The organism is Paraburkholderia aspalathi, from assembly GCF_900116445.1.
Classification (GTDB): domain Bacteria; phylum Pseudomonadota; class Gammaproteobacteria; order Burkholderiales; family Burkholderiaceae; genus Paraburkholderia; species Paraburkholderia aspalathi.
In genome coordinates this window covers 115343-171464 of record NZ_FPBH01000007.1, presented here as the reverse complement: position 1 = coordinate 171464, position 56122 = coordinate 115343, and the positions used below count along the sequence as shown (strand labels likewise).

Here is a 56122-nt window from a genome sequence, read left to right as displayed (position 1 = left end):
GGCCGCGGCCGCATTTCCAACGATCCGGAATTGCTGGACAGTTTTGCCGTCGAAGGTAAACTGCCGCGTACCGTGCTGCTGATCGACGTCGAAGCGGTGTACTTTCATTGCTCGAAGGCGCTGGTGCGCTCGAAACTGTGGGATCCCGCGCGTCATATCGAACGTTCGCGCCTGCCGAGTGCCGGCGAGATCCACCAGCGCATCAACGGCGCCAGTTTCGATGCCGCGACCTACGACCGTGAACTCGCCGAACGCGTGCGCACGACCCTGTACTGAAACAACCCGAACATGACTGATTCCCATCCGGCGTTGCGGCAACATTCGCCCTCCGCCGAACGCAATCGCGAACCGATCCTTGCCGTATTGCGCGAAGTGCTGCCGGCTACCGGCCGTGTGCTGGAAATCGCGAGCGGCACGGGGCAGCATGCTATCTGCTTCGCCGGCGCATTGCCCGGGCTCGACTGGCAACCGAGTGATCCCGATGCGGACGCGCGTGCGTCGATTGCGGCGTGGATCGCGCATGCAGGGCTGGCGAACGTGCGCGCACCGCTCGCTCTCGACGTGCATCAGGCGGAGTGGGGTGTGCAAACGCTGAATGCGCCCGATCAGTTTGACGCCGTGGTCTGTATCAACATGATTCACATCTCGCCGTGGAGCGCGACGCAAGCGCTATTCGCCGGCGCGAGTCGCCGACTGGTCGACGGCGGTGTACTGTATCTGTACGGCCCTTACAAACGCGGTGGCGCGCATACCTCGCCGAGCAACGATGCGTTCGATCAGCAATTGCGCAGCCGCAACCCCGCGTGGGGCGTGCGCGACATGGAAGCGGTGGTCGCGTTGGGCGCATCGGTCGGGCTCGTGTGCGACGAGCCGATCGCGATGCCGGCGAACAATTTCAGTCTGGTTTTCAGGAAACGCCTGGACGCGGCGCGGGTCTGACAGACGTTGCGTAATGCGGTGTGTGCGGTGTGTAAGCGGTGCGTCATAAAGCGCATCACCGGGCACCGCCTAAAGTTGAGGCCCGCACGCAGTGGAAAGCCTGCTCGCTGAGCGCAAATGCGCGTCAGCGAGCGGCAAGCCGGCATTTCTTTTATCCTTTCACCCTCGACGTTCCGCCGACGTTCTTTCCGGCGCGGCGTCTCGACATTTTTTGGACTCTGGAGAATTCACATGGGCAAACAGGCAATCGGCGTGGTGGGGCTAGCGGTCATGGGCCGCAATCTGGCGCTCAACATCGAAAGCCGCGGCCACGCGGTGTCGGTGTACAACCGTAGCCGCGAGAAAACCGACGAACTCATCGCCGAATATCCGGACAAGAAGCTGGTGCCGGCCTTCACGCTGGAAGACTTCGTGGAGTCGCTGGAAAAACCGCGCCGCATTCTGCTGATGGTCAAGGCAGGCGAGCCGACCGACGCCACCATCGCGTCGCTCAAGCCGCTGCTGGACAAGGGCGACATCCTGATCGACGGCGGCAATACGCATTTCACCGACACCATCCGCCGCAATCAGGAACTGGCGAAAGCCGGCCTGCATTTCATCGGCACGGGCGTGTCGGGTGGCGAAGAGGGCGCATTGAAAGGCCCGTCGATCATGCCGGGCGGCCAGCGCGACGCCTATGACCTGGTTGCGCCGATCCTCACCGAAATCGCCGCCAAGGCGCCGGACGGCGAGCCGTGCGTCGCGTATATGGGTCCGGACGGAGCGGGCCACTTCGTGAAAATGGTGCACAACGGCATCGAATACGGCGACATGCAGCTGATCGCCGAGAGCTATGCGGTGCTCAAGCAGGTCGTCGGTCTGTCGAACGATGAACTGGCCAAGGTCTACACCGAATGGAACGAGGGCGAGCTCGACAGCTACCTGATCGAAATCACTTCGAAGATCTTCAAGAAGAAAGACGAAGAAACTGGCAAGGATCTGGTCGACGTGATCCTCGATCGCGCCGCGCAGAAGGGCACCGGCAAGTGGACCAGCCAGAACGCGCTCGACCTCGGCGCACCGCTGCCGCTGATTACGGAAGCCGTGTTCGCACGCGTGTTGTCGTCGTTGAAGACTCAGCGTGTGGCTGCGAGCAAAGTGCTGGAAGGGCCGGCAGCCAAGCCGCTCGGCGCCGAGCGTGACGCGTTCATCGAATCGGTGCGCCGTGCGCTGTACTTCAGCAAGGTGATTTCGTACGCACAAGGTTTCGCGCAACTGCGCGCGGCATCGGAAGAGTACAAGTGGGATCTGGACTACGGCACGATCGCGAAGATTTTCCGCGCCGGCTGTATCATCCGCGCCCGCTTCCTGCAGAAGATCACCGACGCCTATACGAAAGACAAGGCGATCGCCAACCTGCTGCTCGATCCGTACTTCCGCGACATCGCGAAGAACTATCAGTCGGCGTTGCGCGAAGTTGTGATTGCCGCCATCAATGCGGGCGTGCCGGTGCCGGCATTCGCGTCGGCAGTGGCGTATTTCGACGCATATCGCTCGGAACGCCTGCCGGCGAACCTGGTGCAGGCTCAGCGCGATTTCTTCGGCGCGCACACGTTCGAACGTATCGACAAGCCGGGCAGCTTCCACGCGAACTGGAGCTGAGCGTTTGAATCGTGGCCCGGCGCGCGCTTGCAGCAAGGCGCGCCGGGCCACATAAGCGATTGAATTCAAGGCGGGCAATTATTGCTGATAGCTATCGTGCAGATAGCGTGGCAGCACGCTGGACCCTCTACTATTGCGAATTTCGGAATAGAGTTTCATCGTTTTAGGGGTTTCCCCTAGATGTTGCCGCTCCTAAACTTCTACTTAAGCGCTACGGGACAACGAGCCCAAAGCACATTAAATACAAGTTCTGGAGGTTTACATCATGAAGACTCTTATCTCTGCAGTTGTCGTCGCTGCCGCTCTGGTCGCTCCTGTTGCTTCGTTCGCTCAATCGAACCAGCCGCTTACCCGCGCTGAAGTGCGCGCTCAACTGGTGCAACTGGAAAAGGCCGGTTACAACCCGATCGGCGATCATGTCGATTACCCGGCTAACCTGCAAGCTGCGCAAGCCCGCGTCGATGCACAGAACGGCACCGCTCAAGCTGTGAACAGCGGCTACGGCGCACCGATCGCTGGCACCTCGCAAGCCGGCCGTCCGCTGACCGGCAACGACCGTAACTCGGTCTACTTCGGCAACTAATTCGCCGAAACTGATGTGAACGCCGCCCGGCTGACAGGCGGCGGGTAGTAAAAAAACGCCGACCGGATTGCCGGGCGGCGTTTTGTCGTTTACGGCGTTGCCTCGCCGTCAGATCGATTTCAGGGCGCGCTTCAACGGTTCGGCAAATGCGGAATCCCTTCGTTGCTGGTCAGATTCAACTGATGAATCTGCCGATGCGCCTTGTTCAGATGCGCCTGCGCGGCGACGCGTTGCGCTTCCAGTTGCGACACCTCCTTGCGCACCTGATGCTGCCGGTTCGACACCGTCTGTTCCTGCGCGCCGCGCCGTTGCAGATCCGTGCGCAGCCGTTCGGCCTGCGCCTCGGAGCGCGCGATCATGCGCGCCAGCTGTTCGTTTTGCGCCTCGAGTTGCGCGCGGCGCGTTTCGCCTTCGGAGAGCCGCGTCGCCTGTTCCTCGAAGTGATGGAAGGCCGCTTCCGCGGCTTCGAGGTCGGCGGCTTTGAGCGCGCGCCACAGCGAGCCGTCCTGATACAGCGCGACGTAGTACGTCAGTTCCTTCGCGTGGAACAGCAGACTGACCGAATAGGCGAAGCTGCGGGACACGCGGAACGGCGTCAGCGCTTCTTCTTCGGCGAGCCATTCGATTTCGGCGGTGTCGGCCATCTGCACGCCGCGCGCGCTAACCTGCGAAGGCACCACCGGCACCGGCCGTAACGTCGTTACCGGCCGCGCCGGCTCGGCGACGGGAGCGGGCTGGGCACCAGCGGCAGCGGGCGTGACGCCGGCCGCCGCGGCCAGCGCCGCCTCCTCGCTGTCGTCGGGCGAAACGGAATCGGCGGCGTTCTCTCGTGCGACCTGCACGAGATGCGATGGGCCTGCCAGCACGCTGCGGCGGTTCAGGAGACTTTTCACGGCGGTTCCTCCGGTTGACTCGCCCGAAACCTTCAGACGGCGTCGACAGTCAAGCATGCCGGACAATCTGGCGGTTCGGGCGGTGAGCGAAAAGTGGCGGACCGGCGGTACTAGCAACTGAGCACCGGGGTGCGCGGCAGTGCGGATGCGTTTTCCGCGAGCGCAGCTTTAATGCAAGGTGCGATGCCGGCGGCCTATTTCATCGAACAGCGCGCGGCTGGGTTCGAGGGCAAGCAACCAGGATTCGTCGTAACCACTGAGATTGTCGAGCGCCTCGCGCAGCCGTTCAATCGCCAGTGCCGGAATCTCGACGCTGGCTTCGACGCCGCTCGACAATCCCGCGATGCTGGCCAGCTGGACCAGCGCGTCGGCGGCTTCGGCGACGTCTGCCGCGAAAATCAGATGGGTGTTCAGCAACTCGACCAAACCGGGCGACGCCGCAATATCGTCGACGTTGAGTTGCACGGCCAGAAACGTGGCTTTGTTCATCCTCAACTCCTCGCTGGATCCAGGCGTTTGCGTACGGTGCGTTGCGGCAGCATGACTGAGTATAGGCGAGGGTTAAAAGGATTCAATAATCACACGAATGCGTTCGCCCGGCCGTGTGGCGGCGGTTGCGCCTGCCGCAACACCTATAATGGGGTCGGTCGAAACGCGTGATCCCGCTGGGCCGGGCGGTTTGGTATGCGGCACGGATAACGCGTCGACAGCGTCTGCTTCTCAACCCACTATTCACCATGAAGATCATTCGCAGCAAGAGCTTCACCGCGACGCGTCCGTGGGGCGCGCTCGATATCGCCAACATGGGCGGCATTACGACGCGCCTTCATTGGACCGATCAGCCGTACAAGTGGCATGTCAACGACGGCGAGGAAGTGTTCGCCGTGCTCGACGGCCGCGTGGAGATGCGCTATCGGGAAGGCGGCGTGGAACAGTCGGCGATTCTGGAAACGGGCGATGTGTTCTACGCGTCGGTGGGCACCGAACACGTTGCGCATCCGATCGGTGTGGCGCGCATTCTGGTGGTCGAGGCCGAGGGCAGTGTCTGACGGTTCCTTGGCCCATGCCGTGTCGAAGCCGTTGCCAGCGCGCACGGCGGCATAATGGATACGTGCCGTGGCGCCCGTGGCGAGCGGCACGGCGAATGCTTGGGGCTGATTGAATCCGATTGAATCTAAGTGTCGAGGAAAATCACATGACAAGACAATGGCAATTCACGGCGACCCGGTTGCTGATCTCGGCGACACTCGGCGTGATGATCAGCGGTTGTACGTCGATGCCGTGGGAAGGCACGCCGTTCTATAGCAGTGCGCCGTCCCGCCCGACTACCCTTGGCACCGTCCCTGTGCCAGCCGGTTACTACCGCGCCAATCAGGGTGACACGCTGGCGGGCATCGCGTCGGCGTACGGTCGCAAGCCGCAGGAGATTGCGGCATGGAACGGCCTCGCAGCGAATGCGGCGGTCAATCCGGGGCAGGTGCTGCGAGTGGCGCCGCCCATGGCGTCGGGTAGCGTGGTGACGCCGCCGGTCGGTGTTGCCGGTCAGAATGGCGCTGCCGCGACGCCTGGCACGCCCGGCGTGCCGCAGCAAGGCGTGCTGCTGTGGCCGTTGCGGGGTCCCGTGCTGAAAGCCTTTGCGCCGGGCAAGTCGAACGGTATCGTGATCGGCGGCCACGCAGGCGATCCGGTCAAGGCCGCCGCGACCGGCCGGGTGGTTTACGCCGGCACGGGTATCGAGGCGTACGGTCCGCTCATCATCATCAAGCACGACGATTCGCTGATTACCGCCTACGGGCAGAACAGCACGCTGCTGGTCAAGGAAGGCGATGCTGTCGCGCAAGGACAAACCATCGGCGAAGTCGGCGTGGATAGCCGCGGCGTGGCGTCGATCCAGTTCGAAGTCCGCCAGAACGGTCAGCCGGTCGACCCGCTTGCGTGGCTGCCGAAGTCGGGTGGGTGAACCGCGCCTATTAGCGCGGTTTTCAGCGCCGCGTTAATTAATTGAATACACTGTGTGGCTCAACAGCCGGAGTCGTGCCCGTTCATCGAAGCAGATGAAGCGGTGCGCGGGCCGGCGATCAGAGGCTGTCATGCATTGACACAAACAGGGACACACGAGGTTTTCACCATGATCGATTTGCGCAGCGACACCGTAACCCGTCCAACTCCTGCCATGCTCGCGGCGATGTCGGCCGCCGAAGTGGGCGACGACGTCTGGGGCGACGACCCAACCGTGCTGCGTCTGCAGGCAACGGTCGCCGAGCGTGCCGGCAAGGACGCCGGCCTGTTCTTTCCGAGCGGTACGCAAAGCAACCTGGCTGCGTTGATGGCGCATTGCGCGCGCGGCGACGAATACATCGTCGGCCAGTTGGCACATACCTATAAGTACGAAGGCGGCGGCGCCGCGGTGCTCGGCAGCATTCAGCCGCAGCCGCTCGAGAATGCCGCCGACGGTTCGATCCCGCTCGAGAAGATCGCCGCCGCGATCAAGCCGATCGACAACCACTTCGCGCGTACGCGGCTGCTGGCGCTGGAAAACACCATCGGCGGCAAAGTGCTGCCGGCGGGTTATGTCGACGAGGCGGTGCAGTTGGCGCGTAAGCATGGTTTGTCGGCTCACCTCGACGGCGCGCGTGTCTACAACGCGGCGGTCGCATCGGGCAAGCCGGTTGCGGCGCTGTGTGAACGGTTCGATTCAGTCTCGATCTGTTTTTCGAAGGGCCTGGGTGCGCCGGTCGGCTCGGTTCTGGTCGGCAGCCAGGCGCTGATCGACGTGGCGCATCGCTGGCGCAAGGTGCTGGGCGGCGGGATGCGTCAGGCCGGCGTGCTGGCGGCGGCCTGCCTGTACGCGCTGGATCACAACGTCGAGCGTCTTGCCGACGATCACGCCAACGCCGCGCATCTGGCGGCCGGTCTGGAATCGATCGACCAGGTCAAGGTGCAGTCGATCGCGACCAACATGGTGTTTGCGCATTTTCCGCAGCAACATTGCGTACCGCTCGAAGCGTGGCTCAAGGAGCGCGGGATCCTCACGCAGATGCTGTATGCGTCGCGCTTCGTCACGCATAAGGATGTGTCGCGTGCGGATATCGATACATTTATCGCCGCGGTGAAAGGGTATTTCGCCGCGCATTAATTGATCGAAATGCCGGGAAGAAAAAACGGGCGCACTGCCACAGCAGTGCGCCCGTTTTGTTTATTTCGCGGACGCTTTCGCGTGCACGCCTGAGCGATGCGAAGGCGCGAACAGCCGCAGTCCGCTTGCAAGGCTCGCCGCGCCGGCAAAGAAGGCGCCGGCGCTGAGCGCGAGTGTGGGCCCATGACGGCCGGCGATACCGAAGCTCAGCGCGACCAGTGCAGCGCCGGTGGTCTGCCCGAGCAGCCGGGCAGTCGCGACGATGCCGCTGGCGCCGCCGCTGCGCTCGGGCGGTGCGCTCGCCATCAATGCCTTCAGGTTGGGTGACTGGAAGAAGCCGAAGCCCGCGCCGCAAATCGCCATGCGGATGCCGATGTCGAGCACATGCGGATGCACCGGCAGCAACGCCAGCGACGCCATCCCCGCCGACATCACCGCCAGACCGATCGCGCCAAGCAGGCCCGGTGGATAGCGGTCGGACAGACTGCCTGCCAGCGGCGCGGCCAGCGCGACCACCACGGGCCACGGCGTCATCAGAAAGCCGGTTTCGACCTGGCTGCGATGCAGCACGTCCTCGAAGTAGAAAGGCAGTGACACGAACGCCAACCCTTGCGCGGCGAACGAGCACACCGCAGTCACTGCCGACAACGCAAACACCGGCCGCTTGAACAGATCGACCGGCAGCATCGGTGCGGGGTGACCGGCTTCACGACGAATCAGCAGTACGCCGAACACCACGGCGATCGCGGCCGCGCTCAGCACCAGTTGCGTTGAGGCGCGCTGGGCCGCTTCGCCGAGCGCGAAGATCAGCGCGGCGAAGGTGATCACGTTGAGGAGCGCCGCGATCGGGTCGAAGTTGTGTTTGCCGCGCTCGGTGTGCGGCAGCGCCGGCCATGCGAAGGCCAGCGCCAGCAGACCCAGCGGCACGTTGACCGCAAACAGCCACGGCCACGCGGCAACGGACAGAATCAGCGAGGCCACCGTCGGCCCGACCGCGAACGACACGCCGACGATCAACGCGTTAGTGCCGAGGCCGCGTCCGAGTCGATGCGGCGGATACAGATAGCGGATCAGCGCCGTGTTGACGCTCATGATCGCGCTCGCGCCGAGACCTTGCAGCACGCGCGCGGCGGCTAGCATCGGCAGTGTCGAAGCGAGCGAACACGCCAGCGACGCCAGCGTGAACAGCGCAATGCCGCCGATATAAATCCTGCGATGCCCAACGATGTCGCCGAGTGCGGCGAGCGGCAGCAGTGTCGCGACCATTGCGAGCTGGTAGGCGTTGATGATCCACACCGAAGCCGCGGGCGCCGCGTGCAGATCCGCCGCGATGGCGGGCAGGGCGGTGTTGGCGATTGCGGTATCAAGCGTGGCGAGCGCGACTGCGAGCATGATCGCGGCCATCGCGCGGCGATTGGCGGCGCTCATCGGGCCGTCCGCCGGAAAGGTCTGGTCGAGTGTGGCGCCACGGGCGGCGCTGGGTTTGTCGGACAAGGCGTGGCTCGTCGGGTTATGCATGCCGCAGCGCCGGGCGCGTCGGAGGGACGGCGCTGCGGCGTGCAGGCGGCAGGGTTGCGTGGCGTGAAGCGCGGGGGCCCGAGTCCAGCGGTCAGGGCGGCGCGCGCGGCGAATGAAGTGATTGTTACAGAGACGTGGAAATCGTGCTGGGAGGCCGGCAGGGCGGGGCGCTTGATCGGACGTCTCTAACGCAACTAACGGTCAAGTCCGCCCGGCGTCTTCGAATCGGCGTGGCGCCTCGTTATCGCATATCGCTTCGGCATAACAGTTCAGCAGACGCGGCGCGCCGATTTGACCACGTATTGAACCGGTCAACGCATTCATCGGCACGTCACACGTCGAAAAAGATAATCGTGCTGCCTCTCTCCCATGCAGTCGGCTTTCATCGCTTGATATCGTTTGCCTGTTTTGCGGGCCGATGCACGCACCCAGTGCCGCGCACAGGCTGCCTTTGCACCGCGTGCGTGCGCGGAATGCGTGTGAAATGCGTGAAGCCCCGTATGTCGGCGGGCATGGCATGTGCATGACCACCCGCTCGCGCTCGGCGGTGTTCCTGCGCCGTAAAATGTCGTACTCTGTTTGCTAACCCGCCTGACCGACACGCGCCTCCCGTCCGTCATCTATGCGGTTCGCGTATGTCGCGTCGTTTTTTCCCCGGAGGCCTCGATGACAGCCGTCGATCTGGAATTCGACCAGCTCAACAGTACCGTCGACGCGCTACGGCGCTCAATTTCCAATCGCATGATGTACGGCGTCGGCAAGGACGCCGTCACCGCTCATCCACATGACTGGCTGCACGCCGCGGCGCTCGCCGTGCGCGACCGGCTGGTCGCGCGCTGGATGAAGACCACGCGCCTGCAGTACGAACAGGACGTCAAACGCGTCTACTACCTGTCGATGGAATTCCTGATCGGCCGCACGTTTACGAACGCGTTGCTGGCGCTCGGCATCCACGATCAGATGAAGGAAGCGCTTGCGGATCTCGGCGTCGATATGGACATGCTGGTCAATATCGAACCGGACGCGGCCCTCGGCAACGGCGGCCTCGGACGCCTCGCCGCCTGCTTTCTCGATTCGATGGCGACGCTCGGCATTCCGGGTTTCGGCTACGGTATCCGTTACGAATACGGCATGTTCCGTCAGGAGATCGTCGACGGCGAGCAGGTCGAAGCGCCGGACTACTGGCTGCGCGCGGGCAATCCGTGGGAGTTTCCGCGGCCCGAGATCAAGTACATGGTGCACTTCGGCGGCCGCACGGTGCAGCGCGGCGAGCATGTGGAGTGGATCGACACCGAGCATGTGAACGCCACCGCGTATGACACCGTCATTCCAGGCTACGCGACAGACGCGACCAATACGCTGCGCCTATGGTCGGCGCGCGCCACCGAAGAACTCGATCTCGGTGCGTTCAATCGTGGCGACTACCGCAACGCGGTCGATACGAAGAACATGTCGGAGAACGTCTCGCGCCTGCTGTATCCGGACGACTCGACGCCGGCCGGCCGCGAACTGCGGCTGCGGCAGGAATACTTCTTCGTCTCGGCGACCATGCAGGATCTGATTCGCCGCTATCAGCGCACGCACAGCACGTTTGGCCGCTTCTCCGAAAAGGTGGCGGTGCATCTGAACGACACGCATCCGGTTCTGGCGATTCCGGAACTGATGCGCTTGCTGGTGGATGTTCATCATCAGCCGTGGGACAAGGCGTGGCATCACGTCACGAAAATTTTCTCGTACACGAACCACACCTTGATGCCCGAAGCGCTCGAAACGTGGGACGTCGAGATGCTCGCGCGTCTTTTGCCGCGGCATCTGGAAATCATCTTCGAGATCAACGCGGGCTTTCTCAAGCATGTCAGCGAACAGTCGGGACATGACGGCGAGATGATCCGCCGCATTTCGCTGGTCGATGAATATGGCCAGCGGCGTGTGCGGATGGCGTATCTGGCGATCGTCGCGAGTCACAAGGTGAATGGTGTATCGAAGTTGCATTCGCAACTGATGACGCGCGATATTTTCTCCGACTTTGCGCGCATCTATCCGGACCGCTTCACTAACGTCACCAACGGCATCACGCCGCGGCGCTGGCTGGCGCAGGCGAGTCCGTCGCTCTCGTCGCTGATCGATCAGCAGATCGGCAAGCATTGGCGCAGCAATCTGTTCGAGCTGGAGCAACTGCGCAGTCTGCGCAACGACAGCGCGTTCATCGACGCCTTTCATGAAGCGAAGCGGCAGAACAAACTGCGGCTCGTGCAGCGGCTCGCGCATCACACCAAACTGCATTTCGATCCCGATGCGTTGTTCGATCTTCAGGTCAAGCGTATTCACGAATACAAGCGGCAGTTGCTGAACGTGTTGCACGTGATCGTGCGCTACAACCAGATTCGCGCGAATCCGGAGCGCGATTGGGTGCCGCGCGTGGTGATGTTCGCCGGCAAGGCGGCGTCCGCGTATCGCATGGCGAAGACGATCATCAAGCTGATCGGCGATGTCAGCGAGAAGGTGAATCACGATCCGTTGATCGGCGATCGCCTCAAGGTGGTGTTCGTGCCGAACTACGGCGTGAGCGTGGCCGAGTTGATCATTCCAGCGGCTGATCTCTCCGAGCAGATTTCGATGGCCGGCACCGAAGCGTCAGGCACCGGCAACATGAAGCTCGCGTTGAACGGCGCGTTGACGATCGGCACGATGGACGGCGCGAACATCGAGATCTGCGACGCGGTGGGACGCGACAACATTTTCATCTTCGGCCATACCGCTGATGAAGTGGACAACCTGCGCGCCACCGGCTACCGGCCGCGGCAAGTCTACGAGGAGAATCCGGAACTGCGCATGGCGCTCGACCAGATTCGGACGGGTTACTTCTCACCGGATGATCCGCTGCGCTTCTCGGACATTTTCCACACGTTGGTGGATTGGGGCGATCACTATATGGTGCTCGCCGATTTCGCCGCGTTTGCGAAAGCGCAGGACGAAGTGGATGCGCGTTTCGTCGACCGGCGCGCGTGGACCGAGAGCGCGATCGAGAACGTCGCGGGCATGGGGCAGTTTTCGTCGGACCGCACGATTGGCGAATATGCGCGCAATATCTGGCACGTGAATCCGCTCAGTATGGAGTGACGGGGTGGAGTGACGCAGGCACGTTTGTGTATGGTGCTTGCTCAAATGAAAAAGGCCGTGCGAAATTTTTCGCACGGCCTTTCTTTATCGATCGATGACTATCACGGGGCGAATCGTTCGCTCTCTTGCGCGGCATACAAACCGAACTGCCCACGCGGGAAATCGAATAACACGTCGATGTTCTGCATGGCCATCAAACCGACCACGATGCGGTTAGCGTCCGGCTTCGCCTTGACGATCGTGACTTGCGCCTTCTCGTAACGGTGCACCCACGATCCAGTGCCGATGGCCGTCTCGTAGTTGCCCTGATCGAGCACGTTGCCGACATCGCCGTCACCGGTCCAGTTGGGCGCCTTGTCCATTTCGAGGCGGATCATGCCGGTGCTGCCGGTTGCGAACACCAGCGGCGCGCAGAAGGTCATTTTGTCAGCCACGTTCACACAGCCTCGTGGCCATTGCGCCGTACCGTCTTTCGACATTTGCATCGGCACCATCGTGTAGTTTTTGGTGATGGTGCTCGAGGGGCTCAACACCATGTACGGCTTTGCGAAGTTCGCGTGCACCAGATAGCGTTGACCGATATTGCCGGGCAATGCGCGCAACGGTTGCGTGTAGCTGTTGTCGTCGGGCTGCGCGGCGCCGACGCCCACGATGCCGGAAAACGCCCAGCCGAATTCGCCGGTGTAGCCGTCCATGCCGACGCACTTGCGCGCGTTCGGCAGGCAACGCACGACGTCCACCGCTTGCGCGGCAATTGGCGTCGGGGTGGTGCCGGCGAGGCTGAACGGCACCTTCACGGCCGAGCCGAGCACCTCCACGCCGTTCGCGAACGACAACGATGTCACGCCGCCGGCGCTTGTGTAGCCCGAACCGGGCAGCACCGACTTCAACACCCGCGTGCCTTGCGTACCCGTGTCGAGCGCCATGTAAACCGGCTTGCCGTCGAGTTGAACCGGCAGACCGAGGCGTGCGTGGTCTTCGTCGGCACGCTCCACGTGCAGCGGAATCAGCAGGCCATCGTTGCCGCCGTTGATCAGCGCGGCATTGGGGGCTGGCGGCGTGGGGGTGGGGAAGGTGACGGAGCAGCCGGTCAGCGTGGAGAACGCGCCGGCTGCAAGCAGTGCCGCCGAAGCTGAGCGACGAAATTGAGAAAGAAAATGAGAACCGACATGCCGGCGCGCGGCATCGAGAGACGACAGGAACATAGGATCACGCTTTGCAAAAAGGCGGGTCCCTGGCGAAGGCGATGCATCGTGGGCTGCGGGTTGGGCAACTCGAACAGCACTGGCGGCAATCTCACTGGATTGCCGCGGCGTGGGCGGGAAAACCGGAACGCTTGCGGGGGCCTGCGGGAGGGAACACGCGATAACAGGAGCGGCGACTCTACACGGCCACCCGCGGGCATTTGCAAAGATGTGTAAAGGTTTGGGGGACGGCTGGCAAGTCGCGCGTGCAAGAGTTGATCTATGTCAATAGTCGCGCGGACGGCGGATTACGGTGGTTTGCGCGCGGCCGAGCGTGGCGCGGTCGAGAGCGCATGTCAGCAGGCCGATCACGTCGTCGAGGGTGCGCGAGGTGACTTCGACACGGAAGGTCACTCGCTCGTGTTGCTGGTCGACGGTAACAACGTAGAGGCGTAGATCGTCGCCGAGGGCGGTATGCAACGCGCGCCGCCCGTGTGCCGACGAGGTGCCGGGCACAGTGACGTCAATGATGACGAGCGGAACGACGACATGCGTGCGGCGGGGAAGACGTGATTCGCGCGGTGCGCGCGGGAGGGGGATTTCAGACGTTGCGACTGACGTGAGCATCTTGATTGCGCCGATTCGGCGAGGCGGCGCGCGTTGTTGACACCCAACCACTCTAACGACGCGCGCCTCAACGACGCGCAAAAGCTGCCGCGTCGCGAATCAATTTTGTGTTAACGCGCCGCGCCTCGCGTATATCGGACGGCGGCTGCTCAGGCCTTGGGCGCTACAGCGACGCTCTTCGCTTCGTGCACGGCCGCGGCAACGCGCTCCACGAACTCGCGATCGGTGCTCATAAGCGCCTCACGCAGACCATTCGCGGTCTGCACCATCAGACGATGCGTGATGTCCTGGGTCGCCCACGTGAGCCAGCCAACCACGACCAGCATCGTGCCGCACACCATGCCGACCGGCGAGCGCAATATCCCGCCGACAATCGCGCCCACGAGTCCAAGCAGCGAAATCGCGCGGGGCAGGGCCTTGTTCTTCTGCACGGTGACGACTTGCACGTCGACGATGTCGCGCAGCGGAAAGACCTGGCCGGCCGACGAGAGTGCGTTACGCGTGACCGACACGCCGCGGTCGTTGAAAGGGGTTTCCATCGAGTCCAATGCAAGCGGTAGCAAAGGGCGCAGCGTACCAGATGCGGCGGCAGCGCTGGAAGTGGCGGGGGGAGGAAGACGCTGCTGGCGGATTTGATCAGTGTCACACTTCGGCCGGAAGCTTGAAAAATGGTATCACTAATGGCACCATTGGTTCATGACGGAGAAAATTCTTGGCCAGATGCGCCGTGAGCCGACCAACGTCCGCTTTTCGGCGTTGCTCAAGGTATGCACGCAATATTTTGGCGAACCACGCCGCTCGGGCACGAGCCACGCAGTGTTCAAAACCCCATGGCCGGGAGATCCTCGCGTCAACATTCAAAACGATAACGGCAAAGCCAAGGCGTACCAGGTACGTCAGGTATTACAAGCCATAGAAAAGCTTACGGAGAGTCAACATGCCCGCTGATCACTACACCTATCGCGTTACCTGGTCGCCCGAGGACGGCGAGCATGTCGGCTTGTGCGCGGAGTTTCCATCCTTGTCGTGGCTTGCGCGCACGCCGGATGCCGCGTTGAAGGGAATTCGCGCTGCGGTCGCCGAAGCAGTCGCGGATATGCAGGAAAGCGGGGAGGTTGTACCCGAACCGTTGGCCGAGAAGCGCTATAGCGGCGAGTTCAGGGTTCGGATTCCGCCGCAGCAGCATCGCGCGCTCGCAATGCAAGCGGCTGAACAGGGCGTCAGTCTGAATCGGCTAGTGAGTATGAAGCTCGCGGCATAAGTGTCGACGTGGGCACGCGAACACCGCTCCCCCAAAAGAAAAACGCCCCGCAGGGCGTTTTCCAGAACCTCAGGACAGCAAGGAACTTGCGCTCCTCGCCGACCAGGTAAAACTCGCTTAGAACTTGTGACGCAGGCCTGCGCGAACTGCCAGTTGCGTGCTTGCGCCTGCCACCGGCAGGAAGCTGCTCGTGCTGGAGCCGATCTGCGCTTGCAGGCCGGTATTCTTCGACGTCTTGCCCGCAGCTGCCTGATAAACGCCCAGCAGGTACACGTCGGTGCGCTTGCTCAATGCGTAGTCGACGCTGGCGTCGATCTGGTTCCAGTGGCCGTTGGTCTGGTCCTTCGACTGCATGTACGTGTAGCCCAGCGCGCCCGTCAGTGCCGGCGTGAAGGCGTACTTGCCGCCTGCTTCGTATGCATTGAACGTCGTCATGTGACCGGTGATCTGCTCGATGTTCGTGTGCGTCCAGAGAGCCCACATCGTTGCCGCGCCGATCGAGTACTTGGTGCCAACGCCGACCGTGGACAGGTCCTTAGCCGTACCGCTGATCGCCGAGTTTGCGAGCGTCGTCGAGAAGGTGGTCGGCGATGCCGAACCCGGGTAGCGGATGTCCGTGTACGCAGCGCCGATGCCGAACGGGCCGTTCGCATAGTTCACGCCAAAGCTGTATACCGACGACGAACCGGTTGCGCCCGGCGCGCCAGCAAATGCACCAGCCTGGTTCGAGAAGCCGTACATGCCGCCGAAGGTCAGGCCCGCGAAGTTCGCGCTGGTGAACTTGACCGCGTTGCTGACGCGGCTCGACGTGAGCTGGTCGACGTCGTTGATGTGATAGCCGTAGTTACCAGCAACAGTCTGGCTACCGTTGCTGTACACGCCACCCAGAAAGTCGGTCGAGAACGAGTATTGGCGACCGAACGTGAGCGTGCCGATGCCGTTCTGCGACAGACCGACGTATGCCTGACGGCCGAACAGCGAGCTGCCCTGGCCGAGCGCGCCGGTGCCGGAGTTAAAGCCGTTTTCCAACGTGAACAGCGCCTTCAGGCCATTGCCGAGGTCTTCCGTACCGCGCAGGCCCCAACGGCTGGCTTGGGCGACACCGTCGCCGTATTGATAAAGCTTCTGGGCTTGAGGGCCAGCATGGTTGACATAGGTGAAACCGGCATCGATCAAGCCATACAGCGTGACGCTGCTTTGTGCGTGTGCGGCGGTGGCGAAGACGGCGAGCGTAGCGGCGGCCAATACTTTCTTGTTCAAGACTTTCTCCGATTAAAAATTAAGCGATCACCACGCCGTACTCTTAGGTAAGGTCGTGAGATGGAGCGAAATTTAAGGGAATGCAGAGTAAGGTATGTGACAGCTTTGCTTATTTTTGTAATCTGTCGCGCTGGCGCGACACTCACATAGCATTGCCAGTTGAAATCGAGCAAGGCACGTCGCGCATAAGCTTTTTCCAGATCGTGCATATAAGCGTGTGAAAAACGATTGGTTTTCAGGGGCATTTGCTGCATGCGAGGATCCGCACCTGCCAATCAAAATCGCTTGTGGGGAAATGCATGCAACGCCGGAAAATCATCCAGAATCTGCTCGCTATCGCCGCCGTTTCGCTGACGGCAACGTTTGCGCACGCCGACGACAAACAACTGAAGATCGGCACGATGAGCGGCCCGGACGCACAAATCTGGTCGGTCGTGACCAAGGTGGCGGCGCGCGAAGGGCTGAATGTGAAGGTCATCGAATTCAACGACTACGTGCAGCCGAACGCGGCACTTGACGCCGGCGACCTCGACGCCAACGGTTTCCAGCACCAGCCGTTTCTCGATAGCCAGATCAAGCAGCGCGGCTACAAGATCGTCAACGTCGGCCTGACCTATGTGTCGCCGATGGGCTTCTATTCGAAAAAGCTCAAGTCGCTCAAGGACTTGCCGGAAGGCGCGAAGGTCGGCATCCAGAACGATCCGTCGAACGGCAACCGCGCGCTGCTGCTGTTGCAGAAGTACGGCGTGATCAAGCTTAAGCCGGGCGTCGGCACGAACGGCGTCAACGCCACGCCGCTCGACGTCGCCGAGAATCCGAAGAAGATCAAGCTGGTGGAACTCGACGCCGCGCAATTGCCGCGCTCGCTCGACGACCTCGACGCGGCGTCGATCAACACGGACTACGCGGTGAAGGCCGGCTTGCAGCCGACGAAAGACGCGATCGCAATCGAGGACCTCAAAGGTCCGTACGCGAATCTGATCGCCGTGCGCGCGCAGGACCGCGACAAGCCGTGGGTCAAGAAGCTGGTCGCGGCGTATGAGTCGGATGAAGTGCGCAAATACATCGACACGCAGTTCAAAGGCGCGATCATTCCGGCTTTCTGAGCGGTTTTACAGGCGGCTTTCCGGTCGCCTTTGAGTAATCCGCTCTTTTGCAACAGACCCGTAAACGCAGAACGCCCGCTGAAATAGCGGGCGTTTTGCTTTGCAGGCGCAACTTTTACAGATGAATCCTGCGAAAGCGCGGCTTCAATTGTTCCTTAGTTAGTTGCTCAACAACGATCCGCTTCTGAACGCCTTCGCACCGGCAATGCGTGCGAATTCCAGCCCGGCCGTCGCGAAGCGCGTCAAATGCCGCGCATACAGCACACCGGCTACGGTGCTCTTCAGCGTGATGACGCGATCGGTCAACGGATCGACGATATCGGCGATCTCATGGCCGACATCGACCCAGGTACCGACTTCACAGCGATACACGAGCACACCGCTGATCGGCGCGACGATCGGCTCGGCGCCGGCCAGCGGCGTGGCGGCGAATTCGAGCGCGGGCAGCGGAGCGGCCGTGCCGTCGATCACGCCACGCGAGGTCAGGTACTCGATGATCGCCTGAGCGTCGCGCTCGGCGTACTCGTACGACACGTCGCGTTGACCGCGCAGTTCGATCGTGACCGAGACCGAGCCGTTCGGAATCGGGAAACGGTCGCCGTAGCGGCCGCGCAGATCCGACCAGCAGAAGCTGTGGATTTCGTCGAACGGATTACCGACCGAATTCAGCGCCAGCAGCGACGCCTTGGCGTCCAGATAGCAGGCAAGCGGCTCGACTTCCGGCCACAGGTCCGGGTTCGTGTAGATGTGCATCGCGGCGTCCCAGTCGCAGTGCAGATCGAGCACGACATCGGCGTCATACGAGAGCTTTTGCAGCGTCAGACGTTGCGATTCGAGTTCGGTGACCGGCCCCTGCGCGTCGAGCGCTTCGCGCATCGCGGCGCGGATCGCCGTGCGATTGGCGTCGATGTTGTCGGTCAGGCGCGCTTCGATGCCCGGCTGAATCAGCGCCGACAATTCGTAGAAATTGCGGTTGAAGTTCTGCGCGCTGTTGGTTTCGAAGCGGCCCGTCAGATGGCCGAGAAAGTGCTGATTCAGACCGATCGGATTGGCCACCGGCACGATCACGACTTCGCCGCGCACCTTGCCGGCGGCTTCTAGCGCGGCGAGCTTGCGGCGCAACGCCCACGAAACCAGCATGCCAGGCAACTCGTCGGCATGCAGCGACGACTGGATGTAAATCTTCTGCCCGCCGCCGGGACCATAGTGAAAACTCGTCAGATTACGGGCGGTGCCGAGCGTCGGGGCAATCAGCGGATGGGTTTGGGTTTGCATGATTTTCAAATCCGCGGGCATCTGGGGCGTGCCGCGCTATGTCGTTGATTACAAGGGGAAAGGGTGTTTAAAGGTCGGGCATTGGCGGGCGGGTTCGCAGCGCCTCTAGCGCACGATCTTAGCCGATATGACGCGGCGCGTGGTCTTAGGCGGCGCCGTTTGGATCGCGCGTGGCACGCGGGCCGGGCTATCCGGTTCGATCACAGTCCGGGCGGCGCGGCAAAGCGGCCCCGCAAACGAAACGGGCTCCGCGTGATGCGGAGCCCGTTTTCTGCAAGCCGGCAAGCACGCCGTCAGGCGCGCGTGACAGGCTTAGCTGCCGTACACGTCGAAGTCGAAGTACTTCTTCTCGAGTTTCTTGTACGTACCGTCCTTGATGATGTCGGCAATCGCCTTGTCGACCTTCGCCTTCAGATCGGTGTCTTCCTTGCGCATGCCGATGCCTGCGCCGTTGCCGAGGATCTTCGGATCGTCGAGGTCCTTGCCGACGAAGTCGAAGCCCGCGCCGCGCGGCGTCTTCAGGAAGCCGATCTCAGCTTGCACTGCGTCTTGCAGCGCTGCGTCCAGACGGCCCGACAGCAAGTCGGCATAGACCTGGTCCTGGTTCTGATACGGCACAACCTTCGTGCCCTTCGCTTCCCAGTACGTCTTCGCGTAGGTTTCCTGGATCGTGCCTTGCTCGACACCAACCGTCTTGCCCTTGAGCGAATCGGCGGTCGGCAGGATGCCCGAACCCTTCTTCGCGACGAGGCGCGTCGGCGTGTTGAACAGCTTCGACGAGAAGGCGATCTGCTCAGCGCGTTGCGGCGTCATGGACATCGACGACAGCACGCCGTCGAACTTCTTCGCCTTCAGGGCCGGGATCATGCCGTCGAAGTCGTTTTCGACCCACACGCACTTGGCCTTCAGGCGCGCGCAGATTTCATTGCCGAGGTCGATGTCGAAGCCCGCGAGCTTGCCGTCGGAGCCCTTGGACTCAAACGGGGGGTAGCTGGCGTCAACGCCGAAACGGATTGTCGACCAATCTTTAGCGTGTGCGCCAATCGAGACGGTTGCAAGCAGAGCAACCGTCAAAGCCGCTAGCAGTTTTTTCACTGTTTAACTCCTCGGTGTAGTTCGAATACTCCCGTATGCGGTTGTGCCGCTGCGGGACGCCCGGCGCGACTCACGACCGGGCTTGGGTTGAAGCTGCCGGCCGGGGCGGCCAGCAGCGCGCGCCAAGCTTATCAGTTCAAAAAGATTGGGTAGCTAGTGAAACACCGGATAGCGCACGGGAATAGCTTCTAAAGCCTGAATGTGGTGGAGTTTCGACGGGGTCGTCATGCGAATTGCATGGCCTTGGGATGCTACCTGTTGTCGCGTAAAGGAGCCGTAATGAAGTTGGCTACCCACGGCGCTTTTCCGGCGTGCTTCGCACCTTGCGCTGTGCCGGCAAAACCAGTATTCAGAATGGCGCTATTACCAGCAGTTATTGCAGACTATTACGCGACCGTGATTGTTTCAATTGAGCGTCGCCGAAGTTAAAGATTTCGCGAGAACAACCGTTAAATACAGATGAGCGTATTTGTTAAATCACACCTGACCAATTGTTTTTTCTCGATTGAGGCGGGGCCGGAACCAAAAATGCATTGCTTGGCGCTATGATCAACGCTCCGCACGGCTGCCTTTGCAGCGTACGATTGCACCGGTATCTGTCTGAACAAAGTCATCGAGCACTACGCCCGCGATTAAATACCGCGCGCCTGTTTGCGTTCGTCTTAATGACCTTCTGCTAAGCGGTTGTATATGCACACGATTTCGATGGCAGACGAAATGCGCTGTTTCAAACCATCGCGCCGGAGCCGAACTGCAGTCGCAGCGGCACGCGCGAAGTCACTGCGCGGCCGCGCGTTTTCCGCTTTTTTGACATTACTGATAAACGCCGCTTTCTGCTGTAGCCTTTTGTCTTCAGCACCCGTCGTGGCCGCCGACAACGTTCTGCGTGTGCTGGCATGGCCCGGTTATGCGGACGCTGACGTCGTCAAGACTTTCGAGTCACGCTACAACGCGAAGGTCGAAGTCACGCTTGTCGATTCCGACGAGGCGCTATGGGCGCAGATGCATGCTCAGGGCACGCCGCAGTTCGATGTGCTCGCAGCGAACACTGCTGAAATCGAGCGCTATACCCGCGCGAATCTGCTGGCGCCGCTCGATCTGGCCAGTTTGCCGAATACGAAAAAACAGTTGCCGCGGTTTCAGGCGCTGTCGGCGATCGAAGGGCTGACCTCGGCAGGCAATGTATACGCCATTCCATTCACGTACTCGTCGATGGGGCTGATCTATGACCGCAAGCAGATCGCCGTTGCGCCGCGCTCGATGCGCGAATTGTGGAACCCGCGCTACCGCGGCAAGGTGCTCGACTTCAATAGCGCCCAGCATAATTTCTCGTTCACCGCGCTGGCGCTGGGCTATCCGCATCCCTTCCAGCTCGACGATACGCAGATGCGCGTGATCGCTCACAAGCTCGTCGACCTGCGCCGCAACCTGCTGACCTATTACACGTTGCCTGAAGAAGCGACCGCGTTCTTCATCCAGCACAAAGTTGCCCTGATGTTCGGCAACTACGGCACCCAGCAGGTTGAATCGTTGCGCCGCGCGGGCGCCGACGTGGGCTACGTGATTCCCGAAGAAGGGGTGCTCGCCTGGCTGGACTGCTGGTCGATGACGCGTTCCGCCAAGGATCGCCCGCTCGCGCTTGCGTGGATCAACTACATGCTCGAACCGGACGTCAGTGCGTTGCTGACGCAACGCCAGGGGCTCGCCAACACGCTGACGGCGCCGGCGGAGAACGGCGACAAGGCGCATATCCTTTGGATCGGCCCGGTGGAAGATATTCAGCGGCGCGAAGATCTGTGGAGCAGAATCGTGTCCGGCGACAGGTCGGAGCGTTTCTGATGATGCGCCCCGGCCTGACATTCAAGTTATCGATTCTGCTTGCGTGCATTGGCGTGCTCGCGTCCGGTGCGACGGGTTATTACACGTATCGTGCCAACCGTACGATGCTCGTGAACGAAGCCGAACGCAGCCTGCTCACTTCAACGGAGTTGTTGGGTCAGCGCTTTTCCGTGGCGATCGACGATGTTGCCGCAGACGCGCTGGTGCTCGCGAGTTTGCCGTCTCTGGCGGACGTCGCGCAGACCGACAACGGCGTCGGCGCGAATGCGCAGCGCGAACAGCTGGCGCAGGTGTATGCCAGCTTCATGGTTCATCACTCCGAGTACCTGCAGATTCGTTTCATTGCCCGCAAGCACTACGGACTCGAGCTGATCCGTTTCGATCGCGATGCGGACGGCCTGGTGCGGGTTGAGGGGAACAACCTGCAGGAAAAAGGCCAGTTTGCGTATGTGTTCGACACGCTGGGGTTCTCGCCCGGACGCATTTACACCTCGCCGATCGCGGTGAATCACGAGTATGGCGCGCATGCCGCCGAGGGCAAACCGACACTGCGGCTCGGCACACCGGTGGCGAACGCGAGTGGCGCAGTAGTGGGCGTCGTGATTATCGATATCGATCTGGCCGGACTGCTCAACCGTTTGCAGAGCGACTTGCCGAGCGACTATCAGGTCTATCTCGCCAACGAATGGGGCGATTTCCTGGTCCATCCGGATGCCTCGAAAACGTTCGGCTTCGACAAGGGCCGCCGCGTTCTGATGCAGGACAGCTTTTCCGCCACCAAGCCGCTCTTCGATCAGTCAAAAAGCGAGGTTCTGCTGAACGGTCTCGTGCGGCCGGGGCAGGCGGCCGGCCAGGTGCTTGCTTTCGTGCGCAGACCGTTCGGCGCATCCGAAGGCAACCGTTTTATCGTGATCGGCCTTGCCAAGCCGCTCGAGGATGTCTTATCCGGCGCCACCCAGCTGGGTAACAGAATCATTCGCATGGTGCTGATCTTCAGCGTGCTGGCGCTGTTCCTGGCGATTCTGTTTGCGCGCGCCCTGACCAAGCCTTTACACATCCTCGCGTATGCGGCGACGCATCTGTTCGCCGAGCACACGATGGAAACGCTGCCGCTCAAACGTACCGACGAGATCGGCGTACTCGCGCGCTGCTTCGATCGTTTGCGTCGGGAAATCAAGTCGCAAATGGATGTGCTGCATAACAAGCAACGTGAGCTCGTGCACCTCGCTACACACGACGGGCTGACCGGCTTGCCGAACCGCATGTTGTTCATGCAGAAGCTCGAGGCGGCGATCGAGGAAGCAACAAGGCGTCAGGAAGGGCTTGCCGTGCTGTTCGTCGACCTCGACCGCTTCAAGCAGATCAACGACCAGTTCGGCCATTCGATTGGCGACAAGGTGCTCGCCGCCGTGGCGAAGCGGCTGAAGAAGGTGCTTTGCACGGCGGATGTTGCCGCGCGCCTCGGCGGCGATGAGTTCATCGTGTTGATCGAGGGGCCGCGCTCCGCAGAGGCCGCACCGGGGATTGCCTCGCGCATCATGGGGGCGTTGAACGAAGAACTGGTGATCGACGGACAAAGCATGACGGTGGGCGCGAGCATCGGCATCAGCCAGTTTCCGGAGGATAGCGCCACGGTGGAGGAGTTGCTGCTCCATGCCGATGCGGCGATGTATGCAGCTAAAGCCGGTGGACGGTGTGGCTATCTGCGCTACCAGGATGTGCTGGCGGCGCGCAAGCGTGAGCAGGAGAGCGAAGGGGCAACGGAAGGCCGTGAGGCGGAGCCGACGGCCTGAAGCGCCGAATTTCATTGCAATGCTGTGATGGCTCCCCGTGCGCCGTGTTCGTGAAGCAGCTGCAATGCGTGTCGAAGCGTTTTTCTGAACTCGGGCAGGGCGGCCAGATCTTCCGGAAACACTTCACGCACAGTCAGTAACGCATCCATCAACGCTTGCGGCTCACCGTCAGCGGACGCCACGAGCGTCTTCAATCTGCCGGCCAGCGGATCGCTGATTTCGTAACGCGTGCCGTCGTCCGCGTGGCCGCGCAAAAACATCATCCAGGCCGCTATCGCCAGCGCGAGACGCGTGAACGGTTGACCCGCGCCGATCCGCGCCGCAATTGTGGCAAGCAGACGGGGTGGAATCTTCTGGCTGCCATCCATCGCGATCTGCGCGCAGCGATGTTTCAGCGCCGGATTCGTATAGCGCTCGAGCAGTGCGTCCCGATAGACGGCCAGGTCGAATGATGCGGGCATGGTAAGCGTCGGCGCGATTTCTTCCGTCATCATCGCGTGGATGAGATTGCGCATGGGCGGGTGAGAGATCGCTGCATCGATCGTCTCGAAGCCGCCGAGCATCGACAGATAGGCCAGCGTCGAATGCGTGCCGTTCAGCATGCGCAGCTTCGCCAGTTCGAACGGCGTGACATCCTCCACGAGTTGCGCGCCGACTGCTTCCCATGCGGGACGTCCCGCGGCAAAACGATCTTCAATGACCCACTGCCGGAACGGCTCGCAGGGGACCGGTACTGTGTCTTCATAAACGATCGCGTGAGCCACGGTGACGCGCTCAGCATCCGTGGTGGCCGGCACGATGCGGTCGACCATCGTCGATGGAAACGCAACGTGGGCGGCGATCCAGTCGGCCAGCCCGGGATCGCGTTGCCGCGCGAACGAACAGACCACCTGGCGCAGCGCGGCGCCGTTGTGGGAAAGGTTGTCGCACGAGAGCACCGTGAACGGTTTGCCGTTCGCACTGTCGCGCCGCTCGCGCAATGCCGCGACGAGGATGCCCGGCACCGTGCGCGGTTCGAGCGGGTTGGCCAGATCGTGTGCAACGGCGGGATCGTCCAGCGCGACCTCGCCGGTTTTCGGGTCGCGGCAGTAGCCTTTTTCCGTGACTGTCAGCGAGACGATCTGTACCAGCGGATCCGCGAGGCGCGCGAACAGGGCGGCGCGATCGTGCGGCATGGCCAGCACTTCACGCAGCGCACGCACAACGGTCACCTTGGCGCCATGCGGGCCGCGTTCCACCACGCTATACAAACCTTGCTGCGCCATCAGCGCGTCACGCTTGCCGACATCGCCTTGCAGCGTGACACCGCAAATACCCCAGTCACCGCCCGCGGCAAGCATGGCCTCTTCCGTATAGAGGGCCTGATGTGCGCGATGGAAGTTGCCGATCCCCAGATGAACGATGCCGATGCGCGGCTCCTGCCATTGCGGTGACAGCAGATGTGATTGCAGCGTGGGCAGTGCTTGGCGGACGAGGCGAGGCAAGGTGGCTACAGAAATCATGTGACGAATTCCAGGTTGCGGAAAGGCTTCAGACCGACGCCGTTCAACGGGAAAACCCTGATTTGACGTGTCGCTATACTTGTATGGTAGCATCGTTCAAACGGTTTGAGACAGGTTGGCGAGTGCGATTTTCCACTGCAACCAGAGCCCAAAATCGACATGAAAACAGCCAGTCGTATGCCGCCGTTGTGCGCGGTTCGCGACTTGCCTCTGCAAGGAAGAAGTCATGAAGATCGTTCGCGCCGACGTGATCGTCACGTGCCCGGGCCGCAATTTCGTCACACTGAAAATCGTCACGGACGAAGGCGTATACGGCATCGGCGATGCAACGCTGAACGGCCGCGAACTCGCAGTCGCTTCGTATCTGAAAGACCACGTGTGCCCGTTACTGATCGGCCGCGATCCTGGTCGCATCGAAGACACCTGGCAGTACCTCTACAAAGGCGCGTACTGGCGTCGCGGCCCTGTCACGATGTCGGCGATCGCCGCAGTGGATATGGCGCTGTGGGACATTCTCGGCAAAGTAACGGGCATGCCGCTGTACAAGCTGCTCGGCGGCGCCTCGCGCGAAAGCGTGATGGTGTACGGCCACGCCACCGGCCGCGATATTCCCGAGGCACTCGACCGTTACGCGGAACACATCGAAGCCGGCTATCAGGCGATCCGCATTCAGTGCGGCGTGCCGAATATGCGCTCGGTGTATGGCGTGTCGAAAGGCAGCGGCATGTATGAGCCGGCTACCAAAGGGGTTGTGGAGGAGCAGAGCTGGTCGTCGGAAAAGTATCTCGACTTCGTGCCAAAACTATTCGAAGCGGTGCGCGACAAATTCGGCTTCGATACCCATTTGCTGCATGACGTCCACCACCGCTTGACACCGATCGAAGCCGCGCGTCTCGGCAAATCGGTCGAGCCGTATCGCCTGTTCTGGATGGAAGATCCGACGCCCGCGGAAAACCAGGCCGGCTTCCGGCTGATTCGCGAGCATACGGTCACGCCGATCGCCGTCGGCGAAGTTTTCAACAGCATCTGGGATTGCAAACAGTTGATCGAAGAGCAATTGATCGACTATATCCGCGCGACCTTGACGCACGCAGGCGGCATTACGCATCTGCGGCGCATTGCGGATTTTGCTTCGCTCTACCAGGTGCGAACCGGTTGTCACGGGCCGTCGGATCTGTCGCCGGTGTGCATGGGCGCGGCGCTGCACTTCGATCTGTGGGTGCCGAATTTCGGTGTGCAGGAATACATGGGTTTTCCGCCTGAAGCGCTCGACGTATTCCCGCATGCATGGCGCTTCGAGCGCGGCATGATGCATCCCGGCGAGGCTCCGGGCCACGGCGTCGATATCGACGAAGCGGCGGCCGCGCGGTATCCCTACGATCCCGCGTATCTGCCGGTCGCACGTCTCGAAGACGGAACGCTATGGAACTGGTGAGCTGATTTTGCTCGACTGACCCTAACTACAAAATCATGGAGACACGCGTGAACCCAGCACGTCCGCAAGCCGCCGCGCCGGCCAGCACTGCCATGCTGCGTCGCGTGGCCTTCGCCTCGACCATCGGCACCGCGGCCGAGTACTACGACTTCTTCGTCTACGGCACGGCCGCCGTGCTGGTGTTCGGCCAGAAATTCTTTCCCTCCGCCGACCCGCTGATCGGCACGCTTGCCGCCTTCGCTACCTACGCGGTCGGCTTTCTGGCGCGGCCGCTGGGCGGCATCGTGTTCGGTCATTTCGGCGATCGCATCGGCCGCAAGAAGGCCTTGATCGTGACGATCCTGATCGTCGGCTTGGGGACGTTTGTGATCGGCCTGCTGCCGGACTATCAGTCGATCGGCATCTGGGCGCCGATTGCGCTGATCGTGATTCGCGTGTTGCAAGGCTTCGGCGTGGGCGGCGAGCAAGCGGGCGCCGTGTTGCTGACGGCGGAATACGCTCCGCCTGCGCGGCGCGGCTTCTTCGCGAGTCTCGTGCAATTGGGCGCGCCGGCCGGTTTTCTGATTCCGTCGGGCCTGTTCGCGCTGCTCAGCGCGACGTTGACTCAAGCGCAATTGCTCGACTGGGGCTGGCGCATTCCGTTTCTCGCCAGCGCGCTGCTGGTCGCTGTGGGGCTGTATATCCGCTTGCGCACCGAAGAGTCGCCGATCTTCGCAACGATCCAGCGCACCAAGGCAGTGGCTTCGCGCCCAGTGGTGGAGGTGGTGCGGCAGTTCGGCCCGACGATCGTCAAAGGTGTCGGCGCGAAATTGATCGAGGCTTGCGCCTTCGCGATGTACACGATGATCGTGCTCGCCTACGGCAAGGCACATGGCATTGCGCAAAGCATGCTGCTCGAAACGGTGATCGTCGCGGTCGCGCTCGAGCTCGTCACGATTCCGCTCGCCGGTGCGCTGTCCGATCGCATCGGACGGCGGCCGACCTTTATCGCGGGTGCGCTATTGCACGTGGCGCTGGTGGTGCCGTTCTTCATGGCGATCGATAGCGGCAATCGCGCGGCGATCCAGCTCGTGATGATTCTCGCCATTAGCGTGGGTCACAGCCTTTGCTATGCACCGCAAGCGGCGCTGTTTCCAGAACTATTCCCCGCGCGCGTGCGGTGCAGCGGCATCGCGCTGATCTGGCAGATCGGCTCCTTGCTCGGCAGCGGCGTGCTCGGATTGCTGGCCGTCAAACTGATTCAGGTCACGCATGGCAATTCGCTCGCGTTGATCGTCTACGTGGCCGTGCTCGGCATTGTGTCGGCTGTATCGCTTTTTGCATTGCCGGAAACCGCGCCTCTACGCCGTGGCGGCGATCTCCACGATTGGGGCGGGGGCGAGCCGGCAGAAGCCCATACGGCAGCGCAAGCCCTCGCGTCCTCATCTTCATCTTCTTTCGCGCGGCACTGAGCGCGAGACCTTTGTCATACCGGAGTCCTTCATGCTCGCAGCCGTGCTTCACGAACCCAAACTCATCCGCATCGACGAAGTCGAGCCGCCTGTACCCGGCCCCGGTCAGGTGCGAGTACGCGTGCGCGCCGGCGGCATTTGCGGCTCCGATCTGTCGTACTACTTCAAAGGCAAGAGCGGCGATTTCGCGGTACGCGAGCCGTTCGTGCTCGGACATGAAGTGGCCGGCGAGATCGATTCGCTCGGCGAGGGCGTGAGCGCGGAGAGTCGCCTGACACCCGGGCAGCGTGTTGCCGTCAATCCAGGGCTGGCCTGCGGGACGTGCCGCTTTTGCATCGGCGGGATGCCCAATCATTGTCTGAACATGCGCTTCATGGGCAGTGCATCGACGTTCCCGCACACGCAGGGCATGTTCCGTCAGTACATCGTGGTCGCGGCGCGGCAATGCGTGTCGGTGCCGGATGGCGTCGATTTTGCGCAGGCGTCGATGGCCGAGCCGCTTGCCGTTGCATTGCATGCAGTGAAGCAGGCGGGTTCGCTCGTTGGCGCGAGTGTCCTGCTGGTCGGTTGCGGGCCGATCGGTTGCATTCTGCTGAGCGTGGCGCGCCGCGCCGGTGCCCATCGCCTGGTCGCGCTGGATCTGTCGGATCGGGCGTTGCAGGTTGCGCAGCAACTCGGTGCGAATCAGATCGTGAACGCGAAAGACAGCGCCGCGATCGATCAATGGTCCGCACAACGCGGCACGTTCGACGTAGTCATCGAGGCATCGGGCAGTCCCGCGGGACTCGATACGGCGCTGCGTGCGGCGCGCGCCGGCGGCACGGTGATCCAGGTCGGCAATCTGCCGGCCGGCCAGTCACCGGTGGCAGCGAACCTGGTGATGTCGAAGGAACTCCGCTATCAAGGCTCGTTCCGCTTCACCGGCGAATACGCCATCGCTGCCGATGAAATCGCTTCCGGCAAAGTCGACTTGCGACCGCTCATGACGCATGCATTCGCGATGAGTGAAGCAAACCATGCGTTCGAAGTGGCGCTCGATCGCTCGCAGTCGATGAAGGTGCATCTGAACTTCGACTGAGCATCTCCCGTGGCATGAGGCGTTGCACCTGACCGCAGCGCCTTGCCAGGCCAATCCAGCTACTTAAGCTATTCAAACGCCCATCAAGAGGCGACCCGAAGGAGACACCCGATGATCAAGAGTCAACGCTGGTTTGTTGTCGCGCTACTGTTTCTGGCCGGCGTCATCAACTATCTCGACCGCGCGGCGCTGTCGATCGCCGCACCGTTGATCCAGAAAGACCTGCACTTCTCGCACGCGCAGATGGGCATCGTGTTCAGCAGTTTTTTCATCGGCTATGCGCTATTCAATTTTGTTGGCGGCGTGCTGTCGGACAAGGTCGGCGCGAAACGCGTGTTTGGCACCGCGATGGGCGTGTGGTCGGTGTTCTGCGGTGCGACTGCGTTGGCCACCGGCATCGGTTCGCTGATCGTGCTGCGTGTGCTGTTCGGCATGGGCGAAGGTCCGTTCAGTTCGTCGAACAGCAAGATGGTCAATAACTGGTTCCCACGCAAGGAAGTCGCGAGCGCGATTGGCGTGATCAGTTCGGGCACGCCGCTCGGCGGCGCGCTGGCGGGACCGGTGGTCGGCTTCATGGCGGTCCAGTTCGGCTGGCGCTGGGCCTTTGTCGCGATCATGCTGCTGGGACTCTTGTGGCTCGTCTTGTGGGCGGCAACGACCACTGAACACCCGCACGAAAACTCGCGCGTCACGCCCGACGAGATCGAACTGATTCGCGCCGGTCAGGCGGACGAACATGCGATCGCCCATTCGGCCGACGGCGAGCGACTCGGCCTGCGGCACTTCCTGAAGAAGCCGATCATTCTTGCGACGGCCTTCGCATTCTTCTCATACAACTACGTGCTGTTTTTCTTCCTGTCGTGGTTCCCGACGTATCTGACCGAAGCGCATCACCTGAGTCTGCGCGACATGAGTTTCGCCACGGTGATTCCGTGGCTGCTCGGCAGTATCGGTCTCGCGGCAGGCGGCTTCATCTCCGACTTCATCTTGCGCCTGACCGGCAAGCCGCTGCTGTCGCGCAAGATCGTGCTGAGTAGCTGTTTGGGCGCGGCGGCGGTGTGCGTCGCGTTGGCCGGGCGTGTTGCCAGTACGCAGAGCGCCGTCGCGCTGATGTCGGTGTCGATCTTCTTCCTGTATGTGACGGGCGCGGTGTATTGGGCCGTGATTCAGGACACCGTGCCGCGCGAACACGTCGGCGGTGCGGGCGGTTTTGTGCACTTGCTGGCGAATCTGGCCGGCGTGATCGGCCCCGCGGTGACGGGCTTCATCGTCGAAGCGACGCACGGTAACTACGCGAGTGCGTTCGTACTGGCGGGGGCGATTGCCGTGCTCGGCGCGGTGTGCTCGCTGGTGTGGATTCGCGAGCCGCGAGCGAGTGCCTTAAACATGAAACGTGCATGGTAGTATGGTGCGGCACACTTTAGTGGATATGCTGGTGGGTATTCATGGTGTGTGCCGTCTCTGTCGCAATTCATTCGTTGCTATTCGCTGCGTTACCCGATGCCGACCAAGAACCTCCACGCCAACACGTCTTCTTTCTCCTCCGACACCACGCTTGCACCCCGCACAAGGCGTCGCGTGAGCATGCAGGCCGGCGCGCGTGTCGAACTACCGGATCTGACCGCCAGCGTCTCGTTCGACTCGCATGAGCCGATCGGCAAGCAGATTTTCCGTGCGCTGCGTCAGGCAATTTTCGCTGGTCAACTGGTGCCGGGCACGCCGCTCTCTGAGAAGGAAGTGTCCGACATGTTTCAGGTGTCGCGGCAACCGGTGCGGGAGGCGTTCATCAAGTTGGTCGAAGCGGGTGTGCTTCAGGTATTGCCGCAGCGCGGCACCTTCGTGAAGCGCATTTCGCCGCGTCAGGTGCGGGAAGGGCGCTTCATTCGGGAAGCGATCGAGACGGCGGTGGTGAAGAAGGCAGCCGTGTCGATCACGGACGAGCAATTGCAGGCGCTGGCCGACAACCTTCGCGACCAGAAGCTTGCGGCGAAATCGAACGATACGGCCGCCTTCCTCGCGCTCGACGAGGCGTTTCATTATGCGATCGCCCAGGCGATCGATTGCACGGCGGCATGGGAAACGATTCAGGACATCAAGGCGCAGATGGACCGGGTGCGCTACCTGAGCTTGCCGGAGGTATCGCCGCTCGATCTGCTGATCAAGCAGCACGCGAAGATTCTGGCTGGCCTGCGCGCGCACGATCCGGGCGCGGCTGAAGAAGCGATGCGCAGCCATCTGCGCGAGATTCTGGTGTCGCTTGGTCCGATTGCGGAGCGCAATCCGGCGTGGTTCGACGCGGACGAACCGGAGCGCGTGCCGCTGTCGACTTAGGCCGATCTGCGGGCGGGCCGCCGGCTTGCTCGCTTACGGCCACATTACTGTCATGGGCGTAGCATCCCCGCTGCGCCCGTCAGCGAACTTCATGCATGACCCGCAGAGCCCCGTCCCGCGGCCTCTCCAGCCCACAATCCTCATACAAATATTCCCCTCCAAACGCGAGGCAACTTCGCCTCGTTCGACGCTTCATCGAGCGTCGAAGCAATCGTTTGCGCCGATCTTGAGGTAACTCTTTTTGATTTTCGCGGGCGCGTTTTTGGCCTATCAACTTTTCCCGCGCGTCTGCCGAAAACAACTCTATAGCAACGGGATTGACTGGAGACGGGTGTGAAGCGACAGGTGTGGTTTTTTGTAGCCGTTCTCGCGCTGGCCGGGTGCGCACAGATGCCCGCGCAGAATGCCGCGCACACGGACAAGGCGCCTAACGAAGTCATCAGCTTCGAGATTCCGCCGGATGCGCTCGGGGCGCATGACCCGCAACTCACCGCCGTGCTGACCAAGGCAGGCGCACTGGCTGCCGCGCAACCGCAATCCACGGTCGTGCTGGTCACCGCGCTGGGTCAGGATTTCGCGTACCTGAACCAGGCAGTATGGAAGGGTGTGCCTGCGCAACGCATGTCGAAGGTGAGCTTCGAGAATCGAACCGCCGGCCTGGGTCAGCCCTATAGCGTGTCGATCAGAACGGTGCAATGAAGGAGGCCATCGCGATGTTTCGAATCACCTTACTGACGGTGGCCACACTGCTCGCCACGCCTGCTTTTGCGGGCCAGCCGGGAACGGATCTGCAGTCGGCAGGCGCGTTTCCTGCCACGTTTCCCCCGGCGGCGGACAAGGTTTATCCGCCGTTGCCAACGCTTACGATGCTGCCGCCGTCGAGTGGCGCTGATGATGATTTGCCGGTGAAGCCGACGACGCATCGAAAGAAGTCGCGTGCGCCGATCCAGACGCAGGAACGCAGGGGAGCGCCGATGCCGGCAGTCCGGCTCGTCGTGTCCGACGCTTCACATACGTACCTCGACTCCGTGCAACGGCAAATCGATCTGGCGTTGGCCAAGTAATTCGCCCGCGGCGTGGAGTTCATCATTTTTGTCGCTATCAAGCGGAAGGATGAATCGTGTCCTTGAAACTCTTCTGTGCCGCGCTAGCGTGGCTGTCGATGTGCGGCGCGGCCCAGGCGGCAGACGATTGCTTCAATGAGGCCGCGGCCTACCAGGGCGTCAATCCCTGGGTATTGCGCGCGGTTGCATGGTTCGAATCGAAGGGCGACCCGGACGCGATACACCAGAACGCGAACGGTTCGATCGACGTCGGCCAGTTGCAGATCAATTCGATTCATTTCGGCGACCTCGCACGCGAAGGCGTGCCGCATCGCGCATTGACCGATCCGTGTGTGAACGTCTACGTAGCCGCATGGCTGCTGAAGCAGAAGATGGTCAAATACGGCAACACCTGGCGCGCGATCGGTGCATACCACTCGGAAACTCCGAAGCAGCGCGACGCCTACGCCCGCAGCATCCAGCAGGTGCTGGTCGGATGGGGGCAGTTGCCGTCGGCGCACCAATCGCTGCTCGCCGATCGCTAGTCACGAAAACGCAGTGTCGCGTGGTTATCATGAGGCCCCGGACGGCCTTGATTTCACGCACCGCGCAGCCTCATGCATGCTGCATCGTGCGGAGAAAGCAGGGCCAGGCTGTACTCGCTGAGGCCTTCGTTGATCAGATCACATACGCGTAAAGCGGCGGTGTTGGTGGCGCTTGCCGGTATCGGGCTCGCCGTCGGCGCGCCTTTCGTTCTCAATTCGCACGCGGCGTTCGCCGGGCTGCGTAACGTGTCTCTCTGCGTATTCGCCGCGCTTGCCGCGAGTGCGGCGATCAGCGCGATGGCAAAGGCGGGCAAGCTGCATCTGATGCAGACCGCGCTCGGTTTCCGGATCAGTTTCCTGCGCACGTTCGCCATCACGCTGGCTACCGATTTCGCATTCCTGGCTTCTCCGTTGGGCGCGGCGGGCTACGGCGTCAACATCGGCCTGCTGCAGCGCGCCGGGGCATCATGGTCGCTGGCGACGACGGTCGTCGGCGCGGATCAGGCGCTCGATCTCGCGTTCTTCACGAGCGCCGTACCGATTTCCCTGGTGTTTGCCTTCGGGCCGCTGACGCAAGTGATTCCGCGCGCTAGCGCGCCGCTCGTGTTCGGCGGGCTGGCCAGCGCCACATGCCTTATCGGCGTCTGCTGGATGAACCGCCGGCGTGTGGCTGCAGCACTGGACGCCGCTGGCCGGCGCGTTCATTGGCTCAACGAGCGCCGCGCGAGATTGAGCCGGTTTTTCCATAGCGTCCGCCGGCAATGGCTGGAATTGGTCGCCGTGCCCAAGTGGCGGCTTGCTGCGTTGTGTCTGCTCACCACGCTGCAGTGGTTGCTGCGCTATGGCGCCCTCTGGTTTATCTTGCGCGAACTCGGTTACCGCTTGCCGTTGGGTTTCGTTCTGGCCGTGCAGGCCGTCGTGCTGCATGCCGCGTTGTGGACCGGCGTGCCCGCAGGCGGTGGCACCGGCGATATCGCTCTTGCTGCCGCATTCGCGAGTTGGGTGCCCCGCGCGGGCATCGCGACGGCATTGGTGTTGTGGCGTTTCGCGACGCTTTACAGCCCGCTGGTGCTGGGCGCGGCAGGTTTTGTTGCGCTTGCAACGAGGGGGCGCAATCCATTATCGGCCGCTGACTGAAACCTCGCGGGCCGGGTTTCAATGGCACCGTACGGCTCACGGCGCTAGCCAACTTCGGTAAGCGCTTCAGCGCGCACTATCGGTGTCCGGCACTTTGCGCATGCGTGCCGCAAAACTCGCGCGTGAGTCCTGCTCACTGCGTAAGCGAAGCATTTGAAAGGTCTGTGAAATCAGCGCGAGCGGATAGACCGCTTTCAGGAGGTCCGCGATCATGCGCCATTCCGCACGCATGCCCCTCCAGTAGCCGAGTTTCTCGGTTTTGCGGGCCTGCGTGACGTGTGGCCAGTGCGTCACTGCAATCGGCAGACGGCGCGCGATGATGCGGCGGTTCATGAACACTTCGACCCCGAAGCGCGGCAAGCCGTGAACCTCCTGCAGCACTTCGCTGAGCAGCGCTTTTTTGACCACGCGCTCGCCGGAGACGAAATCGAGGCCGATGGCGCGGAATGCGAGCAGGCTGTTCTGACGCAGGCTCATGCTTACTTGCGCTCTGCCTTGCAGGACGGGCAGGGCGAGCGCGCTGATGCTCTCGGCGGTCAGTCCCTTCAGGTCGGCATCGAGCAGCATTAGCAGTTCGCCACGCGCGGCGGCGATTCCGGCTGCCATCGCGGCGCTTTTACCGCGATTCTCGGCGCACCGGATCAGCCGCGCCGACGCGAAACGCTCGACCACGTCCGCGGTGCCATCGGTCGAACCGTCATCCACCACGATGACTTCGCCGAGCAAAGGATGCGCGCAGGCCACGGCCAGCACCGTGCCGATGCGGGGCGCTTCGTTGTACGCGCAAATGACGCAGGAGATTCGTGGAGGCGGTCTGAGCGGGGCGCGAGCGGTCATGTAAAGGGCCGTAAAGATCAACAATGGTGCATTGCAGCACGATGCTTGTTTTTCAGCTATAGTCGGGACACGGCTTACGCCCAGAGAGGTACAAAATGTACGACGCCGAAATCGCCGCGACCCTCCTGAACCGCTGGGACAAACGTTCATCAACGACCGACTTCGACACCTACCTCGAGTTGTTGCGCGAAGGCAATCTCAGTTTCACCTACCAATCCGGTCACGTACGCGACGCCGGCATTGAAGAGGGGAGCGCATTCAATATCGAATCCCTGGTTTTCGGTGACGGCTCGCGCACCTTGCGCGTCGAAGCACCTGACCAGACACCCCGCTGGACGCGCTGGGCCGCGGTCGAACCGCTGCTGCCCGTCACCAGCGAGGCCTGACAACTTCATCAGACGATCCGCGCTCCGGCGCGATATGTCGCGCGCGGCACCGGCAGCGTGTCGAGCATCGTGACGCGCACGAAGTCAGCGCGCAAACCCGCTTCAATCGCCCCGCGGTCATGCAGGCCTGCCGTACGAGCCGGCTCGGCGGAAACCGTCGCCATGGCGCGCGGCAGCGTCCAACCGGCCTTGCTAACCAGATCGAACACTGCCGTCATCAAACTGGACGGCACGTAATCCGAGGACAGGATATCGAGCAAGCCTGCCTTCGCCAGTTCGAGGGCCGACACGTTGCCCGAATGCGAGCCGCCGCGCACGATATTCGGCGCCCCCATGATGGTCGAAATGCCGTGCTCGCGTGCCGCCTCGGCGGCGATGCGGGTAGTCGGGAATTCGGCCAGCACGATGCCTTCGGCCTTGGCCTGTTCGATGTGCTCGATCAGCGTGTCGTCATGGCTCGCCACCGGAATGCCGAGCCGGTTACAACGCGCAACGATCTCGTGGCGGTGTGCGTCGGCGTAACGTTCCTGTTCCACGGACAGTTCGGCCAGCGCGGTCGCCACGTGTTCGTCGCTCAGCTTGCCATTGCGCTCCTGGAAACGGCGCCATTGCTCGCGGTCGTGCCATTGACGTTGGCCGGGCGTGTGATCCATTACCGAGGCGAGCCGCAGCAACGGATGCCCGCACAACGAATCGAATACCTCGACTACGTCGGCCGTGGCGATTTCGCAGCGCAGATGCAGAAAGTGTTCGGCGCGCAGCAGCTTGCGCTCCGAGAAGCGCGCGAGGGATTCGGCGCACTGGGTCTGCAGATCGCGGCCGCGCAGCCCTACGTTCGAGCGCGAACCGATTGCGAGGGCGTCGAACACCGTGGTGATGCCGGCCGCCGCCACTTGCGCGTCGTGAATCACGAAGGCGGCGTCGGTATTCCACTGCACGCCCGGACGCGGCGCCAGGTGCTTCTCGAGGTTGTCCGTGTGCAGTTCGATCAGACCCGGCAACAGATAGTCGCCTTCCCAATCTTCCGCTTCGCGCGCCGAGGTCGTGCCACGCTCGACGTCGCGAATCACGCCGTCTTCGATGCGTACGACACCGGTAAATACTTCGTCTCGCGTCACGATGCGAGCGTTCCTGATCAACATCGACTTGCTCCGTAGTCTGTCCTGAGTGTTGCACCGCTGTGTTTCGATGTGGTGCTCGACTCAATGTTTCAGCTCAGTGGTTCAGTTTAGTGCCGTTTCGTGTCAGTTAGTGATGCAACTGCGGACGCAACGGCGGCTGGAGTTCAAGACGGCGTGTGGCCACCTTGTTGCGGGTTTCTTCGTCGTGAAAGATGCCGACGATCGCCGCGCCGCGCTCGCGCGCTTCGACGATCAGATCGGCAACCACGTCGCGGTTCTCCGCGTCGAGCGAGGCCGTGGGTTCGTCGAGCAACAGCAGCGGATGCTCAGCGATCAAACCGCGGGCGATGTTCACGCGCTGCTGTTCGCCACCGGAGAAGGTGGCGGGCGCGAGCGACCACAACCGCTCGGGCACGTTCAATCTCGCCAGTAGGGCTGCCGCACGTGCACGGGCTTCGTCTTCGGCCACGCCGCGCGACAGCAGCGGTTCGGCGACGAGCGTCAGCGTCGGCACGCGCGGAATCACGCGCAGAAACTGGCTGACGTAGCCGACCACGCCGCGGCGCAGGCGCAACACGTCGTGCGGCTCGGCGCCGGTGATCGACACCGGCAGGCCGTTATCCGCCGCCGCATCGCGAATGGCAATCGAGCCCGCGCTGGCCAGGTAGTTGCCGTACAGACAGCGCAGCAGCGTGCTCTTGCCCGCGCCAGAAGGTCCGATCAGCACGACGCACTCGCCGCGCTCGACATCGAGCGACACGCCCGCGAGCGCTTCGATCTGCACGCCGCCCTGGCCGTGCAGCGTAAAGGTCTTGCCGATGCCGACCGCGCGCAACATCAATGCATTGTTCTCGATGAACGCGCGTCCGGTGGCGTGGAATTCCGTGCTTGTTTCAATGGATCGCATTGTGAGCCTCAAACCGGCAGAACCGAGGAAACCAGCGTTTGCGTGTACGGATGCTGCGGATCGTCGAGCACCTGGTCCGTCAGGCCCGACTCGACCACTTCGCCGCCTTGCATGACCATCAAACGATGCGCGAGCAGCCGCGCCACGCCGATATCGTGCGTGACGATCAGCACCGACAGATGCAGCGTGGACGTCAACGTGCGCAGCAAATCGAGCAGACGCGCCTGCACCGAGACGTCGAGACCGGCGGTCGGCTCGTCCATGAAAACAAGGCGCGGACCGGTGACAAGATTGCGGGCGATCTGCAAACGCTGTTGCATGCCGCCGGAAAACGCCGCGGGAAATTCGTCGATGCGGGTGGCATCGAGTTCGACGCGTTCCATCCACTGCGTTGCAGTGTGGCGAATGTCGCCGTAATGGCGTGCGCCGACAGCCATCAAAGGCTCGCCGATATTCGCGCCGGCGGAGACGCCGCTGCGCAGGCCGTCGCGCGGATTCTGCTGCACGAAGCCCCACTCGGTGCGCATCAACAGGCGCCGGCGCGGTTCGGACAGGGCGAGCAGATCGAGCTTTTCGCCATGCGTGGCCGTGTAGTGGAGCGAGCCGCTATCGGTTTCGGTTTTCAGCGCGAGCGCATTGAGCAGCGTGGTCTTGCCCGAGCCGGATTCGCCGACGATGCACAGCACTTCGCCCGGATACAGATCGAAGCTGACGTTCCTGCAGCCGTTGCGGCCGCCAAATTGTTTGGTGAGCGAGCGGGCGCTCAACAGCGGCGTCATGTGGTTTCTCCTTTGCGCGCTTCGTATGCCGGCAGCTCGAGATCCTGATCGCCGCGGCGTTCGTGGCAGTAGTCGCTATCCGAGCAGACGAACATGCGCTTGCCGGCGTCGTCGACGATCATTTCGTCGAGGAAGCTTTCCGTCGATCCGCACAGCGCGCACGCATGCTGCCACTTCTGAACTTCGAACGGGTGATCGTCGAAGTCGAGACTGCGCACGGGGGTGTATGGCGGGATTGCGTGAATGCGCCGTTCGCGGCCGGCGCCGAACAATTGCAGCGCGGGGTTCATATGCATCTTCGGGTTGTCGAACTTCGGAATCGGCGACGGCGAACTCAGATAGCGGTTGTTGACGATCACCGGGTAGTCGTACGTGGTGGCGATACTGCCGTGATGCACGATGTCCTCGTACAGCTTCACGCTGATCAACCCGTAATCAGCCAGTGCGTGCAGCTTCTTGCATTCCGTGGCGCGCGGTTCCAGCCTGTATAGCGGCTCGGGCATCGGCACCTGATAGACCAGAATCTGCTTGTCGGTGAGCGGCGCTTCCGGAATCCGGTGACGTGTCTGGATGATCGTCGCTTCCGTCGTGCGGCGCGTGGTTGCCACGCCCGTGGTGCGCGCGAAGAAGCGGCGGATGTTGACCGCGTTAGTGGTTTCGTCGGAACCCTGATCGATGACCTTCAGCGTATCGTTGCTGCCGATGATCGCCGCGGTCACCTGAATGCCGCCCGTGCCCCAGCCGTACGGCAGGGGCATTTCCCGCGAGCCGAACGGCACCTGATAGCCCGGCACCGCGACGGCCTTGAGCAACGCGCGGCGCAGCATGCGCTTGGTCTGTTCGTCGAGGTAGGCGAAGTTGTAGCCGTCCGCGGCGCTGTCGTATGACGCGGTGGTGTGAGATGTGGCCGGCGCGTTCATGCGGCTTGCTCCTGCTGATCGTGATCCTGATTCTTGCCCTGATCCTGGCCCTCTGCGCTGTGTTGCGCCCGCAGTCGCCGGACGAGTTCGAGTTCGGACTGAAAGTCGACGTAGTGAGGCAACTTCAGATGCTGAACGAAGCCGGACGCTTCGACGTTATCGCTATGCGAAAGCATGAATTCGATGTCCTGCGTCGGCGAGGCGAGCGTTTCGCCGAGTTCCTCGGCGCGCAACGCACGATCCACGAGTGCCATGGCCATCGCTTTGCGTTCCGAGTGTCCGAATGCGAGACCATAGCCTTGCGTGAAAGTAGGCGGCACCTCGCTGCTGCCGGCGAACTGGTTGATCATCTGGCATTCGGTGACATCGATGTCGCCGATTTCAACGGCTTCGCCCAATTCGTCGAGTTCCATTTCGACGGCGATCGTGCCGAAGCGGATCTCGCCGGCAAACGGATGCGTGTGCGCGTAGCCCCGCTGGGTGGCGTAGCCCATGGCGAGCAGGAAGCCTTCGTCGCCGCGCGCGAGATTCTGCAAACGCGTGGCGCGGCTCGCGGGAAACGCGAGCGGTTCGCGCGAGAGGTCACCGGGTTCCGGCGCGTCCGGCGTGGGGCGTTCCTGTTCGATCAGGCCTTCCTTGTCGAGCAGCGTGACCACGCGCGGCATGGCTTCAACTGCGGACTGGGCGGCTTGAATGGAAGCTGGGGTCGTGGCCAAATCGTTTCCGGCATCGCCTTCGGCAAGCAGCGCAAAATCCAGCAGACGTTGCGTGTAATCGTAAGTCGCGCCGAGCATTTGCCCGCCGGGCACGTCCTTGAACGTTGCCGAAATACGGCGCTCAACCTGCATGGCTTCCGTGTCGATCGCCTGCGTATAACCGAAACGCGGCAACGTGGTGCGATACGCACGCAGCAGAAAGATCGCTTCGACCAGATCGCCCGCGGCCTGCTTGATCGCGAGTGCGGCGAGTTCTTCGTCGTAGACCGAACCTTCGGTCATCACTCGCGCGACGGCGAGGCGCAATTGCTCGCGAATCTGCGCGACGCTGAGCTCGGCCAGCCGCGTATCGCCGCGGCGCGACTTGTCGAGCAGACGCCACGATGCTTCGATCGCGCGTTCTCCACCCTTGACGGCAACGTACATCAGTTCACCTTCGCTTGAGTTGTGCGCGGCAGGCCGATCAGCGTGCTGTCGCAGACGAGATAACAATCGATGCCGCACGGAAAGAGCGGCGCGAGGGCGGCGCGTTCGCGCCAGAAGTGCTCGGGCAGACCGATCGGCGCGATCGTCGTGGTGTGCTGAATGCCGGGACCGCTGAGCACGATCGGTGCACCGCCTGTCAACGCTTCGACGCGGATCAGCAAGGTCACCGAGTGCTCAGGCGATTCCGCTTCGCCGAGTGCAAAGCTTTCCAGTGCCGGCATTGCGCTTGCGTCGTGGATATAGGCGAAGGCAGCAAGCCCTGGTTCGTCGACGAGCGGCGCGCCGGTATGAAAGCGCAGTGCCGAGCCCAGTGCCGTATCGGGTTGTGCGAGCCAGACGGGCGTGGCGTAGTCGCACAGGGTCAGCAGCGCGGCGAAGGCGGCGAGCGCGGCGCGAGTGGCCCGCACCTCCGGCAAGCCTTTTTCGACGACGCCCACCGTGCCCGGACGCGACAGTGCGTCGAGCAGCGTGCGGAATACGGCCTGGGTGTCGTGGACCGGGTCCGCGAAGCCGGGCGTCAAGGTAGACAATGCTATCTGCGAGTTTTCCATCAATCGCCTCTGACCATCGTGAAGAATTCGACGCGCGTGGCTGCGGCGTCCTGTTGGCGTTCGGCGCGTTGCGCGGCTTGCTGTTCGGCAAACGGCGCGATCAGTTGCTGGTGCAAGGCGCTGTAATGTTCGGGCATCTGCAGCAACGCATCGGCAAGCGCGGCCAGTTCGGCGCGGCGGCGGTCACGGCCCAGATGGCACGCTACGCCGACGGCTGCGGCTGCATCACCCGTGCCGCGCAAACGCAACGTGGCGCGCGTGACGGTGGCTTCGCCGAGATTGAACGGGTCGCCGCTGCCACCGACGCGGCCGCGCACCATCGCGAGGCCGATTTCGGGTGGCCGCAGCCAGTCGTAAGCAGGAGGTGGAGCGCCTTGCAGCGCGCGTTGCAGCGCAGCTTCGAGATCGGCGCGCGGGGTGCGGGCCAGCACGGCCATCCATGCGCGCCGCGTGGCGGAGGAAGGCGAGGCGGAAGTGGCACTCATCGAAATTCCTGTTGATCCAGCGAGTGGACATTTAAGCATCTATTCATCTAAACGTCTAGACGTTTAGGGGTATGCTTGCGGAGCGTTGTCGTGCATGGCCGCCGTTTCACATTTCCATCACGGCTTGCGCACTACAATGCATGGCATAGCGAATATTTGAACCCAAGGGAATGACAGCACCATGACATCGAACGACAACGCGACGCCGGGCACGCTGCTCGAACGCGGCGCGGGCGTTGCCGTCTGGCGGCAGATCGAACAGATTCTGGCAGCGGAAATTGCAGCGAGCGGCTTTGGCGAAGACGGCCGTTTGCCGAGCGAGGGCGAACTGGCCAAACGCTTCGACGTGAACCGGCATACCGTGCGCCGCGCCATGCTCGGTCTTGCCGCATTGGGCCTCGTCAGTGTCGAGCAGGGGCGTGGCACCTTCGTGCAGCCCGGCGCGATCGACTATTCGATTGGCCGGCGCACGCGGTTTACAGAAAACTTGCGGCAGCAGCACCATGCGGCGGCGGGCACGATGTTGTCGTCCGCACGCGTGAAGGCCGAGCCGAATGTGGCGAAGGCGCTCAGCTTGCGGGCGGGCGCCGCGGTCTACCGGATCGAGACCTTGCACGAATCGGATGGCGTGCCGCTTACGTTCGCGCGTAACTGGTACCCGGCTGGGCGTTTCCCAGACTTGCCGGAGGTGCTGGAGCGTACCGGCGGCGTGACCAAGGCCATGGCCGAATTGGGCGTAACCGATTACCTGCGCAAGTGGAGCCGTATCGGCAGCGTGTTGCCTGAGCCGGAAGTGGCGCGGCGTTTGAATATCAACCGGCAGCAGCCGGTGTTGTGGGTCGAAAACGTCGACGTCGATCTGGAAGGCACACCGATTAAATACGGCTTCACGCATTTTGCGGCGGACCGTGTGCAGTTGCTGGTGGAGCACGAAGTATGAGCGCCGTGGTGGGGAACACCGGTGATCAGGTCGAATGGAATGTCGACGCACGGTTCGCGGTTTATTACGCGCCGTCGCGCGAATCGGCATGGTGGGCCGCCGGTTCGGCGTGGCTGGGGCGTGACGCGGAAAGCGGCGAGCGCTGTGTGGCGCCGCAACCGGAAGGCCTGGCGCGTGCGCTGGCGGAGCTAACCGAAGCACCACGTCGCTATGGCTGGCACGGCACGCTGGTCGCGCCGTTTCGTCTCGCTGACGGCGTGACTCAACAGCATGTGCTGGAAGCGACGCGTCAATGGGCGCATACGCAAAACCCATTCGCATTGCCGGTCGAAGCCGCAACGCTGGGCGATTTCGTCGCGCTGCGTCCCGCGGATCAGAACGGCGAAGCAAACATTGGTGCAGTTGCCGCAAGTGCATTGCGCTCGCTCGATGCACTGCGCGCCAGACCCTCCGCGGCCGATCTCGCGCGCCGTCTCGCCGCGCCGTTGAGTGATCGGCAACGTGCGCTGCTGATCGAATGGGGCTATCCGTACGTCTTCGACGAATTCCGTTTTCACATGACGCTATCCAGTTCTCTCGCCGATGCTGACGAGCGCGCAACGCTGGTTGCGTGGTGGCAGGCGCAAACGCCCGCGCTCGGGCCGCTCGCGGTCGATCACGCGGCGCTCTTTGTCGAGCCCGCGCCTGGAGAGCCGTTCGTCTTGTGGCAGCGCGTGCCGTTTCAGACCCGCGAGGTGAAATAACAATGGCAGGTCGTTTGATTTATGTAATGGGGCCGTCCGGCGCGGGCAAGGATTCATTGCTGAGTTTTGCGCGCAGCCGCCTGATGGGCGAGCCGATTCTGTTTGCGCATCGCTACATCACGCGGCCGAGCGGCAACGGTGAAGAGCATGTTGCGTTGAGCGTCGAGGAATTCGCGGCGCGTTCGGTGCTCGGTCTGTTCGCGCTCGAATGGTCGAGCCATTCACTGCGGTATGGCATCGGTATCGAGATCGATGCATGGCTTGCACGCGGGTGCACGGTCGTCGTCAACGGGTCGCGCCAGCATTTGCAGCATACGTTGGCGCGTTATCCGCGCATTGAGGTCGTGCATGTGGACGCCGCGCCGCATATCCTCGAAGCACGGCTCGGCGCGCGGGCGCGTGAGTCGGCGGAACAGGTTGCGGCCAGGCTTGCGCGACGGGCACCGTTTTCATTGCCGGAAGGGCTTCGATGCACAACGATCGATAACTCCGGAGCACTGGAAGACGCGGGGCACGCGCTGATCGCTTTTTTGCAGGCGGAAGCGGACATTCCCCGCGTTTCCCACGCTCCCCACGTTCGCTAGGCTCGACTACCCGGCCGCCGCGATGCGCTTCCGGGTCGCTTCCTGCAAACACGATACCAACTGCAGCACCGCCGGCGTGGGCAGCAAATCGCGCCGCGAGATGATGCTCAAGAAACAGTATCTTGTTCGAAAAAGATGGCGTGGCTATAGTGCTCGTCTGTTTGCCGCGTCATGCGGCGTGAATTCCATGGAGCGATAGATGAGCGAAGCCGCGCGTTTTACCGAAGTGTCCGACCTGGCGCCTGCAACCGAAAGCCTGCGCGAGATCCGCCATCACATCCACCATCATCCAGAATTGGCCTACGAGGAAGTGCAAACCGGCGCGCTGGTGGCGGAGAAGCTCGAACAATGGGGCTGGCAGGTCACGCGCGGGGTCGGTAAAACCGGCGTGGTGGGCACGCTGAAGGTGGGCAACAGCACGCGCAGCATCGGTATTCGCGCTGACATGGATGCGCTGCCGATCATCGAACAAACCGGTCTGCCGTATGCGAGCGGCACGCACGGCAAGATGCACGCCTGCGGTCACGACGGCCACACGACGATGCTGCTTGGCGCAGCGCAACATCTTGCCGCCACGCGCAATTTCTCGGGCACCGTGCATCTGTACTTCCAGCCGGCCGAAGAAAGCGGCATCGACAGCGGCGCGATGAAGATGATCAACGACGGCCTGTTCGAGCGCTTTCCGTGCGACGCCGTGTTCGGTTTGCACAACCATCCGGGCGCCGAACCGGGCGTGATGCTGTTCCGCAAGGGGCCGTTCATGTCGGCGGGCGACAAGGCGATCATCACGATCGAAGGCGTCGGTGGCCATGCGGCGCGTCCGCATCTGACGGTCGATCCGGTGGTGGTGGCGGCGAGTATCGTGATGGCGTTGCAGACGATCGTGGCGCGTAACGTCGACCCGTCGCAGCCGGCGGTGGTGACGGTCGGCTCGATGCATGCGGGCACCGCGAACAATGTGATTTCAAGCAGCGCGAAGCTGGAATTGAGCGTGCGCTCGTTCAGCCCCGAAGTGCGCACGCTGCTGAAGAAACGCATTACCGAACTCGCCGAAAGCCAGGCCGCGAGCTATGGCGGCAAAGCGGTGGTGGAATATATCGAAGGCTATCCGGTGGTGATCAATTCGGATGCCGAAACGGACTTCGCGGTGCAGGTGGCGCGTGAGTTGGTTGGCAACGACAAAGTGGTCGAGCAGACCGACATATTGATGGGTAGCGAAGATTTCGCCTTCATGCTGCAGAAACGGCCCGGCACGTTCCTGCGCCTCGGCAATGGGGCGGGCGAAGACGGCTGCATGGTGCACAACCCTCATTACGATTTCAACGACCGCAATCTGCCGGTAGGAGCCGCGTTCTGGACGCGGCTGGTGGAGCGGTATCTGGGGCAGTGAGGGGCCCGGACTGCTAGCGAGGGGCCCTAGGCGCAATGGGCGCGCGTGCGAGAAGCGCGCGCCCTGATCGAAGCCACCGGCGCGCAATCAACCACGCCGCGCAACCATCTCCGAGACCGTCTGGGCGGCCTGCTGCAGCGGCTCCAGAAACGCCTTCACCATCTGCTTGGCCGAATTGCGCTGAGCATTGCCGCTGATGTTCATCGCCGCGATCACGCGCCCCTGGCGATTGCGAATCGGCGCGGACAGCGAAATCAGCCCGCCCTCCAGTTCCTGGTCGACGATCGCCCACCCCTGGCGGCGCACCTGCGCGATCAGCTTTTTCAGCTCCTCCTTGTCGGTCACCGTGCGCGGCGTATGCGCATAGAGCGGCGTCGAACTCAGGGTCGCTTCGAGCGCTTCGTCGTCGAGCGCGGACAGCAGCACGCGGCCCATCGACGTGCAATACGCCGGCAAGCGGCTGCCGATCGACAGGTTGATGGTCATAATCTTGTGCGTCGGCACGCGCAGCACGTAGACGATCTCGGTTCGGTCGAGCACGGCCGCCGAGCAACTCTCGTGAACCTGCGACGACAGATTTTCCATCACCGGTTCGGCGAGATTCCAGAACGGCATCGAAGTCAGATACGCGAAGCCCAGATCGAGAATCTTCGGCGTGAGGCGGAACAGGCGGCCGTCGGCCTCCACGTAGCCGAGCGTCTGCAGGGTCAGCAGAATGCGGCGTGCGCCGGCGCGTGTCAGGCCGGTGGCCGCGGCGACGTCAGTGAGCGTCTGTTCGGGGCGGGCGGCATTGAACGCGCGAATCACCGAGAGGCCTCGCGCGAACGACTGCACATACGAGTCGCCCGGTTTGTCCGCGGCCGGTTCGGCGCTGGCAGGAACGGCAGAAGGCGGTGGCAGGGCTTTGCTCATGGACCTTGAAAGATGCGTTCGAAGAAGGGCGCGTAGCGTTCGCGCGTTTCAGCCGGCGCGATGCGGTGCAAAGGCGTGACGATAGCGTAAGCCTTTTGTTTCGCCAACATTGCCCGCTTTTGCGCCTAGGTCGATACGAGTGAAATCTGCTTTGCACCTAGTGGCTAAGTCGTTGATTATAAATAATTCGTTGACTCGGGAGGCGGACTAAACGTTAGCCTGCCTCCTGCGCGGCAGCGTCCCGATGATGATCGGCAGCGAGGAACATATACATTGCAGGCACGACGAACAAAGTAAAAAGGGTGCCGATCGATAGCCCCGTGAAGATCACGAGCCCCATCGCGTTACGGCCCGCAGCGCCTGCGCCCGAGGCAAACACGAGCGGCACGACGCCGAGCACCATCGCCGCGGTGGTCATCAGAATCGGGCGCAGCCGCACGGCCGCCGCTTCCTCCAGGGCTTCGCGCTTCGACTTGCCGGCGTGTTGCAGCTCGTTGGCGAACTGGACGATCAGGATGCCGTGTTTACTGACGAGCCCCATCAGCGTGACGAGCCCGACCTGCGTGTAGATGTTCAGCGTCGTCAAGCCGATGTTGATGAAGATGAGCGCACCGAACAGCGCCATCGGCACCGAAACCAGAATCACGATCGGGTCACGGAAACTTTCGAACTGCGCCGCAAGCGCAAGGAACACGATGATCGTGGCGAGCAGCAGCGTGATGACGAAGCCGCCCGATTCCTGTACGAACTGCCGCGACTGGCCCGAATAATCTGCCGCATAGCCTGCCGGTGCGACCTGGGTGGTCGCCTTGCGCAGAAAATCGAGCACCTCGCCCTGCGACACGCCCGGCACGATCACGCCCGAGATCGTCGCCGAGTTGAGTTGCTGGAAGTGGTTGATCGATTCCGGCACCACGTTGTGTTCGAGGTGCGCAATCGTCGAAGCCGGCATGACGCTGCCGTCCGGCGTGCGCAGGTAGTAGTCGAGCACCTGAGAAGGATTCAGACGATCGGTCTGCAGGACCTGCGGAATCACCTTGTACGAGCGCCCGGCGATCGAGAAGTAGTTGACATAGCCGCCCCCGAGCGCCGACCCGAGCGCTTGCCCGACGTCGCTCTGCGAGAGCCCGAGGGAGGCGACCTTGTCGCGGTCTACCACGAGCGTGGCTTCCGGCTTGTCGAGCTTGAGATCGCTGTCGACGAAGAAAAACATCCCGCTCTCGCGGGCTTTTTGCAGGACTGCCTGCGAAACTTCGTTGAGGTTCTCGAACGGCTCGGTCGTACTGATGACGAACTGCACCGGCAAGCCCTGCGAGCCCGGCAGCGGAGGAAACTGGAACGCCGCGACGCGCGCACCTGAAATCTGATTCCATTTCTGCTGCAGTTCCTGCTGCAAGGCGGTCGCGCCCTTGCTGCGCTGGTCCCATGTCTTGAACAGCACACCACCGATCCCCTGGTTGAGTGTCGGCGCGCCCGTGAGCTGGAACATCTGCGCGTATTCAGGCAGCGCCTTGGAGATATCGAACACCTGGTCCGCGTACATCTGCATCTGCTGGATGGTCGCGTTCGGCGGCCCCTGGATCTGCGACAGGACGATCCCCTGATCCTCCTGCGGCGCAAGCTCCGCCTTCGAGGTCATGAACAGGTAGACCGTGCCGCAGAGCAGCAGCGCGCCCATGATGGTGAACACGGGCCACGTGTCGAGCGTCGAGTGCAACAGGCGGCCATAGCCACGATGGACACGTTCGAACTGGCGGTCGACGAAACGCGCGAAGCGCCCGGACTCCTGGTCCGCACGGAAGAAGCGCGAGCACATCATCGGCGACAACGTCAGCGCGATCACCCCGGAGACCGTCACCGCGCCGGCGAGCGAGAAGGCGAATTCGGTGAAGAGGGCGCCCGTCAGCCCGCCCTGAAAACCGATCGGCACATACACGGCGATCAGCACGACAGTCATCGCGAGAATTGGTCCGCCGAGTTCGCGCGCGGCGATCAGCGCGGCATCGAAAGGCGCCTTGCCTTCCTCCTTCATATGGCGATCGACGTTTTCGACGACGATGATCGCGTCGTCCACGACGAGCCCGATCGCGAGCACGAGCGCGAGCAGTGTCAGCAGATTGATCGAATAGCCGAGCAACTGCATCACGAAGAACGTGCCGATGAGCGACAGAGGCATCGCGATCAGCGGCACGATGACCGCGCGGAAGCTGCCGAGGAACAGGAAAATCACCGCGGTGACGATCAGCAGCGCCTCGACCAGCGTCTTGATCACCTCGACGATGGCCGTGTTGACGAAGTCGGTCGCGTCATAAACGATCTCGCCGGTCATGCCGGTCGGAAACTGCTTCTGCAGCCCGGGAAATACGGCCTTCACGCGTTTGGCGACATCGAGGATATTGGCGTCCGGCGCCACCTTGATGCCGATGAACACCGAACGCTTGCCGCTGAACGCGACGTTGAAGTCGTAGCTGTCGGCGCCGAGCACGACGTTCGCGACGTCTTCGAGGCGCACGATCGCGCCGTTCTTCTGCTTGATGACGAGTTGCTTGAAGTCGTCGACGGTATGCAGGTCCGTGCCCGCGTTCAGGTCGACGCTGACCATTTGTCCCTTAGTCGTGCCGAGCGTCGCGAGGTAATTGTTGTTGCCGAGCGCCGTGAAGACGTCGCTCGCCGTCACGCCGTGCGCGGCGAGCCGCGTCGAATCGAGCCACGCGCGTAACGCGAACTGCCGTCCGCCGAGAATTTCCGCCGTCTGCACGCCTTCAATCGAATCGAGCTTGGGCTTGATGACGCGCAGCAGATAATCCGTGACGTTGTTGCTCGGCAGCACGTCGCTGTAGAAACCCATGTACATCGCGTCAGTGGTCTGCCCGGTCTGTACCGTCAGCACCGGCTGCTGCGCCTGCGGCGGCAACTGGTTGCGCACCGAGCCGATCTGCGTGTTGATCTCGGTCAGCGCGCGGTTCGCGTCATAGTTCAGGCGCAGTGTGGCGGTAATGGTCGACACGCCGGTGCTGCTCGTCGACGACATGTAGTCGATGCCTTGCGCCTGAGCGATTGCCGCCTCGAGCGGCTGCGTGATGAAACCGGCGATGGTGTCGGCGTTCGCCCCGTAGTAAGCCGTGCTGATCGTCACAACGGCGTTTTCGGTTTGCGGATACTGGCTGACTTTCAGGGTCGCCAGCGAGCGCAGTCCGAGCACGAGAATCAGCAGGCTGACGACCGATGCAAGCACGGGCCGCCGGATAAAGAGATCGGTGAATGTCATCGCGCGGTCTCTCTATTGTTCCTGCGGCGTCGGGTTCGGACTGTCCGAGGGCTGCACGCTGTTGTTGATGACGAGCGGCGTGCCGTTCTTGAGTTTGAGCTGCCCGCTCGTCACGACCTGCGTGCCGGCCTCGACGCCTTTGAGGATCGCAACCTGATCGCCGCGCGTCGGCCCTGGCGTGACGAACACCTGCTGCGCGACGGGCAGCTTCTTGCCTTGCGCATTGGCTTGTGTGCCCGGCTTGACGACGAACACGGTCGCGCCATAGGGGTTGTAGGTGATCGCGGTTTGCGGCAGCGTCAGGTAGCGCTGTCCGGCGCCCGCGTCGATTTTCACGTTCGCATACATGCCCGGCAGCAGCTTGCGCTCGTGATTGTCCACGCTCGCTTCGATCTGCACGTTGCGCGTGGTGCTGTCGACTTTCGGGCTGAGCGACTGGATCTTGCCCACGAACGTTTGGCCGCTAAACGCGTTGGTGTCGACCACGATGGTCTGGCCGATCGCGAGCTGGCCGAGCTGCTGTTGCGGCAGGTAGAAATCGGCGTAGATCGGATCGATCGCCTGCAGCGTGACGATCGCATCGCCCGGATTGATGTATTGGCCCGGATTGATCGTGGTGATGCCGAGGCGCCCCGCAAACGGTGCGCGGATGGTCTTCTTGTCGACGAGCGCGGCCTGTTGCGCGACTTGCGCCTTCTTGCCCTTCAGGTCGGCGGCGTCCGCGTCGAGCTGCGCCTTGGCGATGGCCTTGATGTCGTACTGCGCCTTGTCGCGCGTGTAGACCGTCTGTGCGAGTTCTGCTGCAGCCTGGAGCGACTGGAGCAGCGCCACGTCGCTGTCGGCATTGAGTCTGACGAGGACTTGCCCGGCCTTCGCTTCCTGCCCGGAACTGAACGCCACCTCGCGCACGAGGCCCGCAACTTCGGTCGTAACGTCGACGCCGCGCACGGCGCGCAGGCTGCCGACCGCCGCTAGCTGCGGCTGCCACGTCTGATAACCGGCGACGACCGCCGAAACGGTGGCGGGTGGCGCCGCGTTGCCCGCCATGAACTTGGCGAACATATACGAGCGGAACTGGTTGAAGCCGACGAGTGCGGCCAGCAGCAGGCCGACACAGATCAGCATGATCACCATCCGCTTCGTCATCGGTTTTCTTTCGGTCATCGTGATGTCCTTGCACGGCATTGGGCGAAGCGCCGGACTTTGCATGCCTTCGTGTCTGACAGCGCGTGTTGCAAAGAGCGCTACGGCGAGCGTTCTGTCTGGTTATGTCAATGCGTCGGTCGCTGCGTCATTGCGTCATTGCGTTGTTGCGGCGGCGGTCGGCGCTGCAGCGTTCCACCAGCCGCCACCGAGCGCCTGGAAGAGGGCCGCGGTGTCGGCGTAGCGGGAGGCCTGGGCCTGCGCGAGGCTCACCACCGTTTGCTGGTACTGGCGTTGGGCATCGAGGAGCGCCAGGTAGCTCACGCCGCCGACGCGATACTGCCCGCGCGTCAGTTCGAGCGAATCGCTGGCGGAGCGCCAGGCGTCCGTCTGCGCTTTCAGGCCGGTCGCGTCGTGATCGAGCGCGCGCAGCGAGTCCGCGACGTTCTGGAACGCCAGTAGCACCGTTTCACGATATTGCGCATCGGCCTGTTCGTATGCCGCCTCGGCCGCGCGCTTCTGCGCGCTCAGTTGTCCGCCGTGGAAGACCGGTTGCAGCAGACCGGCGCCCAGGCTCCAGATCGTGCTGCCGGCCTTGAACACCTGGGCCGGCGTCAGGGCCTCGGCGCCGTAGCTTGCGGACAGCGTGATCTGCGGATACATCGCCGCGGTCGCCACGCCGATTTGCGCGCTGGCCTGATGCAGTACGGCGTCGGCAGCGAGGATGTCGGGCCGCTGCTGCACCAGTGCAGACGGCAGGCTTACAGGCAGCGCTTCGGGCAACGAAAACATCTCGAGCCTGAATTCGGGCAAGGTGGCGTCGCTGGGCAATTTGCCGGCCAGCACGGCGAGCTGGTGACGCGTCTGGTCGAGCTGTTGTTGCAGCGGCGGCAGCGTGGCGCGGGTCTGCGCAAGGAGGGTTTGCTGCGCGAGCACCGCCGTGCGGCCCACGCCGCCCAGTTCGAACTGCTTGCCGAGTACGCCGAGCTGCTCGTCTTCCTCCGCGGCGATCCGCTCGGTTGCCTCGATCTGCGCGCGCAGCGACGCTTCCTTGACGGCCGCGGTCACGATGTTGGCGGACATCGCAAGATAGGCGGCTTGCAACTGGAAACGCTGGTAATCGATTTGTGCGTGCAGCGCTTCGAGCTCACGCCGCGAGCCGCCGAACACGTCGAGTTTGTACGACACGTTCACCGATGCGTTGTACAGATTGAACTCATCGACCACGCCGGGTTGGCCGAATGCGATGCCGTTCAGTTTCTCGCGCGTGGCGCCAAGCTGCGCGTCGACGCTAGGCAGAAGGGTGCCGCCGGCCTGCGCTGAGAAGTTTTCGCGTGCCTGCCGCAATGCGGCTTGCGCCGCGGTGATGTTTGGACTGTTGACGAGGGCCTGACGAATCAGCGCGTCGAGCGGTTCGCAATGAAAGAGCGCCCACCAGGCGGCGGGAATGTCCTGTCCCGGCACAAAGCGCTGCGGCAAGCCGGCGGCTCCCGGAGAAGAGGCCGTCTGGTCGGGCAGTGGCGAGGCGGTGTAGGTGTCGGTAGCGGGCGCGGGGGGAGTACGGTAATCGGGACCGACCATGCAGCCGGCGACTGCGGCGCAGCCGCATAGGGCGACGCACAGGCGCCGCTGCCGGACAATATGCTGGATAACGTCGATCATCGATCCACCTTATATCGCCTGCGTTTAACCTAAACGACAGAGCGGGCGCGGATATTCAGGCAACTTGAACTTTCGATGTTTCTTTTCCCGACGCCGCAATTTATACCACGCGGGACATTTCTACGCGTAGCCTAGCATGGCCGATCGCTGCGCTCGCGCACGAGATCACGTAGTCAGAGCGCTTGACGGGCATTCGGGCTTGGGGATTAACGTCGCCGGGACATCCAGATGAAAGAGATCGCCGCATTTCCCTCCTTTAGCCGCCGCGACAGCGAAGCGGTTCCGTGGCAGCGATCGGCCGTCGCGCCTGGTGTTGAAGTCAAAAACCTCGGAACCGCAGACGGCCGTGCCATTCAGTTAGTGAAGTTCGCTCCGGGCGTGACCTTTCCGGACCATTTCCATACTGGGCCCGAATTCATTTACATGCTCGAGGGTGAGGCCGTTCAGAACGGCGAGGTCCTGTCGGCAGGATGGGTCGGCATTGCCAGCGCGGGAACCATCGATCACGGCTTCAGGAGCGAAACGGGGTGCGTGTTTCTGTTTATCTATGACCATGGGCAGGTATTTGATTCTGTGCAGCCGCCAGTGAAGGAATAGGAACACCACCGCCGACTGATGTCCGATCGGCCGTTACGACGTGCGCGCCATAGGCGTCGCGCGACCGTGCCCAGAAAACTCAGGGTTTGCATCGATGCCGCCCGAGCCTCAAATTTGTATGATGACCCGACAACCTGATTCTTCGGGGCCCCCATGTTCGACAAGATTCCTGCCCGCGCGCTGAGCGATACCGTCGCGCAGCAGTTGCTTAAGCAGATCGACAAAGGCACCTTCGCGCGCGTCGGCAAGCTGCCGACCGAGGCGGTGCTGGCGCAGCAGTTCGGCGTAAGCCGCACGGTGATCCGCGAGGCGATTTCGCGGTTGAAAAACGAGGGCGTGGTCGAGCCGCGCCAGGGCAGCGGCGTGTTTATCGCCGCGCACGGCGCGATCCGGCCGCTGCGCATCGACTATGCGGAAGCGGTCGAAACCGGCTCGGTGCTGCAGATCCTCGCGCTGCGGCGGGCGATCGAGGCGGAAGTCGCCTCGGAAGCCGCCATGCGCCGCAGCGACGCGGACATGATGTCGATCGACGCCGCCCTCGCGAAGATCGACGAAGCGGTGGCCGAAGGCGAGAACGGCGTCGCCGAAGATGTCGCTTTCCATCGCGCAATCGCCGCGGCCACCGGCAATCCGTATTTCCTCAAAACACTCACCTTCTTGAATCAATACCTCGAGGCCGGCACCCTGGTCACCCGTCGCAACGAAGCGCTGCGCGATGACTTCTCACGCCAGGTGCGCGAAGAGCATGCGGCCATCGTCGCGGCGATCCGGGTTGGCGATTCGATGGCGGCGCGCAATGCGGCGAGTACGCATATGAACAATGCGGCCCGGCGGCTCGCCGACGCGGGCATTTGCTGAGCTGAACTAAGCCGGCGCGGGTGCCGGGTGGGGTTTTATCGCTGCGCTCGCGGCTAACCAAAGTAGAGGTCAGGCATGTCCAGAAATGTCGGCGTTATCGGTCTCGGGGCGATGGGCATGGGCGTCGCGCGCTCGTTGCTGCGCGCGGGCTTTCAGGTCCACGCGTGCGATCTGCGCAGCGAGATCCTGCAAGCGTTCGTGGCGGCAGGCGGCGTCGGCTGTGCGTCGCCTGCCGAGCTCGGCGCGCAATGCGAGGTAGTCGTCACGCTGGTCGTGAATGCTGCCCAAACCGACGCGGTGCTATTCGGCGCGCAAGGTGCGGTCGCCGCGATGAAACCCGGCAGCGTGGTGATTGCAAGCGCAACCGTCGCACCGGACTTCGCGATCGAACTCGGCAAGCGCATCGAAGCGGCCGGTTTGCACATGCTCGACGCGCCGGTCTCCGGTGGCGCGGCGCGCGCCGCGTCCGGCGAAATGACGATGATGACGTCTGGCCCGGACACCGCTTATACCGCATGCGAGGACGTGCTGGCCGCGATGGCGGGCAAGGTTTATCGGCTGGGCTCGGCGCACGGCGCGGGGTCGAAGGTGAAGATCATCAATCAGTTGCTGGCCGGCGTGCATATCGCCGTGGCCGCCGAGGCGATGGCGCTCGGCTTGCGCGAAGGCGTCGATCCTGATGCGCTGTACGAGGTGATCACGCACAGCGCTGGCAATTCGTGGATGTTCGAGAACCGCGTGCCGCATATTCTGAGCGGCGATTACACGCCGCTCTCGGCGGTCGATATCTTCGTGAAGGATCTTGGTCTCGTGCTCGATACCGCGCGCCGCTCGAAATTCCCGCTGCCCCTATCGGCGGCGGCGCATCAGATGTTTATGATGGCGTCGACTGCAGGGCATGGTGGCGAGGACGATTCGGCTGTGATCAAGATCTTCCCCGGCATTGACTTGCCGGCGGCGAAGTAAGCGCGGAGCCTGCCATGACCACTCCGTCCAGACGCGCGCTGCTCGGCTGTATCGCCGACGATTTCACCGGCGCCACCGATCTCGCCAACATGCTGGTGCGCGGCGGCATGCGCACGGTGCAGACCATCGGCGTGCCCGCGTCGAACGATGCCGTCCAAGCCGACGCGCTGGTCGTCGCGCTGAAATCGCGCACGATTCCCGCCGCCGACGCGGTCGCGCAATCGCTCGCCGCGCTCGACTGGTTGCGCGCGCAAGGATGCCGCCAGTTCTTTTTCAAATATTGTTCGACGTTCGATTCGACCGACGCCGGCAACATCGGTCCGGTCACGGATGCCTTGCTCGACGCGTTGTCCGCAGAGGTTGGCGCAACGGCTTTCACGATTGCCTGCCCGGCATTTCCCGAGAACGGCCGCACGATCTATCGCGGCTATCTGTTCGTCGGCGACACCTTGCTGAACGAATCGGGTATGGAAAACCATCCGCTGACGCCGATGCGCGATGCGAACCTCGTGCGTGTGCTGCAGCGACAGACTGGATCGAAAGTCGGCCTCGTGCGTTATGACACGGTGGCAAAAGGCGTGTCGTCCGTACGCGATTCCCTCGATGCACTACGCGGCGATGGCGTGCGAATAGCGATTGCCGACGCAGTATCAGACGCGGATCTTTATGTGCTCGGCGAGGCATGTGCCGACCTCACGTTGATCACCGGTGGCTCCGGCGTGGCGCTAGGTTTGCCCGCCAATTTCCGTCGCGCTGGTTTGCTTGCGGAAGGCAATGATGCCGCGCAATTGCCGCGTGTCGAAGGATTGTCGGCGGTGCTGGCCGGCAGTGCTTCGAAAGCGACTAACGCGCAAGTGGCGGTCTGGCGCGAAACACGGCCCGCGTTCCGCATCGATCCGCTGGCGGCGGCACGCGGCGAACCGGTGATCGAGCAGGCGCTGGCCTTTGCGCAGCCGTACCTGGACAAAGCCGAGCCCGTATTGATCTACGCGACCGCCACGCCCGACGAAGTCAAAGCGGTGCAACGCGAGCTCGGCGTCAACGAAGCGGGACACCTGGTTGAATCCACGCTGGCGTCGATCGCACGCGGTTTGCACGAACGCGGCGTGCGCAAGTTCGTGGTGGCGGGCGGTGAAACCTCGGGCGCCGTAGTGCAGGCGCTCGACGTGCGCACGTTGCGGATCGGCGCGCAGATCGATCCCGGCGTGCCCGCCACTGCAACGACGGACGCCGACCCGCTCGCGCTCGCATTGAAATCCGGCAACTTCGGCACGACCGACTTTTTCGACAAGGCGCTGCGTCACCTCGATGGAGGTGTGCAATGACCGGCACACCCGCACTCCACACGACGAGCGAAGCACGCGTGCGCGAAGAAATCTGCGTGACCGGTGCGAGTCTCTATCAACGCGGCTATACGGTGGGCAGCGCGGGCAACATCAGCGCGCGCCTTGACGACGGCTGGCTGATCACGCCGACCGATGCCTGTCTCGGCCGGCTCGATCCCGCCGATATCGCCAAGGTCGATTTCGCCGGCAATGCGGTGTCCGGCGGCAAGCCGTCGAAAACGCTGGCGCTGCATCGGGGCATTTACGCACGCAATGGCGAGGCACGCGGCATCGTCCACACGCATTCGACGCATCTGGTTGCGTTGACGCTCGCCGGCGTATGGCACGACGACGATGTTCTGCCGCCGATCACGCCGTACTACGTGATGAAAGTGGGTCACGTCCCCCTGATTCGTTACAAGCGCCCCGGCGACCTGCAAGTGGCCGAGCAGATCGCCGCACTCGCCGGCACCGTTCGTGCGGTGTTGCTCGAGCGCCTCGGCCCGGTGGTGTGGGAGCGTTCGGTGGCGCAGGCGTCGTATGTGCTTGAGGAGCTCGAAGAGACCGCCCGCCTGTGGCTGATGACGAACCCACGACCCTTGCCGCTCGACGAAGCCGCGCTCGAAGAACTGAAAACCGTATTCGGCGCGCGCTGGTAGACGCATGCGCCATCGTGAGATTTTGTGTGCGGAGCACGCATTCATGGCTGCTTCCGCGCGCTGAACGAAACCGTTTTAAAGGAGTTGCTGCCATG

The 56122-nt window shown here is 62.6% G+C and carries 55 protein-coding genes and 1 pseudogene (2 of these 56 cut by a window edge); 33 read left to right on the top strand and 23 right to left on the bottom strand.

Annotated features, from left to right (window positions below; genetic code table 11):
- The 4 genes from BM438_RS13880 to BM438_RS13865 form a co-directional block, all read left to right on the top strand.
- Positions 1-276, top strand: the 3' portion of a protein-coding gene (locus BM438_RS13880; protein WP_093634809.1) for a pyridoxamine 5'-phosphate oxidase family protein. It extends 330 nt beyond the left edge of the window; 276 of the gene's 606 nt are visible here — the last part of the coding sequence; the start codon falls outside the window, past its left edge; it ends in the stop codon at positions 274-276.
- Positions 277-288: 12 nt separating this feature from the next.
- Positions 289-939, top strand: coding sequence for a DUF938 domain-containing protein (locus BM438_RS13875; protein WP_093634808.1), 651 nt, complete (start codon positions 289-291; stop codon positions 937-939).
- A gap of 231 nt (positions 940-1170) precedes the next feature.
- Complete coding sequence (gene gndA, locus BM438_RS13870) at positions 1171-2580, top strand: NADP-dependent phosphogluconate dehydrogenase (protein WP_093634807.1); 1410 nt, start codon at positions 1171-1173, stop codon at positions 2578-2580.
- Positions 2581-2845: 265 nt separating this feature from the next.
- Entirely contained in the window at positions 2846-3163 is a 318-nt protein-coding gene (locus BM438_RS13865) for a DUF4148 domain-containing protein (RefSeq protein ID WP_093634806.1), read from the top strand.
- Between the two features lie 131 nt (positions 3164-3294).
- Here the strand turns inward: BM438_RS13865 and BM438_RS13860 are convergent, their stop codons facing one another.
- Both BM438_RS13860 and BM438_RS13855 read right to left on the bottom strand, forming a co-directional pair.
- Complete coding sequence (locus BM438_RS13860) at positions 3295-4056, bottom strand: DUF2968 domain-containing protein (RefSeq protein WP_093634805.1); 762 nt, start codon at positions 4054-4056, stop codon at positions 3295-3297.
- A gap of 168 nt (positions 4057-4224) precedes the next feature.
- The gene (locus tag BM438_RS13855; protein ID WP_093634804.1) at positions 4225-4545 is read right to left on the bottom strand and encodes a hypothetical protein; all 321 of its coding nucleotides are present in this window, start codon (positions 4543-4545) and stop codon (positions 4225-4227) included.
- 248 nt (positions 4546-4793) lie between these two features.
- On the opposite strand from BM438_RS13855, the gene BM438_RS13850 reads away from it, so the two are divergent.
- From BM438_RS13850 to ltaE, 3 genes are all read left to right on the top strand, one after another.
- Complete coding sequence (locus tag BM438_RS13850) at positions 4794-5105, top strand: cupin domain-containing protein (protein ID WP_054041883.1); 312 nt, start codon at positions 4794-4796, stop codon at positions 5103-5105.
- A gap of 146 nt (positions 5106-5251) precedes the next feature.
- Positions 5252-6016, top strand: coding sequence for a murein hydrolase activator EnvC family protein (locus BM438_RS13845; RefSeq protein ID WP_093634803.1), 765 nt, complete (start codon positions 5252-5254; stop codon positions 6014-6016).
- A gap of 168 nt (positions 6017-6184) precedes the next feature.
- Positions 6185-7192, top strand: a complete 1008-nt coding sequence (gene ltaE / locus BM438_RS13840) for a low-specificity L-threonine aldolase (protein WP_093634802.1) — start codon at positions 6185-6187, stop codon at positions 7190-7192.
- A gap of 60 nt (positions 7193-7252) precedes the next feature.
- Here the strand turns inward: ltaE and BM438_RS13835 are convergent, their stop codons facing one another.
- Entirely contained in the window at positions 7253-8620 is a 1368-nt protein-coding gene (locus tag BM438_RS13835) for an MFS transporter (RefSeq protein ID WP_208620658.1), read from the bottom strand.
- Between the two features lie 756 nt (positions 8621-9376).
- Between BM438_RS13835 and BM438_RS13830 the strand changes: the two genes are divergently transcribed.
- Positions 9377-11830: a glycogen/starch/alpha-glucan phosphorylase gene (locus tag BM438_RS13830; protein WP_093634800.1), complete on the top strand. Its 2454-nt coding sequence runs from the start codon at positions 9377-9379 to the stop codon at positions 11828-11830.
- Between the two features lie 101 nt (positions 11831-11931).
- Here the strand turns inward: BM438_RS13830 and BM438_RS13825 are convergent, their stop codons facing one another.
- The 3 genes from BM438_RS13825 to BM438_RS13815 form a co-directional block, all read right to left on the bottom strand.
- Positions 11932-13035 (bottom strand): hypothetical protein, encoded by a 1104-nt coding sequence (locus BM438_RS13825; RefSeq protein ID WP_093634799.1) that lies wholly within the window; start codon positions 13033-13035, stop codon positions 11932-11934.
- Between the two features lie 264 nt (positions 13036-13299).
- Positions 13300-13641, bottom strand: coding sequence for a hypothetical protein (locus BM438_RS13820; protein ID WP_093634798.1), 342 nt, complete (start codon positions 13639-13641; stop codon positions 13300-13302).
- A gap of 149 nt (positions 13642-13790) precedes the next feature.
- The gene (locus BM438_RS13815; RefSeq protein WP_093634797.1) at positions 13791-14180 is read right to left on the bottom strand and encodes a DUF6232 family protein; all 390 of its coding nucleotides are present in this window, start codon (positions 14178-14180) and stop codon (positions 13791-13793) included.
- A gap of 157 nt (positions 14181-14337) precedes the next feature.
- Between BM438_RS13815 and BM438_RS13810 the strand changes: the two genes are divergently transcribed.
- Positions 14338-14589, top strand: coding sequence for a hypothetical protein (locus BM438_RS13810; RefSeq protein WP_063499892.1), 252 nt, complete (start codon positions 14338-14340; stop codon positions 14587-14589).
- Positions 14579-14902 (top strand): type II toxin-antitoxin system HicB family antitoxin, encoded by a 324-nt coding sequence (locus BM438_RS13805; protein ID WP_093634796.1) that lies wholly within the window; start codon positions 14579-14581, stop codon positions 14900-14902. The genes BM438_RS13810 and BM438_RS13805 overlap by 11 nt, the downstream gene beginning before the upstream one ends.
- 117 nt (positions 14903-15019) lie before the next feature.
- Here BM438_RS13805 and BM438_RS13800 read toward each other — a convergent pair whose 3' ends face one another.
- The gene (locus BM438_RS13800; protein WP_093634795.1) at positions 15020-16162 is read right to left on the bottom strand and encodes a porin; all 1143 of its coding nucleotides are present in this window, start codon (positions 16160-16162) and stop codon (positions 15020-15022) included.
- A 299-nt stretch (positions 16163-16461) separates the two neighbouring features.
- Between BM438_RS13800 and BM438_RS13795 the strand changes: the two genes are divergently transcribed.
- Positions 16462-17268, top strand: a complete 807-nt coding sequence (locus BM438_RS13795) for a MetQ/NlpA family ABC transporter substrate-binding protein (RefSeq protein ID WP_093634794.1) — start codon at positions 16462-16464, stop codon at positions 17266-17268.
- A 159-nt stretch (positions 17269-17427) separates the two neighbouring features.
- Here BM438_RS13795 and BM438_RS13790 read toward each other — a convergent pair whose 3' ends face one another.
- Together BM438_RS13790 and BM438_RS13785 are read right to left on the bottom strand one after the other, a co-directional pair.
- Positions 17428-18543 (bottom strand): succinylglutamate desuccinylase/aspartoacylase family protein, encoded by a 1116-nt coding sequence (locus BM438_RS13790; protein WP_093634920.1) that lies wholly within the window; start codon positions 18541-18543, stop codon positions 17428-17430.
- 312 nt (positions 18544-18855) lie between these two features.
- Complete coding sequence (locus BM438_RS13785; RefSeq protein ID WP_093634793.1) at positions 18856-19638, bottom strand: ABC transporter substrate-binding protein; 783 nt, start codon at positions 19636-19638, stop codon at positions 18856-18858.
- 690 nt (positions 19639-20328) lie between these two features.
- Between BM438_RS13785 and BM438_RS13780 the strand changes: the two genes are divergently transcribed.
- Complete coding sequence (locus tag BM438_RS13780) at positions 20329-21477, top strand: ABC transporter substrate-binding protein (protein WP_234487828.1); 1149 nt, start codon at positions 20329-20331, stop codon at positions 21475-21477.
- Positions 21477-23270, top strand: a complete 1794-nt coding sequence (locus BM438_RS13775; protein WP_093634792.1) for a GGDEF domain-containing protein — start codon at positions 21477-21479, stop codon at positions 23268-23270. Before BM438_RS13780 ends, BM438_RS13775 begins: the two co-directional genes overlap by 1 nt.
- 11 nt (positions 23271-23281) lie before the next feature.
- Here the strand turns inward: BM438_RS13775 and BM438_RS13770 are convergent, their stop codons facing one another.
- Positions 23282-24772, bottom strand: a complete 1491-nt coding sequence (locus BM438_RS13770; protein WP_093634791.1) for a mannitol dehydrogenase family protein — start codon at positions 24770-24772, stop codon at positions 23282-23284.
- A gap of 226 nt (positions 24773-24998) precedes the next feature.
- On the opposite strand from BM438_RS13770, the gene manD reads away from it, so the two are divergent.
- From manD to BM438_RS13725, 9 genes are all read left to right on the top strand, one after another.
- Positions 24999-26207: a D-mannonate dehydratase ManD gene (gene manD / locus BM438_RS13765; RefSeq protein WP_093634790.1), complete on the top strand. Its 1209-nt coding sequence runs from the start codon at positions 24999-25001 to the stop codon at positions 26205-26207.
- A gap of 47 nt (positions 26208-26254) precedes the next feature.
- The gene (locus BM438_RS13760; protein WP_244179364.1) at positions 26255-27658 is read left to right on the top strand and encodes an MFS transporter; all 1404 of its coding nucleotides are present in this window, start codon (positions 26255-26257) and stop codon (positions 27656-27658) included.
- A 31-nt stretch (positions 27659-27689) separates the two neighbouring features.
- Positions 27690-28736 carry an L-idonate 5-dehydrogenase gene (locus BM438_RS13755; RefSeq protein ID WP_093634789.1) on the top strand — a complete coding sequence of 349 codons (1047 nt, stop codon included), beginning with the start codon at positions 27690-27692 and terminating at the stop codon, positions 28734-28736.
- A gap of 111 nt (positions 28737-28847) precedes the next feature.
- Positions 28848-30140: an MFS transporter gene (locus BM438_RS13750; RefSeq protein WP_093634788.1), complete on the top strand. Its 1293-nt coding sequence runs from the start codon at positions 28848-28850 to the stop codon at positions 30138-30140.
- A gap of 96 nt (positions 30141-30236) precedes the next feature.
- Positions 30237-31067, top strand: a complete 831-nt coding sequence (locus BM438_RS13745) for a GntR family transcriptional regulator (RefSeq protein WP_093634917.1) — start codon at positions 30237-30239, stop codon at positions 31065-31067.
- A 390-nt stretch (positions 31068-31457) separates the two neighbouring features.
- Complete coding sequence (locus BM438_RS13740) at positions 31458-31766, top strand: hypothetical protein (protein WP_244179369.1); 309 nt, start codon at positions 31458-31460, stop codon at positions 31764-31766.
- 14 nt (positions 31767-31780) lie between these two features.
- On the top strand, positions 31781-32131 hold the full coding sequence (locus BM438_RS13735; protein WP_244179363.1) for a hypothetical protein: 351 nt from the start codon (positions 31781-31783) through the stop codon (positions 32129-32131).
- 98 nt (positions 32132-32229) lie between these two features.
- On the top strand, positions 32230-32655 hold the full coding sequence (locus BM438_RS13730) for a lytic transglycosylase domain-containing protein (RefSeq protein WP_093634916.1): 426 nt from the start codon (positions 32230-32232) through the stop codon (positions 32653-32655).
- Positions 32656-32784: 129 nt separating this feature from the next.
- Positions 32785-33792, top strand: coding sequence for a lysylphosphatidylglycerol synthase transmembrane domain-containing protein (locus BM438_RS13725; RefSeq protein WP_167378387.1), 1008 nt, complete (start codon positions 32785-32787; stop codon positions 33790-33792).
- A gap of 66 nt (positions 33793-33858) precedes the next feature.
- Here the strand turns inward: BM438_RS13725 and BM438_RS13720 are convergent, their stop codons facing one another.
- Positions 33859-34629 carry a glycosyltransferase family 2 protein gene (locus tag BM438_RS13720; RefSeq protein ID WP_093634784.1) on the bottom strand — a complete coding sequence of 257 codons (771 nt, stop codon included), beginning with the start codon at positions 34627-34629 and terminating at the stop codon, positions 33859-33861.
- A 95-nt stretch (positions 34630-34724) separates the two neighbouring features.
- Between BM438_RS13720 and BM438_RS13715 the strand changes: the two genes are divergently transcribed.
- A complete protein-coding gene (locus BM438_RS13715) occupies positions 34725-35015 on the top strand; it encodes a hypothetical protein (protein WP_093634783.1) in 291 nt (96 codons plus the stop codon).
- A gap of 8 nt (positions 35016-35023) precedes the next feature.
- Here the strand turns inward: BM438_RS13715 and BM438_RS13710 are convergent, their stop codons facing one another.
- The 7 genes from BM438_RS13710 to phnG all read right to left on the bottom strand — a co-directional run bounded on the left by BM438_RS13710 (position 35024) and on the right by phnG (position 40980).
- Entirely contained in the window at positions 35024-36157 is a 1134-nt protein-coding gene (locus tag BM438_RS13710; RefSeq protein ID WP_093634782.1) for an alpha-D-ribose 1-methylphosphonate 5-triphosphate diphosphatase, read from the bottom strand.
- A 106-nt stretch (positions 36158-36263) separates the two neighbouring features.
- Positions 36264-37043 carry a phosphonate C-P lyase system protein PhnL gene (phnL, locus tag BM438_RS13705; RefSeq protein WP_093634781.1) on the bottom strand — a complete coding sequence of 260 codons (780 nt, stop codon included), beginning with the start codon at positions 37041-37043 and terminating at the stop codon, positions 36264-36266.
- An 8-nt stretch (positions 37044-37051) separates the two neighbouring features.
- Positions 37052-37822, bottom strand: coding sequence for a phosphonate C-P lyase system protein PhnK (gene phnK, locus BM438_RS13700; RefSeq protein WP_054041997.1), 771 nt, complete (start codon positions 37820-37822; stop codon positions 37052-37054).
- Positions 37819-38742 (bottom strand): alpha-D-ribose 1-methylphosphonate 5-phosphate C-P-lyase PhnJ, encoded by a 924-nt coding sequence (locus BM438_RS13695; protein ID WP_093634780.1) that lies wholly within the window; start codon positions 38740-38742, stop codon positions 37819-37821. Before BM438_RS13695 ends, phnK begins: the two co-directional genes overlap by 4 nt.
- Positions 38739-39884, bottom strand: coding sequence for a carbon-phosphorus lyase complex subunit (locus BM438_RS13690; protein WP_093634779.1), 1146 nt, complete (start codon positions 39882-39884; stop codon positions 38739-38741). The genes BM438_RS13695 and BM438_RS13690 overlap by 4 nt, the downstream gene beginning before the upstream one ends.
- A complete protein-coding gene (gene phnH / locus BM438_RS13685) occupies positions 39884-40495 on the bottom strand; it encodes a phosphonate C-P lyase system protein PhnH (RefSeq protein ID WP_093634778.1) in 612 nt (203 codons plus the stop codon). The genes BM438_RS13690 and phnH overlap by 1 nt, the downstream gene beginning before the upstream one ends.
- Positions 40495-40980, bottom strand: coding sequence for a phosphonate C-P lyase system protein PhnG (gene phnG / locus BM438_RS13680; RefSeq protein WP_093634777.1), 486 nt, complete (start codon positions 40978-40980; stop codon positions 40495-40497). The genes phnH and phnG overlap by 1 nt, the downstream gene beginning before the upstream one ends.
- A gap of 181 nt (positions 40981-41161) precedes the next feature.
- Here phnG and phnF point away from each other — a divergent pair, with 181 nt between their 5' ends.
- Genes phnF through phnN form a run of 3 tightly spaced genes read left to right on the top strand, consistent with a single transcriptional unit; the run spans position 41162 to position 43247 of the window.
- On the top strand, positions 41162-41920 hold the full coding sequence (gene phnF, locus BM438_RS13675) for a phosphonate metabolism transcriptional regulator PhnF (RefSeq protein WP_093634776.1): 759 nt from the start codon (positions 41162-41164) through the stop codon (positions 41918-41920).
- Positions 41917-42663 (top strand): DUF1045 domain-containing protein, encoded by a 747-nt coding sequence (locus tag BM438_RS13670; RefSeq protein WP_093634775.1) that lies wholly within the window; start codon positions 41917-41919, stop codon positions 42661-42663. The genes phnF and BM438_RS13670 overlap by 4 nt, the downstream gene beginning before the upstream one ends.
- A gap of 2 nt (positions 42664-42665) precedes the next feature.
- Positions 42666-43247 carry a phosphonate metabolism protein/1,5-bisphosphokinase (PRPP-forming) PhnN gene (gene phnN / locus BM438_RS13665; RefSeq protein WP_093634774.1) on the top strand — a complete coding sequence of 194 codons (582 nt, stop codon included), beginning with the start codon at positions 42666-42668 and terminating at the stop codon, positions 43245-43247.
- A gap of 6 nt (positions 43248-43253) precedes the next feature.
- On the opposite strand, the pseudogene BM438_RS44835 reads toward phnN, so the two are convergent.
- A pseudogene (locus BM438_RS44835) lies at positions 43254-43358 on the bottom strand (LysR family transcriptional regulator); the annotation flags it as partial.
- Positions 43359-43446: 88 nt separating this feature from the next.
- Here BM438_RS44835 and BM438_RS13660 point away from each other — a divergent pair.
- Positions 43447-44637 (top strand): M20 aminoacylase family protein, encoded by a 1191-nt coding sequence (locus BM438_RS13660; RefSeq protein WP_093634773.1) that lies wholly within the window; start codon positions 43447-43449, stop codon positions 44635-44637.
- Positions 44638-44724: 87 nt separating this feature from the next.
- Here the strand turns inward: BM438_RS13660 and BM438_RS13655 are convergent, their stop codons facing one another.
- The 4 genes from BM438_RS13655 to BM438_RS13640 form a co-directional block, all read right to left on the bottom strand.
- Complete coding sequence (locus BM438_RS13655; RefSeq protein ID WP_093634772.1) at positions 44725-45549, bottom strand: IclR family transcriptional regulator; 825 nt, start codon at positions 45547-45549, stop codon at positions 44725-44727.
- Positions 45550-45763: 214 nt separating this feature from the next.
- Positions 45764-48817: an efflux RND transporter permease subunit gene (locus BM438_RS13650; protein ID WP_093634771.1), complete on the bottom strand. Its 3054-nt coding sequence runs from the start codon at positions 48815-48817 to the stop codon at positions 45764-45766.
- A gap of 12 nt (positions 48818-48829) precedes the next feature.
- Positions 48830-49981, bottom strand: a complete 1152-nt coding sequence (locus BM438_RS13645) for an efflux RND transporter periplasmic adaptor subunit (RefSeq protein WP_093634915.1) — start codon at positions 49979-49981, stop codon at positions 48830-48832.
- Positions 49982-50116: 135 nt separating this feature from the next.
- Positions 50117-51622: an efflux transporter outer membrane subunit gene (locus BM438_RS13640; protein WP_093634770.1), complete on the bottom strand. Its 1506-nt coding sequence runs from the start codon at positions 51620-51622 to the stop codon at positions 50117-50119.
- A 228-nt stretch (positions 51623-51850) separates the two neighbouring features.
- Between BM438_RS13640 and BM438_RS13635 the strand changes: the two genes are divergently transcribed.
- From BM438_RS13635 to otnI, 6 genes are all read left to right on the top strand, one after another.
- Positions 51851-52219 (top strand): cupin domain-containing protein, encoded by a 369-nt coding sequence (locus tag BM438_RS13635; protein WP_093634769.1) that lies wholly within the window; start codon positions 51851-51853, stop codon positions 52217-52219.
- 153 nt (positions 52220-52372) lie between these two features.
- Positions 52373-53077 carry a FadR/GntR family transcriptional regulator gene (locus BM438_RS13630; protein ID WP_093634768.1) on the top strand — a complete coding sequence of 235 codons (705 nt, stop codon included), beginning with the start codon at positions 52373-52375 and terminating at the stop codon, positions 53075-53077.
- 75 nt (positions 53078-53152) lie between these two features.
- Positions 53153-54043 (top strand): L-threonate dehydrogenase, encoded by an 891-nt coding sequence (gene ltnD / locus BM438_RS13625; RefSeq protein ID WP_093634767.1) that lies wholly within the window; start codon positions 53153-53155, stop codon positions 54041-54043.
- 14 nt (positions 54044-54057) lie between these two features.
- Positions 54058-55368 carry a 3-oxo-tetronate kinase gene (gene otnK, locus BM438_RS13620; protein WP_093634766.1) on the top strand — a complete coding sequence of 437 codons (1311 nt, stop codon included), beginning with the start codon at positions 54058-54060 and terminating at the stop codon, positions 55366-55368.
- The gene (gene otnC, locus BM438_RS13615) at positions 55365-56027 is read left to right on the top strand and encodes a 3-oxo-tetronate 4-phosphate decarboxylase (RefSeq protein ID WP_093634765.1); all 663 of its coding nucleotides are present in this window, start codon (positions 55365-55367) and stop codon (positions 56025-56027) included. The genes otnK and otnC overlap by 4 nt, the downstream gene beginning before the upstream one ends.
- A gap of 92 nt (positions 56028-56119) precedes the next feature.
- Positions 56120-56122 carry the 5' end (the start) of a 2-oxo-tetronate isomerase gene (otnI, locus tag BM438_RS13610; protein ID WP_093634764.1) on the top strand. The gene runs 786 nt beyond the window's last position, so 3 of the gene's 789 nt are visible here — the first part of the coding sequence; its start codon is at positions 56120-56122; the stop codon falls past the right edge of the window.

Bases quoted from the DNA above. Each gene is read 5' to 3' on its own strand.
- BM438_RS13820 (WP_093634798.1), bottom strand. From the start codon at position 13,641: ATGCTCACGTCAGTCGCAACGTCTGAAATCCCCCTCCCGCGCGCACCG.
- otnK (WP_093634766.1), top strand. From the start codon at position 54,058: ATGACCACTCCGTCCAGACGCGCGCTGCTCGGCTGTATCGCCGACGAT.
- BM438_RS13695 (WP_093634780.1), bottom strand. From the start codon at position 38,742: ATGAACGCGCCGGCCACATCTCACACCACCGCGTCATACGACAGCGCC.
- BM438_RS13805 (WP_093634796.1), top strand. From the start codon at position 14,579: ATGCCCGCTGATCACTACACCTATCGCGTTACCTGGTCGCCCGAGGAC.
- BM438_RS13690 (WP_093634779.1), bottom strand. From the start codon at position 39,884: ATGTACGTTGCCGTCAAGGGTGGAGAACGCGCGATCGAAGCATCGTGG.
- phnG (WP_093634777.1), bottom strand. From the start codon at position 40,980: ATGAGTGCCACTTCCGCCTCGCCTTCCTCCGCCACGCGGCGCGCATGG.
- BM438_RS13845 (WP_093634803.1), top strand. From the start codon at position 5,252: ATGACAAGACAATGGCAATTCACGGCGACCCGGTTGCTGATCTCGGCG.
- BM438_RS13780 (WP_234487828.1), top strand. From the start codon at position 20,329: ATGCACACGATTTCGATGGCAGACGAAATGCGCTGTTTCAAACCATCG.
- BM438_RS13855 (WP_093634804.1), bottom strand. From the start codon at position 4,545: ATGAACAAAGCCACGTTTCTGGCCGTGCAACTCAACGTCGACGATATT.
- BM438_RS13640 (WP_093634770.1), bottom strand. From the start codon at position 51,622: ATGATCGACGTTATCCAGCATATTGTCCGGCAGCGGCGCCTGTGCGTC.
- BM438_RS13815 (WP_093634797.1), bottom strand. From the start codon at position 14,180: ATGGAAACCCCTTTCAACGACCGCGGCGTGTCGGTCACGCGTAACGCA.
- phnK (WP_054041997.1), bottom strand. From the start codon at position 37,822: ATGACGCCGCTGTTGAGCGCCCGCTCGCTCACCAAACAATTTGGCGGC.
- otnC (WP_093634765.1), top strand. From the start codon at position 55,365: ATGACCGGCACACCCGCACTCCACACGACGAGCGAAGCACGCGTGCGC.
- BM438_RS13825 (WP_093634799.1), bottom strand. From the start codon at position 13,035: ATGTTCCTGTCGTCTCTCGATGCCGCGCGCCGGCATGTCGGTTCTCAT.
- gndA (WP_093634807.1), top strand. From the start codon at position 1,171: ATGGGCAAACAGGCAATCGGCGTGGTGGGGCTAGCGGTCATGGGCCGC.
- BM438_RS13795 (WP_093634794.1), top strand. From the start codon at position 16,462: ATGCAACGCCGGAAAATCATCCAGAATCTGCTCGCTATCGCCGCCGTT.
- BM438_RS13835 (WP_208620658.1), bottom strand. From the start codon at position 8,620: ATGAGCGCCGCCAATCGCCGCGCGATGGCCGCGATCATGCTCGCAGTC.
- BM438_RS13750 (WP_093634788.1), top strand. From the start codon at position 28,848: ATGATCAAGAGTCAACGCTGGTTTGTTGTCGCGCTACTGTTTCTGGCC.
- BM438_RS13770 (WP_093634791.1), bottom strand. From the start codon at position 24,772: ATGATTTCTGTAGCCACCTTGCCTCGCCTCGTCCGCCAAGCACTGCCC.
- BM438_RS13670 (WP_093634775.1), top strand. From the start codon at position 41,917: ATGAGCGCCGTGGTGGGGAACACCGGTGATCAGGTCGAATGGAATGTC.
- manD (WP_093634790.1), top strand. From the start codon at position 24,999: ATGAAGATCGTTCGCGCCGACGTGATCGTCACGTGCCCGGGCCGCAAT.
- phnN (WP_093634774.1), top strand. From the start codon at position 42,666: ATGGCAGGTCGTTTGATTTATGTAATGGGGCCGTCCGGCGCGGGCAAG.
- BM438_RS13790 (WP_093634920.1), bottom strand. From the start codon at position 18,543: ATGCAAACCCAAACCCATCCGCTGATTGCCCCGACGCTCGGCACCGCC.
- BM438_RS13660 (WP_093634773.1), top strand. From the start codon at position 43,447: ATGAGCGAAGCCGCGCGTTTTACCGAAGTGTCCGACCTGGCGCCTGCA.
- BM438_RS13875 (WP_093634808.1), top strand. From the start codon at position 289: ATGACTGATTCCCATCCGGCGTTGCGGCAACATTCGCCCTCCGCCGAA.
- BM438_RS13710 (WP_093634782.1), bottom strand. From the start codon at position 36,157: ATGTTGATCAGGAACGCTCGCATCGTGACGCGAGACGAAGTATTTACC.
- BM438_RS13630 (WP_093634768.1), top strand. From the start codon at position 52,373: ATGTTCGACAAGATTCCTGCCCGCGCGCTGAGCGATACCGTCGCGCAG.
- BM438_RS13645 (WP_093634915.1), bottom strand. From the start codon at position 49,981: ATGACCGAAAGAAAACCGATGACGAAGCGGATGGTGATCATGCTGATC.
- BM438_RS13720 (WP_093634784.1), bottom strand. From the start codon at position 34,629: ATGACCGCTCGCGCCCCGCTCAGACCGCCTCCACGAATCTCCTGCGTC.
- phnH (WP_093634778.1), bottom strand. From the start codon at position 40,495: ATGGAAAACTCGCAGATAGCATTGTCTACCTTGACGCCCGGCTTCGCG.
- BM438_RS13635 (WP_093634769.1), top strand. From the start codon at position 51,851: ATGAAAGAGATCGCCGCATTTCCCTCCTTTAGCCGCCGCGACAGCGAA.
- BM438_RS13810 (WP_063499892.1), top strand. From the start codon at position 14,338: ATGACGGAGAAAATTCTTGGCCAGATGCGCCGTGAGCCGACCAACGTC.
- BM438_RS13755 (WP_093634789.1), top strand. From the start codon at position 27,690: ATGCTCGCAGCCGTGCTTCACGAACCCAAACTCATCCGCATCGACGAA.
- BM438_RS13650 (WP_093634771.1), bottom strand. From the start codon at position 48,817: ATGACATTCACCGATCTCTTTATCCGGCGGCCCGTGCTTGCATCGGTC.
- BM438_RS13745 (WP_093634917.1), top strand. From the start codon at position 30,237: ATGCCGACCAAGAACCTCCACGCCAACACGTCTTCTTTCTCCTCCGAC.
- BM438_RS13655 (WP_093634772.1), bottom strand. From the start codon at position 45,549: ATGAGCAAAGCCCTGCCACCGCCTTCTGCCGTTCCTGCCAGCGCCGAA.
- ltnD (WP_093634767.1), top strand. From the start codon at position 53,153: ATGTCCAGAAATGTCGGCGTTATCGGTCTCGGGGCGATGGGCATGGGC.
- BM438_RS13740 (WP_244179369.1), top strand. From the start codon at position 31,458: ATGCCCGCGCAGAATGCCGCGCACACGGACAAGGCGCCTAACGAAGTC.
- BM438_RS13775 (WP_093634792.1), top strand. From the start codon at position 21,477: ATGATGCGCCCCGGCCTGACATTCAAGTTATCGATTCTGCTTGCGTGC.
- BM438_RS13850 (WP_054041883.1), top strand. From the start codon at position 4,794: ATGAAGATCATTCGCAGCAAGAGCTTCACCGCGACGCGTCCGTGGGGC.
- BM438_RS13865 (WP_093634806.1), top strand. From the start codon at position 2,846: ATGAAGACTCTTATCTCTGCAGTTGTCGTCGCTGCCGCTCTGGTCGCT.
- ltaE (WP_093634802.1), top strand. From the start codon at position 6,185: ATGATCGATTTGCGCAGCGACACCGTAACCCGTCCAACTCCTGCCATG.
- BM438_RS13730 (WP_093634916.1), top strand. From the start codon at position 32,230: ATGTGCGGCGCGGCCCAGGCGGCAGACGATTGCTTCAATGAGGCCGCG.
- BM438_RS13735 (WP_244179363.1), top strand. From the start codon at position 31,781: ATGTTTCGAATCACCTTACTGACGGTGGCCACACTGCTCGCCACGCCT.
- BM438_RS13830 (WP_093634800.1), top strand. From the start codon at position 9,377: ATGACAGCCGTCGATCTGGAATTCGACCAGCTCAACAGTACCGTCGAC.
- phnF (WP_093634776.1), top strand. From the start codon at position 41,162: ATGACATCGAACGACAACGCGACGCCGGGCACGCTGCTCGAACGCGGC.
- phnL (WP_093634781.1), bottom strand. From the start codon at position 37,043: ATGCGATCCATTGAAACAAGCACGGAATTCCACGCCACCGGACGCGCG.
- BM438_RS13715 (WP_093634783.1), top strand. From the start codon at position 34,725: ATGTACGACGCCGAAATCGCCGCGACCCTCCTGAACCGCTGGGACAAA.